The sequence below is a fragment of the Sphingobacterium sp. UME9 genome (genome assembly GCF_014170215.1).
Lineage (GTDB): Bacteria > Bacteroidota > Bacteroidia > Sphingobacteriales > Sphingobacteriaceae > Sphingobacterium > Sphingobacterium paramultivorum.
In genome coordinates this window covers 461,373-519,043 of record NZ_LZZP01000003.1, presented here as the reverse complement: position 1 = coordinate 519,043, position 57,671 = coordinate 461,373, and the positions used below count along the sequence as shown (strand labels likewise).

The window sequence follows — 57,671 nt, the reverse complement described above, 5'->3', positions numbered from 1 at the left end:
CCTTCTTTCCAAATTAACTCGAAATCCATTGTGTATTCTTGTTCGCGATCAGATAAATTACTCGCATAATTGTAAATAACAGAAATTGAATAAGGAATAACCGCCGCCCGTAATTGGCCTATGGCGCTTTTCCCAGAACCATGAAGTTTTTCTAAATCTCGGAATAGTATAACTCTTGATATCAGATTTTCATAAAATACTCTGTTAATCCCCTCTGCTCCTATATTTTTCACACTGTCTATAAAATCAACAAACACCGATTCTCCTCCTTTTTTGATTTTAAACGGTATCTTTCCCCAAGATGCATGGTATTTGGCAAGCTCTGTATTTTGAAACCTTCTACTTTTCGGATAATTTGTATTAAGCTGTGATGGTGTCCAGTTATTTTTTCGTTTCACTGCGCCTAGTTCACCCCTAGATTTTTCATAAAACCATTTTTGACCTGTAGGTGTGGATATCGTGTTTGAAAGCATCTTAATCTTCTGCAGTACCGGCTCATTTGAACGTAAATCGACTTTGTTTACTTTGTTTTGGGCATTGGAATAGTTACTGATATCAGCGACAAAATCGTCAAATTCCTTGTTATGAGACTCAATCATATTTATTTTAGCCATAACTTTAATCTTTGAAACATCATGTTTCTGCATGGCAGTAAAATAGATACTGGCTGTTGTCTGCCCTCCATTAACGATCTGAAAATCATCAAAACCTACAATTTTTGGCTTACCTTCAATTTCCTTAATTTCTACCTTGTTGCAAGTAATAGTAAGTCCATTATTAAATGCTACAAACTTATGAGGTTCGTCAATAATGGTCTTTTTCATTCCTGAGTTGACATTATCTTTGGCATTTTTAAAGTCAAGAAACGCTCTGATATTTCGTTCCAATAGTCTTGAACTATAATCGCTATATATTTTAAGTAAAAATGATCCGGGGAGCGCTGTCAGATAACTTTTGAAATCAGTTTCGTTGGCGACCTCAATAAAATCAATGGCCTCATTATCTGCTAGCTCTATCTTAATTGGTTCGCGGCCGTTAATAGAAGTATGTATACGATACAAGAAATTCAGGTCAACAAGACTGTATTTGATCTGTATACTTTTTTGGATCTTTTCATCGGCAAGATTAATCTGAAATTTAATAGGATCTGGAGGCGAAATCGTCATGTCCTCCCGTAAGTTGACACGGCCCTGAGCATCCTTCCGGACTGTTAGATCCAGTGTAATCAAAAATACCTCAACAGTATCTATATCACGGACATAATCTGCAATGCCCATGTTTGTAATAAATGATTTGGTCAGTTCATTCGAAACACTTTCAATTAATGGATTATCACCATTGAAGAAATGTCGAAGAAAAACTTTCTTAATGAAATTAGTCGACATTTTTAGGAGAGATGCGTAATCCTCTGATTTAGAAACTGTATTGATCTCATCATTTTCAAATGAATGCTGGTCAATCAGGAAAATCTGAAGTCTTTCCTTTGTGGTATTGAACATATATCCATTCATCTTACAGAGACTACGATCTATAATCTGCTCAAATTTCCCGATACTGACATCTTCATGGTCGATCCTTTTTGAATCAACTAAATATTCATTGATAATATGTTCTAGCAATGCTTCCTCTGTAATTCTACTCTGGGACATTACATCCAACATAATAGACCTTTTTAATTCTTGATGTGCTTCAAATTGCATAATTATATCTTAAAATCTTCGATCAGATTAAGATCGATATCATATTTTACCTTCTTTATTGCCAATGGCATATTGGCAGCGACCAGTCTTGGGAAATCACCATGAGATGCATCATATTCCTGATGACCAATAATATTAAACTTCAATTCGCCAATTGATTCAAATTGTGGCTGATCATAATAATTAATATTCAGTTGGAGCAGCTTGTTTAAGAACACCATATGATCTGCCCCCCTGTCTTTGAGTTTAACAACTATAGCTTCAATCATAAGAGCAATATCAAGCGGTACATTTTCATCCTCCTCTTCCGATAGTGAAAATGAAACGACGCCCAACCGTAACGATTTATCATATTCAAGCTGAAAAATACTAGAAATCGTCACTATGTTACTTGTAGCCAGTTTACTTTTTATCTCAAGATCAAAATCGGCAAATATAAAATCATGTGTTCTACCTGAAGGGCCCTCCCAACTTTCAAGGACTGTGACTGGATTTGGCCTACAGTCTAAGTAGCGATCCAGATAATATAGCTCACCGGCTAGTCCCAAGAGCTTTTTCAGATTGAGACTTTTTCTTTTTTCCTTATTAAAAAACTGGCTCCATACAATGTATAGTTCCACAATCTTATTGACGACGTCATTGACCGTCGTCAGTTCTGCAATTTGAGATAAGAGTGTATAGATAAACTCATTGAAAACCTTAAGAAAACTATCATCTCTTAAACTTATAATCAAATATTTCCTGTTTCTTTTTTCAACTATGAAAAGAAGATTCTCAAGACTGTAAGGTGGTTCATTTACCTTTACTCCATCTGGAAGATCGATATATAGTGACCGAAAACCATTTTTATCAAATCCTAGGGATACATTTTGGCTTTGTATAAATCCGAGTAGTTTAAATCCAATTGGTTCTTCAAAACTCTCCCAAAAATTTAGAATATCTTCCTTAATCACGCTCTTTCCTCCTGTTCTTCACCATTTTCATCTGCAATATCAGCATCGATATACTCCCGTTGCATCAAGTGGTATACCTGTGGTTCTACCTCCAAATCTGGGATGCCAACAGCGAAGGCTGCAATCGGTGTCGTTGTATCCAGTCCAAGCTTATTTTTACTCTCGTCTGTGGTAAAGACTCCTGCACTATCTATCAAATAAACAAGCACAACGCCCCTATACTTACCATAGGCTTCTCTAAATTTAAATTCGGGAATGGTCGCCTTTGTTTTATTAGCTTCAAAAATTTCATGTTGTTTCTCCGCTGACAAAGCCAAAGACATATCTTTGGGACTAATAACCATTGCATTTTTAATAGAGTAATACCCCTCATCCAATAATTGCTGATACAATTTTGAGTTCTTTTTTTCACTGCCTTTTTCAGGTCCAGAACGAATAATACTCTTAAATTTATAATTGCCGACCTCCACTACTTTTCCCTTTCCTCGCTGTTCTGAACCATTAACAAACACAATATCCCAAGTTTTTAAGAATCCATTCATTTTCCGCTGTTCATCAATAAAATTGAACAAACGTTCTTTATCAAAAGCCTTATTGATAATAAGTGAAGTGTCAATCAATTCCTTAACAATGTCGAAATTTGTTACAGTTAATTTTTTGCTGTTATTTTCGCCCGAACAATCTTGCAGCTGTGAAGAATACTTATCAAAAAAAGCAATATAGTTATCCCAGCTTATCTGATGATTTTCTTTTTCTAGATCATAACGATAGGTCTGCAACAATTTATCTGAAAAAGAATAATAAGCCAATTCTGAATTCCTCAATATATTAGGCCGTGTAATTTTTATAAATTGACCAGACGTTGCACGTATCCGATTTACGATCTTTTTCGGATAAGATGCCGGATCGGCCATATGCTGTTTAATATCGCGCTCCAGATCATCCAATATCAGTACGCACTCTTCAAATTTTTTGTATGAATGGCGATCAGTAAACAATCGACAACAGTCCAAATAACCCGGCCTATAGCCAAACCATCGCCCCATCTGCAGGATAGCATCCGCATAACCGGTCGAACGCGTAAAGTAACTTATACTCAAACCTTCAAGTGTAAATCCACGGGATAATCTATTCCCTCCAATAGCAATATAATTTTTACCGTCATCATTAGTGTAATTTAAATTATCGTCAGGGCAGTTTGTATTAATACTCAATACATCTATGCCATCTCGGGCTATTGAAGGGAGGATGCTGAAAATATCATTAAGTTCGTGCTTCTGTATATAGGGATCATAGTAATGATTTTCCATAACCCCATTTAGGTTGCCAACAATATCGGAATAGTAGAAATTCCATACCCTTTCAAAATCTAAATATATACCTTCTCCTTTATTATGCATTCCCAGATCCTTAAAAACCTGATCCAAGTAACCTTTTTTGTTATCATTTGAGATCAACGACTTCACTTTAATCTGCCAGTCCGAAAATCGGCTTATATGGATCAGCATGGTATTATGCGGTTGCATCTTATGAAGCTCTGGATAAATACCGGCCCTTATCTTTCGAATCGCAATCGTGAGAATAAAGCAAAGTATAGCATCCTTTAAGGAATGTGGAATTGAATTTATATTCTTATGGTCTGAAACTCTTGGTGATCTTGTATCCTTGCGATACGCACCGAAATCTCCATAAAGTTCTTTTAAATCTGTGGCTCTGTCAAATTCTTCTTTATCAACAAATAGCTTTACAGGTATATTTTGATCAAACCGCTCCGGAAAATGGTCTTCTGTATCGAATATTTCATTTATCAAGAACTCAAAATTATTTTGAATTGTAGGATCAAAGTCGAAAAAATATCGCGGACCGATATAGTTTGCCGGTGGGTCAAGCAGACGCACGAACTTTTCTGGAAAGAGGTTTGTGCTTAAAGGTATTTCATAGATTTCTCCGCGGTTGGCATATTTCCAGGTTCCTTCCAAATTTGCATCCTGGAGAATATTGGCAAATGGCGTTGCAGTATAGGCAACATACGTCTTTCTCTTGAACAATTCCAATATACCGCGAATAAGACCATTTATTGCTGTAGCATCAGAATCTAACCTGCGGTGACCTACACCATTCAATGTAGCATTATCCGCCTCATCATCCACAACAATTAAATTAAATGCTTTTACATCGATAGCTCCCTCGGAAATTTTATCTCTCAAAAACCTGTATATGTTTAGTAGTGTAGAGTTATTTTTCTTTGTAACTATTAAAGATAATTGATTACCAATATTAACCCCCCCATCAATTGTTGCAATATTAAAATCCTCATTTAAGGAAGTCAGTGTTTTAATACTCCTTACTCCAATACTATCATCACCTAATATAATATTAACGCCCTTATTATGTTCGCAAATACCAAGGTCCGTATTTAACCTAGCCTGTGTCTGAGTCCTTAGGTCTTCGGTGATTCCAGTCAGTACAATGACCATATTTATACCAATGTCATATGCAGCATTTATTACTGCATTAAAATTGGTGGTCTTTCCAGACTGAACGCTACCAACGACCATTCCTTTATAAAACTGATCAGATGGACTATTAGGATCGTGACATCTAGCAATTACATCAAGAGAAGAGCGGGCAATATTATCTACCGTCTCTAAGGAGAATTTTTTTTCCGATCTAAGATAATAGAGGAACCTCCCCCATCGCGTCATTGGTGCTGCATTTATAAATGCTCTATCCGTATTAAATTTTTCCGCAATAGAAGCTGACTTTAACCAAGTTCCATCCAAAGGATCAGGAATTTTCACGTCCTCATGGTCCTCATAATCATCCAACATAAAAACATATTTCCCTCTTATTATCCGCTGGAAATCAGCGAAAAATTCTTCATAACTCTGTGTCAGCTGTAAAATAGATTTAATACCTTCATACTGTATTTCGAATTCATTTTTTAACTGTTCTAAATTTCTTAAATACAATCTATTGCCCTGTTCAGTCTTTAACTGAACTATTCTCTTCTCGATAATTTTAGTAAAGTCCATAGCTAGTTTAGTAATTGCATAATGTCGTAATCTGATAGGCCTAACTTTTTGAAGTTTTCAATATCCTCTTTGCTTATTTTTTGTGTATTATTCTCCTGGATTTCCTCTATATGGCCATTGTCAATATTCACGTACTTGTTTAAATTTTTGATAATATTGTTGGTATATGTTTTTAACAGCTTTCGTAAAGTATGAGAGTGGACAGCCTCCGAAAGAATTTTATAGGCGTCGTTTTCTTCATTAAGCGTAAAAATCACACCTTTTTCATTGATGTCTTTATTCATAATATTCCTATACAAATCAAGATGGGCGACTTTTTTAGAAGTAGGTTGTTTCTGAAAGTATACGATTTTTGTTTGTTCAGCCAGATCACTGATAATCTCCCGGATCTGTTGACAATATATCTTTGGAATCTGCATGGTTGATTTGGCGACATTTATCTGAAATAAATCATCGTGGGTATTTTTTATATTAATCATAAGGCGCCCTAGTTTTAGATACTGTTGTCTACGATGCATCTTTGCCCAACCTCCATAATAGATCAGTCTATCACCACGGTATAGATAAATTCCTTCCATATCCGACAAGTTTCTTCCAGGCATCGTCCATTTTGACATGTCAGATTCTGACCGTAATTTTAAAACATTATAGGGTAAAATATATCCCTGTACGGTAAAACTGTCGTTTGGATAAAAACGATTAAACTGGAGCCTTGGCATTTCATCCGGAAACGGGTTAAATCCTTTTAATTCAAAATTACCGAGAAATATTCTGATTGTTCCTTTATCTAAAAAGCGATGAAAGACAAGAGACAAGTGGTCCTTCACGGTAAAAATCAAAGAATGCTGAAATTCCTCTAAGCTGGTTTCTTTGAATAATTCTTCCCAAATAATAAGCGTACTTATTTTACTATCAGTATTTGAACCAATATTTGATCTAGTTTTTTTATGTTCGTAAGTGGTTAGATAGAAATTAATTTCTTCCGTATTTAACCGTTTGATATTCCAATCGTCTTCAAGGTTTTTCAAATCCCAGCAATAACCATAATATTGGCTTTGGTTTTGAGTTTTTGATATAACGGTAATCTTTCTTGCCTGAGAAAATGAAGCGGTTTTTAGCCCTAACCCGAAACGACCAAGATCATTCTGCGATCTTTGGTTTTCCATAGACTGGCTTGGCATACGAAGTGCTTCAAGAAGAATTTCATTAGACATTCCAGATCCATTGTCCGCAATAAACAAACATTGATTATTTTCGATTTCATCTGAAAATATGTTGATCTCGGAAGCATCGGCCGTAATTGAATTGTCAATTAGATCTGCCAATGCAGTCTCCAATTGATATCCTTGTTCGGCTATAGATTTAATAAAATAAATAGGCTTTGGGCGTAAAATTATTAATGACATAGTTTAGTAAGGGCTAGGTTAATTATTTATTTCGGCAAATCGGGTAACGTCCATCTGCTTTAAAAGGGCTATCAATACATCTACCACAATACTGTTTCCAGCTTGACGGTACAACTGGGTATCACTAACAACCTGTTTAAAGTCTTCATTAAAACCCATTAAGCGAAAACATTCGGTTGGTGTAAGCTTTCTAATTCTGCCAAAATGAGTAACATAATTATCTATCCCCGAACGGTGCATCTTGTGCATAGTTTGTAAAAGGGGCCTTGCAACTTTGAGATCTGTAGCGGTTTGTGTTTTGAAGTTTTTTGTACCTGAAGAAAGCACATATCGTTCGACTTTGTCCGACAGGTAGTATTTCTCTTCGACCTCATTGACATTGAATATGAACTCATCAAATTTTTTTCTTGCTATTGACAGCTCCACATCGGCACCTTCGAATACGAAGTCGCCATGCCAGTTGAACTGTTGATTCGCTTTCTGGCAAAGCATCACATCGCCATTAATCTGTGTGTAACGTTTCGACTTATTCTTTGAGCTCGTAACAAATTTTACTCCTTTTTCTTTTAGATAATATTTGGAATCAATAAAATCCTCCAAAAAATCCTGCATTGTTCTTTCAAGTCTTATAGGACGGGGAAAGCTAAAATCAACTGTTTTATCTCGAAATCCAACAACAAAAACACGCTCTCTATTTTGGGGTATTCCAAAATCCCTGCTGTTCAAAATCCCTGAAAACAACTTATATCCCAAGTCCTTAAAAACCTGATTAACAACTTGCCATGTCCGTCCATGATCATGATTCAAAAGTCCTTTTACATTTTCATATATGAATACTTTGGGCTGACACTCTTTAACCACTCGTGCATACTCATAAAATAACGTACCCCTAGTGTCTTCAAGCCCTAATCTTTTTCCAACGGCAGAAAAAGCTTGACACGGGCTACCTCCAACAAGTAGATCAATTTTATTCTGATATTTTGATGCATTGAATTTCGTAATGTCATTATGCCATGCACTATCTGAAATTTCGTAATTAGCATAGTAACTCTTTTTAACATGAGGATCAATATCGCCCGCAAAAACAATATCATGCGTAAGATTTAACCGCTTCAAAGCACATTCAATAGCTCCGATTCCACTAAATAGTGTACCGAGTCTTATGTTGGCTTTCGGACTAGAAAATTCTGCAAGTCTCCAGTCTAAATCATTACTAAATAAATCTCTATTAAATGTTGACAAAAGATTTTCTTTAGACTTCGAATAATTGAACTTATCCGGTTCTCTATCCGTCAATTTTGAGTTATGAATAACTAGCTCCCGTTGACCGTTCTCAAAAAAACTTTTCATTAATTAAATATAGCTAAGGTTATAAAAATGGCCCTTCACACCAAACATAATAACATTATTGTTTAATTCAAAATTTAAAAAATATTCACACAAACTACTGAAGTCTTAAAATTTCATCAAGTTGACTTATGTTAGACTGATATATAGACTTTTAAAACTTGCATTACGAAATAAGAAATTTATCGGCAAAATTCATTACGGGAACCCGTAATATAAGATAATAATATAAAACGTTGGATTAAGCCTTTTAAGTGTTACGTATTAATATTTGTAAGAGGTATACTAACAAACATCATTTTCTAGAATTTGAGTGTAATTAGAATTATACAGATAAGAAATCTTTATTCTATTCCTACATTATCCCTAACTTTGAATGATGGCAAATTACGATGAAGAAAACGAAAGAATTCATGTTCCTCGCTTTGAGGAAGCTTCGGGGTTCTACACCACCCCGAAGCGAAGTTACAATATGTCAAAAATCAGGAATCGTAACTCCAAACCCGAGCTCGTTCTTAGAAAAGCTTTATGGTCAAAAAATATCCGTTTCCGTCTTCATGATAAGTCCCTTCCAGGAACTCCGGATATTGTGATCAAAAAATATAAACTTGCGATATTCGTTGATGGTGAATTTTGGCATGGATTCGACTGGAAAAACAATAAAGAGCGCATAAAATCCAACCGCCTTTTCTGGATTCCCAAGATCGAGCGCAACATGCAGAAAGATATTCGCGTCAATAAAGCCCTGCGGGACATGGATCACGTCGTATTCAGATTCTGGACGCAAGACATCCTAAAAAACCTTCCAACAGTTATAAATCAAATAGAGCTATTCTTAGAAACAAGGAAACTCTGGAAATAATTAAGTGTACTCTAAATACATTCTTACTATACGCTTTTAAAGACCAGTACAGACGAATAGAGTCTTATACTATAATTAACCTTATTATAGTATAAGCAAACGCCAGCATCAATAAAATTGTACTTAAAATAGCTCTTCTCTTCATTCCCATGATAGCTACATCACTATAAAACTAAGAGTGTAGGATTTGAAATTATTAGTTTTTAGATTTCAAAAAACTGAAAAGATCGTCAGGAGTATCAAACTCATAAAAAGACTCTCCAGTAGAATAATCACAAAGATTTCCAGATCCATCCGATTCGAGAACTAAAGTTACTGACATATTCTTTCGAATCTCATATTGTTGCAGTGCTTTAACAAAAAAATTAATTGATAAACTCATGATTTTATAGATTTATATTGATTAATAAAATTTTAATAGTCTTACGAAGCCCTTTTGTACAAAATTGCATTAACATTAATACCTGTTTTAAATACGCATAAACACTTAAATATAGTCATTTTTGACTATATTTCCAAATAATTATACTTTTTTTTACATAATATTTTCAGAAATTAAAGATGTAGACGCGCTATAATTCGTTAGAAAATGAAACGGTAAACAGCCAGCAACCGAAGGGCGGTAGCATCTGCCCAAAGGGAGATAGGCCACAAAAGAGCGGGAGGAAAAAAGAGATAAGGACAGTTTTATATTCGTTGATTTGGAATTGCAAAGAAATTAATCAATGTTAGAAATAGCGTATGGTCTACATGAATAAATCCACTTAATCATTCAACTTTGACCAAAGAGATTTTCATGTTCAATTTTGCTAGAATCTCCTCAATCTCTGAAACCTTTTTTAACAGTGCTTGCTTGTCCCTAGTCGAAGTATCCTGTCGTTTTTCTCTCAACTTGGAAAGTTCAGCTGGGCTTATAGTTTCAAAGAGTTTATATAATTCTGTATTCATATAGCTAATAATGATTTTATAAAAAACTTTTTACCAATGATTTCAAAAGCTTTAATATTTGGATTATAGAGCCTTTCAATAGCCTAAATAATATAAAAATACAATTTAAGAAACCAATTTTCTCTAGAGTAGTTTACCTATTCAGTCGAAGATACGGATAAATCCACTTAAGCTATATTGTTCCTTAGAATTATGTTTTACGTATTGGTAGGATAGGTTAAAAAGCGTTTTTTATCCGGAGAAACCTTAGCTGATTTAATAGGCAATGAAAATATATTCCTAAAATAGAAAGCATAATAAAAAAGCCCCCCTTGTTAACCGTCAAGGGAGGCAATGTTAGCTAGATGTCCGCTTTGGCTAAATGTTAACCGGCTTTGGGCTTCGATCTAAATCAAAGGTCGTAAGATTAGTTGGAATTACAGTTGTTCATTTCTTCTAAAATGTTGCTCAAAAGTTTAATGCTATTCATAATTATCATTCCGGAACAGCATTTGTGGCATTCACACTAAATGACTGTCATGAAAAATTTAAATGAAAAGTTTACACACTTCAGGTATAAGGAACATCCTGGAGATTTATTCCGTGGTACAGTGATTGTACCACTACCCGATCCTTATAAAGACCAGGAGAATTTTTGGATTTGGTTTCAGCCTGTTTGATCGCAAAGGCGATCTGTTGTTCCGTAAACTTTGATTTTTTCATCGCTTTTCCTCCCCTTTAAAATTTAGTAATTCAAATTTGAATGCTCTACTTTTAAATGCTCCAGTTTTTTGGGATAGGTCACATTGCGTCAAGTATTGATTCATTGCTCCACATCATGCACTGACGGTTCGCGTATTTCGCAGCCATCTCAGATCTTCGCCATTCATTTCCTACTATGCAATTATATTTTAATTTTCAATTTTGCAGGGGTCTTTTTCTATTATTTCATCACCCATGCATGAAAAGTCGGAGGAACGAGATTTGATTTCCTGCAGCTTATTGTCATCGCGTCTTATAGCTGCTAAATGGTTCGTCAGTTTATGGTATTTAAGGGCCTTTGTATATTCGGCAATTGAAAATTTCACATAGGCTTCTTTTTCAAAATGAATTTCTCCGTCGTCGCATATTCTGAGGAATTGCCCAAAGTGTGCGACTCCGTTACGTCCCGCACGAGGTACATAATCTTTATAGTTTACAATATCATAAACAATAGAGCCAAAGTTAAACTTCATCTGCTCCCGTAGGGAACAGGAAACAGCGAGTGGTGGAGCAAAGTGATAGGCTCCTTTGAAATTGTATCCCTCAAACCTCAAACACTCCATAAAGAGCTGAGACAGGGCTGCTCCAAGTGAGTGACCGGTAGTATAAATAGGGAATTGCGATCGTTTAAGTTCTGGATGCATCTTCTGGCTCAATAAATCTATTTCACTAAATAAATCCTCTTCCTGAATCAAATTTATTAATGACCTTCTAAACCCGCCATGTCCCGCTGGCATTCCAGAGAGCGCATTACCAAACGAGGGGTTATTTTCATAATTCCAAAATGAAGCGTCTGTAATCCAATCGGCCACTATGTTTGGCTCTGTCCCTCGAAAGGCGATAATCATAAAATTTTTAGTACAAAACAACAACGCTTGGGCATCCGATTTCTTGTTATTCAAAAATTTATAGGATATTTTCCAGTCGGGATATCGTTTTCGTAGGATCTGCATATAATTATCGATCAACAAGGAATCTTCATAAACCAAATCAGAAAGCTGGCCCATAAATAGCGCTGTGTTCGGGTCATAGACCCGAAAATTCATGTTTAATCTATTTGGGTCAAGCTCACTGTCCATATATTTATTTTGGCCGAAGGAGCCGTAATGGACAATGCATAAAAACAGAATTACAAGTGTTCTTTTCATGGCAAAAAAAATGATTACATAGTCATTATTGATTTTATATTTGCTTATTAATTATCACCCTGTCCAGCCTCTTCCTGCTTTTCCTTTTGGAACAATGCAAAACCTATACCTACTGCCAACCAGGGTTTGCTTTGATAAACCCATTTCTTACTTAATGCCCCACCAGTAAAATCCATTCCGGTATAGATTCCAACCTGCATTCTTTCATATCCATAAACCACACCTAAGGAGGGGGTAAATGCAGCAGCAGTTATTGATTCCCTTTGTTTACCTTCAGTAGAAGCGCTATCTACTTGTACGGACGATATACCGACACCAAACAATAAATTAAGGTTTTGAGATTTCCTGCCTTTAAACGCCCATTGTATCCCTGCATTGGTACCTATATTGAAATTGCTGGAGAATTGAAATTCTCTGCCGTCACTATTTCCAAATCTCAATTTTACTGGTAAAGTAGTAATCCCCCATACGAAACTTGTTGACCTACCATTATAGCTTTCTGTCTTTCCATTAAGTACTGTTGTTTGTACTACAAAATGCTTATCGTTTGCTGATTTGTCAATATAGAGTAATTGAGATCCTTTTTTTGCAAAATCCTTTTCAGGTTGAGATTGCGCATTGGTGTCTTTAAAATGCCAAAATTTTATAATAATTTCAGAATTTTTTATTCCAATAATTGTAAATTTTGCACCGGCCTTAGCGATGTACCGAAAGGGTAATGTATCTTCTTTAATATAATCAAATTGTTGGACGACCATATCTACTTTGGTCCGATAAAAATTCCCGATTAAGATTCCAGAAGAGTTTTGTTCTTGTGCTGATGCTATTAAAGTATAGCAGAGAAGTAGCACTGTGATTGCGTATTTCATATGATTTATAATTAGGTTTCTAAACTTGAAATACTAATAACACATACACTTTTACAAGTTATTAAGGGTAAGTTTTACCTCTGGCTTATAAATTCAATATACACTTGTCAGGTTAATTAGCTGATATAAAAATAGAATAAAATTTATAAATTCAAATTATTTATAAATTTTATTCTATTGAGAAAATATTTAGAATTTGAATTTATACTTATTCAAAAAAAATAGCCCACCTCTTTTTAAGAGAGGTAGGCCCTTTTGTGGCATTCGCGCCAAACGACTGTGATGAAAAATTTGAGAGAACAAGACCAAGAGAATTTTTGGATTTGGTTTCATCCCTGTTATCAAACAAGTCAGGATTTAGCTGATTTAAATATTCCTTACAAGCAGGTAAAGAATGGATGGTTTGACTACGATGTAATGGAAATTTTCAATTCAATAAAAAAGCCACCCTTATTAATCTTTAAGGGAGGGGATTGAATTATATCGTTAACTTGATTGTTGGCCACTCGCTCGATCGGATTCTAATTTGGCATTAAGTTGGGTTTTATTTGCATTAACCAACGGAATTAAATCCGAATTAATCCAAGAGACCAAACCAGCCACATCTGTAGCTGTTGTATTTGAGAGATTCGTATTTGAGATATTGGCGACTGCAGATGACTTATTGAAAAAATAGTTATTGACCTCCTCTCTCCACACACCCCTTAGGTATCTGAATTTCAAAAAGATGAACTTAGCATATGGAAGACCAGCTAGTGCTCGCTTCGTATTCTCCGATAAATCATATTCGGCAGAAAAAGCAATATTCATCTGCCCGGTAGGTCTAAAATTTAGCAGGATAAACTCGAGTTCTGCTCCGTTTTTACTATTTGAAGGCGCGGTAATATTTAATACTCCAACAGTATCTACTCTAATAAAAAAGGGATTTCGCTCATTTGAAATATTATTAGGAGTAAATGAGCTGCTATTCACGATCTCATAATCAAAATAGTTGCGATTGCTTAAATTTGGTCTAAAGCTATCTTCAACCAATACATTTCCAGCAACAAATCTACTGGAAAAGGATGTATCAAATAAAGGCACTTTGCTTTTTGGGCTTTTAATTGTACACGCTGGAAGTCCGCCGTAACCGGAGACGGTATTAAAAGCGAAGCCGGTAGTACTTGTGAAATTCGTCTTATCAAAGACAATAGCGTCTCTAGCAACCGTTTGATTGCCAGATAAAGAATTTTGATTGACTTGTTGTGTTTCATCATTGAACGAATAAAGGGAAAATGGCTTACTCGTACCTATCCTGACATTGTAATTGACAATACCTATGTTGTGCTGTGTTCTTGCATTGAAAACATCATCAATCCATACATCAGCTGTACCTGTAAAATCATTAGATTCAAGAATCACATTGACTGGAGGAATGCGCTGTGTTGCCACCAATCCTGGATCACTTCCGATACCGACACCGTTGTTTTGAAAGCGGTTGTGTTGTATTGAAATATTCTCCACCTTATCGAAATCTGTCCGTAGATCATCAGCATCATATCTTACTGCCAGCGCCCGAGTTAGCGGATCTATTGAATTTCCAATTGTATTGTTAAATATCTCAAGATTGCTACTGTTGATGAGGTAAATATCTCGCGTCTGCTGTGATGCCGCTGGAATATCGTTTCCATTTCGTTGGATGAAGCTATTTTTTAACTTCGCATTATTAGCAAGGCCTGAAATTCCAATACTGTTATTATCGGTGATAGTACATAACGACATTTCTACATTATCACAATAATATAGACGTATCCCCACAGAGAACTTCTCTACACTCACATTTGTTATAATCAAATTGGAAGATTCGGAAAATAACAAGCCAGCATAGTTAATGTTGTTGGGCTTCGCAGGATCGAATCCACCATGTAATCGTATACCATCTATTTCAACCTCACTAACTGCTGTACCCACAAAAAGAGCAACCGTCTGACTACCAGTCTTTGTTATCAATGAAGTATCCCCTTGTATTTTTAAAGCTGATTTTAGATTGATTGATCCAAGTACCTTATACGTATTATTATCAATTGAAATGCAATTGATCTGAACGGTGTCAATACACTTTTGGATAAAAGTCGTGTTATCCAAATTCTGCGGTGCCGCTCCAAAATATCTGATATCGGCAGTACCTACGAAACGGTGTATTAGCTTAATTCCTGCAATTTCAATGAGGCTTCCACCATTATCCGAGCCCGGGTCAGGTGTAGTTGGAGCGAGATAATAGATAATCGGAGCCGGTGTGTCACCTTTTTCATAATAGCCTAACAACTCTACCCCGGCATAACAGCCGCTCTGTAATAGCGTAATTTCACAGGCAGATAGACCTCGCATATCTGCCATTGTGTTTTTAATTAAAAATTGATTTGTCATTTTCTTTTGTTTTTATGTGTATGACAAAAGTATGGTTGCTAAGACGGCGATCTGAGGAAAACAAGGTGTATGTAAGCGGTACGCGGTAGATACCGAAAAGTCTGGTGTTGTGTTGAAGTGGAAAACATGTCTTACAAAAAATGGGCTGTATCAAAATAGCTGATACAACCCATTCGTGAATTACTAGTTCATTAGTAATTAATGAGCAATAAATTATCTATTCATCGCTATAATAATTGAAATAACTTATATATTAATGATCCCCCTCCCGCAATTACAAATAAAAACCAATATTTTTTTAATGGGCTATAACCGTCCTGAGAGGAATATTTAAGCATTAAACCTAAGAAAACTAAGCAAATAGCTGCTATATAATTTAACATAATTCAGATTTTGATATTATTTCTAAAAATTTTAAATACCTGCAAAAAATAGTTAAAAATTTCGTCTTTTTCCATATCAATTAATAAGAGAAAATAATTCCAGTGCCTTTAATCGCATTGTCTTTGCCTGTGTACTCTAGATGTCCGCTTTGACTACATATTAACCGGCTTTGGGCTTCGATCTGCTTTAAAACTCGTAAGATTATTTGGAGTTATACTTGTTTATTTTTTTGAAAATGTTGTTCAAATCCCACTTCTATTAACGAAGGAGTAAATCCTTGCATAGGGAATTAAAGTTTGGTATCTATAATATATCAAATTTCCTAGTTCTATCTTTGTGACATACTAAGTCCTGAAACTGGCGTGAAATTCTTTGTAAAACCTCTTATATCAAAAGCTTTCGAAAGCGTGAAATTAAATGATGGAATTGAATGGCGACGATAAAAGGATTCCATTCCAAAACTTATACCTGCAGGCATATAAGTAGCAAAAAGTCTAAGCTGAAGATAAATATCCTTTTCTGATTTAAATTGATAGTTTATCGATCCAGATTTGCTTTGCCTTATTGAAATGAGGTTTGAATAGCTACTTAGACCTGTAGTCAAATGTGCCTTAATGTTAACATCCTTAGCATTTAAAATCCACATAAAGCCTAAATTCACGTTAGAAACAGCTTTTTGATATTCAATAGATGGAGGTAACCTTGTTGATCCATACATGTTGAATTGTTTTATTGTGTCCGGCTGGGAAGTTCGCCAATGTGCCACGGTATCAAGATTGTAAGAGTTTTTAATTTTCACATTTACAATCCAAAATCAATTCCGCCTGTTATAAAGAAATTACTATTATTATTGCTCCCAATTTTATTCATGAAATCCAATTGCAGTGACAAAGGGTCTAAAGTTTCACTTACAGTTTGGTTATAATTTCCTTTTGTAATACTATAGAGCGTGTCTCCTAATTCTGGTCTTGCTACCTGGGAGATGAATTCCTGAGAATGCGGAAAAATATTTCAAAGTCAGAGATCCTTTGGCATTAGACTATTTTCCCAAGCTGTTAGGGACAGGCAAATAATAGTAAAAGCCTAGATTCCGGTCTAGGCTTTTGTTCTTGTTATGGGTTTAATGTTAATGTTTTAGTCTTATATGTTACAGTTCCACATTCACTTGTGCATTTGGCAGTGATTGTAATTTTGATGTTTTTCTGATTTTGAAGTATTTCAGAAGTGTAGAATTCAAATTGGTTATATGAAAAACCTCCAGTAGGATTTATATATGGAGAGTTGAATTCCCATTCTATGGTGCCTCCGCCTTCTGTAAATGCTTCCAGCACATAAAGGTGTCCGCCATTAACATTATCAGGTCCTTGTATTCCAGTGACCATTCCTCCTCCTACATATACAGTTTTATCGAAAATCTTACCATTAGAAATAGATCTAATTTTTACTGTACCTGTAGCAGTTCCATTTCTTACTAATTTCCATTGGTTATTCCCTAAAGATGTCAAAGTTGCAATACCATTTGCATTTTGAAGTGAAATAGTGCCAGCTCTTTCGATTGTATATGTAGCCTCATTACATATTGCATCAGGGCCTATGAAGTTGGCAACGTCTATTACAGTGATATTCCTTGTAAAAATGGCTTGGAGTCGGTTTTGCCACCCCCTGTTTACTGCGTCATATTCTGACATGTAATAAGTTTTTAATTTTCCTGATTTTAGATATTCTTTATATAATGTAAGATCAACTTTTACATAAGGTGAATAAATACTGCCAATTGATGGAATCCATTCATTTCGACTAAGGTCAATACCGTTTGGCAAAGGATTAAAATCGAAGCCATTAGCATGCTCGTACAATATTGAGGCGTAACTTTTTTGAGGAACCATGCTAAAAATGCCACTTCCATAAGCTCCCTTTAATTTAAATCGCACAAAAACAGGTAATACAACATCAACACCTGTATTGTACACCGTATCCATAACATTTCCATTGTATGGTTTAATTTCAAAATCAGCAAAAAAATCAGCTACTTTTACAGGATTAGTTTGTGCAAAAGTCAGAAGGGTAATAAACAGATAAATTGCTGATAAAATTAATTTTCTCATTATTTCTTAAGGGTTAGGTAATCGGATGGTAACACTTTTAAATAATCCTTGTAAATGAAGACTTCCTCATCCTGAAGAAATTTAAGATCTTCTTTCCGTAAGCCTGAGTATTTGGCAAACACTGTAAAAGTTGAATCTTTAGGATAATCGTGGCCTGCAATTTTGATAGTTTCAACAGTTGGCTTTTCAGGCTCAGCAGCCTGCTCTTTCTTACACGCGCAAAAGCCTAGCCCTAGCAGCGCAATAAACATTAAATATCTTTTCACTTGGTAATATAATTAGCTGATAAGATAACTAAAATTAAAGGGGAGAATGTAGTTGATCGGGAAGTTCTACACAAAAGTGTATTGGGTTGATCCAATAGTAAAAGCCTAGATTGTTGGTCTAGGCTTTCTTTACTAGTTCAAAGAGTAACCTAACGATGCCCAAGATGCAGGTATCACAGAATTACCATAATTCACGTAATTATATAATACTTCTAATGCAATGCCTGGATAAAGTGTACCATGCACATTAGTGTAGAAAATATGTGTTAAGTTGTTATCAATTATATAACCAATATATTTTCCTAATGCATCATAAGGATTCATCCCAACAACATTAACAGTTCTGATTATAGTTAATGCAGTGCCATACATATTTTCAAAATCTGCTATTTGATCAGATGGAGAAGATATATAACTTATATTTGATTTTTCTAATATCTCAGCAAATGTATAGTGAGGGAATTCAAAATCTGGTTCCTCACCTGGACCTTCATCGTGGTCTAAATCTGGACCTGCCCCAGCTCCACCTCCGCCTGATCCTGGGACTTTCGAAATACAATTTCTGTAATCTCCTGATGCAGTTGTGGAAGAAGACTGTACATCATTAAAGAACGCTGTAATACATCCTTTGATTGATTGTGCTTTTGCACTGTTGGATTGCGCAAATAGGAATAGCGCAAACAAAATTAAAATTTTTCGCATAATTTGTTATTAGGTAATATATATTTAACTGAATATATAAAAAATTTTTCATTTTATTGTTTAATGTTAAAAAGTAATTCATTTCTCATCCGCGATAAGTGCAGCACCCCGAGTACTTAAAATGAAAAAAGCCTAGATTTTTGATCTAGGCTTTTAAAACTTAGAAATATTTACATATTCCCATTTAGAGTAATGTTTTTAATAGTATAGCTAGAAGTGCCACAAGAATTGGTTTCCCTAGCTCTAATCTTAACAATCATATTTGAACCTGATGTGTTTGGATTAATTACTTTAATTTTGAACTCAGCATCAGATACCGGAATTAATTCGACATCCCCGCCAAGCATGAGGTTATATTCAATCGTTGATCCAGGTGCGTTTCTAGAAACAATATAGTTGTACTCTCCGACAGTATTTATTTGGGAGGTGCCTGATATTGTTGGTGTTGGACTTCCAATTACAATATCTTTTTCAAAAGTCTTACCAGAAGAAGTCGATCTTAATTTAACTGGACCATTTGCAGTACCGATTCTAGTTACCTTCCACTGATTATTTCCTAGTGATGTTAATGTTGCAATTCCAGCCGCGTTTTCTAATGTTACTACATCAGGTCTTTCAATTGTATATGTGGCTTCATCACAAATTTGATTCGGTCCGATAAAGTTAGGAACTTGTATTACTGTGATATTCCTTGTAGAACTGGCTTGTAGTCGGTTTTGCCACCCCCTGTTTACTGCGTCATATTCTGACATGTAATAAGTTTTTAATTTTCCTGATTTTAGATATTCTTTATATAATGTAAGATCAACTTTTACATAAGGTGAATAAATACTGCCAATTGATGGAATCCATTCATTTCGACTAAGGTCAATACCGTTTGGCAAAGGATTAAAATCGAAGCCATTAGCATGCTCGTACAATATTGAGGCGTAACTTTTTTGAGGAACCATGCTAAAAATGCCACTTCCATAAGCTCCCTTTAATTTAAATCGCACAAAAACAGGTAATACAACATCAACACCTGTATTGTACACCGTATCCATAACATTTCCATTGTATGGTTTAATTTCAAAATCAGCAAAAAAATCAGCTACTTTTACAGGATTAGTTTGTGCAAAAGTCAGAAGGGTAATAAACAGATAAATTGCTGATAAAATTAATTTTCTCATTATTTCTTAAGGGTTAGGTAATCGGATGGTAACACTTTTAAATAATCCTTGTAAATGAAGACTTCCTCATCCTGAAGAAATTTAAGATCTTCTTTTGGTAAGCCTGAGTATTTGGCAAACACTGTAAAAGTTGAATCTTTAGGATAATCGTGGCCTGCAATTTTAATAGTCTCAACAGTTGGCTTTTCAGGATCAGAAACCTGCTCTTTCTTGCACGCGCCAAAGCCTAGCCCTAGCAGCGCAATAAATACTAAATATCTTTTCACTTGGCAATATAATTAGCTGATAAGATAACTAAAATTAAAGGTGAGAATGAAGTTGATGGGGAAGTTCTACACAAAAGTGTATTGGGTTGATATGGTGGTGAAGTATTAGGATTGTACCATACAATAAATAGTCATAACTAAGTAGTTATATTTGTAAAATGAAAAAAATAAATAAAGAGCAACTTGAAGTCGCTTGCCAAAACACAACGGATCATTTTAAAGACTTCTTTAAAAATTTAAATGATCTACCGTTTTCGAGAATGGATAAATATGTATCGTCATTAAATGGGTATTTTAATGAAGCTCCAAAGTTCAAAAAACTTCCACAAGAGGTTAGGGATTTTTTTTATGACGAATGCGATAAGTTAGGCTCAAACTAACCAATCTCCTCAAAGTAAAACCTAACAACCACCTCCTTTCCCTGGAGTAATCCATAACGCTTTGCAGACTTGTATTGTGTGCTGTCTCTATCCAGTGAACGGATAAAGCCCCCAATTACCTTTCGGAAACTCTCCTGACTCAATGAGCCTTTTATGGTATTACAGGACATGCATGCTGATGGTTATTTAAATTTAGGAAAGGTGTCTAATTAGAATGCTCACCGGCTTTGGTTAGGTAATTTGATTCCATTGCTGATTACACCGAATATTTGTATCTTAGGTTAAATACAAATACTACAATTATGTCATCGAAGATTTTCCTGCAATCTTTACAAAGTAAATTAAAAGGCGGCAACGCCCGTTCTATTCATTTAAATGCATTGCCAGGAAGGTTGGCCACACGGTTAGACCTGAAGCAGCTCGACCTCATTGAGGATGGTCTCGCCAAATCATTTTTGGATACTTTGTTGACCAAAGCGAACTTCGAATTTAAGATTTCATTTGATAATATAGACCTCAATGAAAAAGATGCGGAAACTCAAAAGAAACTGACCGTAATTTCTAAACGACTGAACTCCATCATCATTGAAAATGAAGATTATTTTAAAGAACATGGGATGAAGACCCTCGGATTCGGCTATCCTATACTTATAAAAAGATCTTCAAAAGACCCTTCGAAAATCATAAAAGCTCCATTATTTATTTGGCAACTAGAGGCCGTTAAATCTAAAAACAAAGTCAATGAATGGTCGTTTTTGCGAAATAAAGTGGTTCAAGCGAATGGAAAAATAGCGGATTCGGATATTCACCCGATTAGTATCAATGAGGTCCTCCTTTCTTTTATCAAAAGTGAAGATGACATCACACTCCCCAGTCTGACCAATGAGGCCTTAGAAGATGCGCTGATTGACAGCAATGAACTAGTGAACGCCTGTGCTGAAGCACTGGAAGCGCTCAATTCGAATAGTAAAGAGCAGATACTCGAAGTGCTAAGCAAAAACTTTGAAACAGCTATAAATGTATTACCCGAAGCATCCCAGATAGATGCTATCGCCAATAATAAAGCTTACATTCATTTTGGCGGTGTTTTTGGTTTATTCAGAGCGCAAAAAGAAAGTATTATCACCGACATATCCCGTTTATTGGATCGCTTCGATGCCTTTGAATTTGATGAGCTTAAAGTGGAAAGCTTATCGACAACACCTTTCAGTGCCGTAGATACAGACCCCAGCCAACAGGCAATAATAAGTGCTCTTGGAAATGAACCGAATCAAATAATACAAGGCCCCCCAGGTACGGGAAAAAGTCAATCATTAACTGCACTGATAACAAATGCACTTGCCAATGGGCTGAAATGTCTTGTCGTTTGCGAAAAGAAAACAGCTCTTGATGTTATTAAAGCAAATATCGAACGTACGAATCCTCAGATCGGCGCTTTAGTAGGTGTAATTGATGATGTAAACGATGCGCGTGAAGCGATCGTAGATTCTGTCAGAGATCGTCAGATCGGAGTTCCTTTTTACATCTCAGTAAGGCAAGCTCAAAACCAATATGATACGATAAAATCAAAACTCAAGGAATCAGCTGAACTTATCAACACACAGCATGCTGCCTTAGCTCAATCGGTCTACGGCGATAAGAGTTGGTCGCAGATCGTAGGACGGTATTTGGCTTTATTAAAAAACTTTAATCAAGTACCGCTCAAGAATATTATACCGAAACAAGATTTTAATTTTGCTCAGGATCACACAGAACTAGAAAGGACACTTGCTGTTTTAAAACATAGCCATAATTTATTTAAGCAATCGCATCAGGTCCATCCCATATTTAAACCATTGATAGACGATCTATTTTTAGATCAACAGGTTGGGCCATCACGTGTAAGAATTGAAGATTTTATTGCTTACGCTCATAAACAGCTACCAACAATTGAACAGCTTATTTCTGAACTTCAAGCAAGTGGAAAGCAATGGGCTGATGATTTTTTGAGTGGCATCCCCGCAATAATGCAGCAGGATTTTAAGCCCTATTTAGCTTTTTGTATTGGAGATTCAGTTAAAGAAGAGGTATTACCATCCACTTTTCCTCAGGAACAGCGAATCAACGAAATTGTCTTAGCATTACAAACAGTTCGGATTAAAGCGCAACAATTTTTCAAGCAATATGAAGATGCTTTGCAACAACATTATAGCAGCTATCATACATCGCTAAGCAATGCAATAATAACTTATCTTGCCTACGCTGAATCAAGCATTGCTCAATATGGCAATAACTTATTAAATAACAGTAGTGGTGCAAAATTTAAAACAAGTTTATTAAGTATATTCTCGGGAAAGCATAAACAGATAAAACAAACGAGAATTGAACTAAAGAATCGCATCGCGCAGGTAAGAGTAGCCCATGTTCAGAAAAATTATATTGACCATCAATATAACGATCATTTGGAAACGACTGATTTATCTATTTATCTAAATAATATCGAGGAACTCAGACAAAAGACAGCCGCTTGGAAAGAGCAATACCCGCATACGATAAGTAGCTATTTGTCTAATATTAATGATCATCATTTTCATGCTGAACTGAGTGAACTAAAAGGGCAAATAGCTCCCCTACTTCAAAAACTGGATAGTATTGAGCAAATGCTAATCGCTGATTACAATATCGTTCCAACGACTCCTGTTACTGATATCAACAGCTTGATTGAAGCAGTACCCTATCTAACTGAAAGAGTAACTTTTCAATTAAGGTATTACAATAATTTTCGTGACTATTACGCGGCACGCTCTGATGCCTATCGAAGTCTACAAAACTCGTTTGACGATATTGAAAGTAACCAATTAACAGGAAATATTACGGATGGTGTATTTTTACCCTATATAAATCTTCAAACCGCACAGGAACAATGTGATAAGATTAAGCATACCATCACAACGTTCAATGAACATATGAGTGATTTCCGTATCTATCATGAGTGGAAATCATTTTTCCTTTCAGTGGACAAAGCGCAACAAAAGCTTATTACCACAATCAGTCTACACCTTAAAGATCATTGGGCTGATGCATTCGAATGCTGGTATTTGTATTGGATACTCACGACAAATGAGCCACAAGAACTGCCAAAAAGCGATTACCAACTACAACAATATCAACAGCAAAAACAAGAGTTTAACCATGCGCAGCTGAATAGCATTATTGCCTTATGGACAGAAAAACAGGCTGATGCTGTAGGAAAGTTCAAAGCCAGAGGACAAAATATAAATAGTCTCTTTAATAAGAAAGGAGCTAAGGGAATGCGTCGCAATTCACTCCGCACCATTGTAAACAGAGAATTTGAACTATTTACAGATTTTTTTCCAGTATTATTGGTCAATCCTTCGGTCTGCAGTTCTATCTTGCCGCTACAGGAAGGAATTTTTGATGTGGTTATATTCGATGAGGCCAGTCAGCTGCGTCTCGAAGATACTTACGCGGCCCTGATCCGGGGAAAAGCTAAAATTGTTTCCGGTGATAAGCACCAGATGGCCCCCTCTTCTTACTTCGAGGGAAGTGGAGCGCTACTTGATCCGATTGATGATGAGATAGAAGATTCCGAAGATGAATTTTCAGATCGGACTGCGCTGCAAGCTGCTCAGCTTAATCTTGCGGATAGCGAATCGTTACTAGCTTATGCTGTAGACAAAGGGTTCGTCGAATCTTATTTAAAAGTCCATTACCGCTCGAAACACCCTTATCTTATCGACTTCTCCAATCATGCGTTTTACGGAAATAGGTTAATGCCTGTTCCGGCGAAGGAGCACTACACTCCTATCGAATACGTACAGATTGACGGATTGTATGAAGGACAAGTAAATAAGCAAGAGGCATTGAAAGTGGTCGAATTGTTACAACAGATCATGAAGGATGCTAAAGATAGTATTCCAAGCGTGGGTGTTGCTACTTTCAATATTTATCAACGCAACTTGATCCTTGAGGAACTGAGTGCAGTTCGCCAGAACGATTCTGTATTTGACAGCTTAATGGCGCAGGCGGGAGATTCATTCTTTGTTAAAAATCTCGAAAACATTCAGGGCGACGAACGGGATATTATCATTCTCTCAACGACATTTGGGCGAAAAGCCGACGGTTCGTTTAGTCAAAACTTTGGTCCGATTATACAGGGTAAAGGACATCGTATGTTGAATGTAATCATCACTCGAGCACGGTCAAAAGTATATGTTTGTACTTCTTTCCCGCAGGAGTATGTTGGTCAGTACCCAAATCTTATCCAACAGAAGGGCAATAAAGGCCGTGGTATTATGTACGCTTACTTTACCTATGCGAAAGCGGTAAGTGAGGGTAATGACGAATTGCGAAAGGGCATTTTACAGTTGTTGAGTCAGTATTGTACAGACAAACTGTATGAACCCGCGGAATTTAGCTTAGGGTCTGAGTCTCCATTTGAAGATGAAGTATTTGAACAACTTGCACAGCATATCGGTGCAGATCGCTTAGAACAGCAGCATTCCGTAGGCGGTTTCCGAATTGATATCGTTGTAAAATCAAAAATAAACCACAAACCACTAATCGCAATAGAGTGTGATGGCGCGAAATATCATAACAGTCCTGAAGCTTACGCCTGGGACAGCTTCCGCCAGGAGCAACTTGAAAGATATGGATTTATATTCCATAGGATATGGTCAATTAAATGGTGGGATGATGCCAATGGAGAATTGAGGCGACTACTTGATTTTATCCGTCAACAGGATGAGGAAGAGACAAATTTAGGGAACCATGTACATGTGGCAACGAGAATCAATATAAATGATAATTAGCAATGAATGGATGATCTAACTATACAAAAAAACAACGCATATTTGTGGACTCAGAATTTCAGCACATCATAAATGTAGTATAGTTACAGAAAACAATAGCTGATTTAATTAACAAGCTATTAAAAAAGCCTCCCTTATTTAACATTTAAGGGAGGCTTTTTAGCTACACGTCCGCTTGAGCCAAATGTTAGCCCGCTTTGGGCTTCGATCTAAATCAAAGGTCTTAAGATAAATTGGAATAACTTTGTTCATTTGTTCAAAAATGTTGTTCAAAAATTGACGGCTATCCATAATTTTCATTTTGGATCAGCGTTCGTCGCATTCGATTCAATGACAGTTGTAAATAATTTAGGAGAATAAATTCAAGAAAATTTTTAGATTTGGTTTCATCCTTGTTTTCAAACAAGTCAGGATATAACTAATTTAAATAGAGATAAGAAAGGAAAACTTTTATTTTCGTCAAAACCAGGCTAATTGTAAGATTAGCCTGATTCGCTAAAATTATAAGTGTTTATTTTTACTTACTCTAATTTTAAAATCATTATTTAGGGTGAGCAGATAGATGATACACCCGAAAAATGGAAGGAAAACGACTAAAAGCAATTTCCAGCTTTCCAGTTTTCGCTTTGAGGTTGCAATTCTATATATGGTCAGCAAATAGACGAATAGAATAAATACAAGTGAAGCAATTATTAGTATTTTCATATATTTTTAATTTAAAGCGCAAGCTGCTGCAGCGGCTACCGCCATACAGGCATGGCAACCAGGTGTAAAGTCGCACATCATATCACATGTCGGGTCAGCTTCACAAGCTGCTTTTGCAGCACCATACACTCGGACTACACATTCTTCATATGTCTCTTTAAGTAGCTTTGGAGCTGGGTTATTATAAATAAGTGCTGATGATTGAGGTTTATACAACTCATCGTTTGTGCTAAGGAAAAATTTGTTTTCATCATTCCATAGTGAAAACCCAATTACTTTACCCAATTTATCAAATTTAAACTCCTGAAAAATAGACCGTTTTGTTGACCCATAGAAATTCCAGAGGTAGCCTATAATTTTGTTATCAACTGTCACGGGGTAGGTCGCATATCCCACGCTGGTAACTTTTGTAGCGGTCATAACAGGTTCACTTTCGCATGACGCCTCAAGTAATGCCACAACGGAATTGTCGGGATCTGCAAAATGAAGAACATTATTTATATCCCTGATTCTCTCAATACTGTAATTCGCTCTATCTTCTATGATTTTTGAGGACAACGTATTGTGCAAACCAATTCTTTCAGTGTTAACACTAAGTTTGTTCTGTTGAAGAATATCCTTATGGGACTCGTTATGTGTTTCACATCCAGAAAAGATAATCAGGCATGAGACGAAAAAGGTAATAACTCGTGATGTTTTCATTTAATTTATTTTAGTGAATGATAAATATGGATACAATTATTTAATACGTTAACTAATTAAACAAAGGTTATTAAAATTAACATTATATGCTATTTGTCTGTCTGATCAAATCTAGACAAATAAAATATTTAAACTATGAATTACGTAGTTTTTATTCCTTTTTTATTTTTACTATAATCAAAAAATTAAAAAAAACTTTTTATTAACTCTAAGCATCAAACATCACGACAATCGGCAGAATGATAATACTGGAATGATATGGCTTAAAATATTGGAATATGTACTAAATTCTGCTTATGTTTAGAATATACACCATTAAAAAAAATGGGAATATTTCCAAAAGTAGCGTTTCCTTCGATCTGAGGAAAACAATGAGTATGTAAACCGTACGCGGGAGATACCGAGCATAAAAATCGAACATTTTAAAGGAGGAGCTATTATTCTCTATTTTGAAATAAAGAGAGAAGTTTAGAAAAAGATGTAACCAATTCCTAAATTTCTTAATTTAGGAAAATAATTAAACAATGAAGATCTCCATTTAAATAAATACCAAAAACGATGAAATACCTTATTTTACTTCCATTTCTATTAATTTTTAGCAATACTTTTTCACAGGAAAAAAATATCAAAAAAGAAAAGTGGCATTGGAATAACAACAAAATGAAACAGGATACAACAGCGGGATATTGTCAAGTTTTAAAAGTTGATAACATTCTTTATATATCGGGCGCGGTAACTACGGATCTTTCCCCTAAAGGAATTCAAGCTGTTTACAATGATTTAAAAGCATCTTTGGCCAGTTTTGGAGCAACATTTCAACATGTGGTAAAAGAGAATTTGTACACGACAGACATTGAAGCAATGAAGAAATATAATGATGTAAGGAAACAGTTTTACAATAATGACTTTCCTGCCGCTACCTGGATACAAGTACAAAGGTTATATATGTCAGACGCTAAATTAGAAGTTGAATTAATTGCACACTTACCTAACTGAATGTAACTCCCTTTCTGATAGTTTTGGACTTTTAAATAGTAAATAATCTCAATGCAGTTGAGTCAAGTGTTAATTCGACTCATAGAGATGGCAAAGCAGGTACTAAATGCAAATAATTTTTAATTGAAAGAAACTAATTAACAAACGAAATGAACATTGCTATGCTTAAAACTAAGTGCCTTATAATTTGGTTGATCCTTATCTCCCTATTGTCCTTCAATAAAGGATTTAGTCAGACCAAATATTTCCTTTTTGACGAAGATAGCAAAGAGTTTACAGCCTCATCCTTTAGGTTAAACACATATCCGCTATATAAGATTAAGCGTGAAGTACATCTTTTTAATGTAACGAGTAAGGTACAGACATTTATCGGTAATAAGGGTATATATAATGGACAACATGATTATAATATCATGCTATTTTCCATTCTACCTGATTTAGATGGTTCAGAAGATTGGTATGAAATCAACTCTGATACTGTACGTTCTTCGATGATTAACCTTAACGATCTGGAAGAGCTTCATAAAAAAAATACGTTATCGTACTTCAACACCACTGTAAAGCAAACAACAAAGTATTTCAATGATTATAAGCTAATTATAAAAAAAGGAGATACTTATTATGCACCAAAATACTGTTTGTTACAGTTTTATGCAGTCCGCAATCGTCCGCAAGCTTTTACGAATGTCTTAGGGACTATCAATACACAAGATTCGACCTATAGTGTACTTCAATTCGAAAAAATATTTAAAGGCGCTTATCCTAGTTTACAATTCCCTTTATATCGGATAGGTGAAGACCCGCTCTCCTTTTTAGATTGGTCCCGGGACAGAAGAGAATACCTATCCAAAAAAATCACCTTAGCACAGCATGGAACGGGATATCAGTTTTGGACCTATGTCGATTGGACACAACATGAGTATAATTATGATTTTGAGCGAGGAATTGATCGATTTGTATATGCTCCGGATAAGGGAATCATCGGGGGCTCATTTGACTTCTATTTTTATTACCACAGAAAAAAGCTACCCATAAAATACACGGATTTTCTAAATAATATCAAGGAGGAACAGGTGATGATCGCTGAATAATCTTAGGCCTAAAATAGTTCTTAAACTTGATCAACACTTAGTGAATAAGATCAGTATTATCAACGCCTGTAATAGCGCCGAAATATTTCACATCATAGGATAGTTCCTGACATGGCTTCCTTTTCATGATAAGCCAATAATTGAACATCGGCAGATTCCACTTTGCAATTCAATGAGATAAAATCACTCGAACATCTTTTCACCTTGAAAATAAAACCAAAATAGATACCTATTAATTATTACTTTTGACGACATTACTCCTACTGCACCATGATGAGCTATCTGCAAAAAGTTAAACCGGTCGATCAAAGATTCCACGAATGGGTGGATAACATCAACAAAACTGAAAGGATTGATAAATTTATAATTGCGTTCAATTTCGGGCTTTTCGAATCAGAAGAAGGTTTCACCATGTATCTCACTGGCTCCAAAGTTTTCGATAAAGATGATGACGATTGGGCTACCAATAGGAACTTTGAACCTAAACAGAAATATTTTTCATTCGGTAATGAGTTTTTAAAAGGTAAAGACTGGCAGGATATTTTAAAATATGCTGAATGTATAGTTCAAGCATATGTAAAATCCGAAGATTTCAAAACTTCAATTTTTGCCCAAACGATAGCAATAACGGTGGGATTTGATGATGGCGAGTTAACGATAATAAAATCTCAATAACTATGGATCTTATCAAAGTTGTTTGCGGGATTATATTCAAAGATGATCTTGTTCTGATTTGTCGACGGAAACCTGAAAAGTCTTTAGGTGGCTATTGGGAGTTCCCTGGCGGTAAGGTTGAGGATGGTGAATCTAATGAAGAATCGCTGCTTCGAGAATTGATCGAAGAGCTCAACTTGAAAGTCAAAATCAAACAGCACTTTTTCGATACGGTACATCAGTACGATAATGGCGCTATAGAATTGATCTCGTTCATTTGTGAGACCGAGAATATAGCTTCAGAATCTACCGATCATGATCAACTCGAGTGGGTAAAGGTTAGTGATCTATTAGACTGGAAACTCGCTCCGGCTGATATTCCTATTGCAGAAGAATTGATTGAAGAATTAAAGGCTAGAGATTGAAAAGGATGTTAGAAATAATCCAAGACACTAAATATAAAAACGCCCAAAATGATATTTAAAGATTTTTCAGAAAATGAGCTCTACTTGTTCATGAATGGCAAACTTATCTACAAAAGATGGTTTGATACGGGCGTATCAAAAGTGTTCGACGTAATGGCATATGACAAATACACACTCGCCAGCATAAAAGAGCTTACCAACGAATATGGATTATTGATAGTCAAGGCAAGAGTAAAGCTAATACCTACTGAAGATGGTGGCCGAAAAACAGGTATTATCTCAGGTTATCGACCCAATCACGTGTTTGAATATACGTCAGAAGGTAAACTACAGCGGACTTATATAGGTGATATAAATTTTGAGGGCGAGGATCTAATGCCTGGAGAAGAAAGAATTGCGACTATTCGTTTTCTCCTTGTAAAAGAGCTGGAGCAATATTTGACAAAAGGTCGTAAATGGTGGCTACATGAAGGACCTAAACTTATTGGTGAAGCAGAGATTTTATAGGAGAATTTTTGATTTTGGTTTTACCCCTGTTTTCAAATAAATTAGGGGTATAACCAACCTCTATATTTTTAAAGAATATCCTTCAATTCGACTAAATTAAAATTCGGATCATTCTTAAAAAATTCTCTGAACATGGCAGCATGACCTACACCCACCAAGATCACTGCTGTTTTAGTAGATTTTTTCAGTTGGCTTTGAATGTTTGCGAACATCAATAAATTACGTTTATACCAGTCTGAAACCAATATACTTCCGAAATAACCATTTGATACACCTACTTTATTTGCTAAAGAGATATAAAAACTTTTATTTTGAAAGTAAATATCCTCTTCATTGAGCCTTAAAAGTACATCGCGCATACTTTCTTTACCGATCCCTTCATTAAATCCCTTACTCAGTTCCCCTAACTTATTATCATACGCTGCTTTGAGCACTGGATTGGCATTTAGTTCTTTGCTCAAAAGATCGAATCTCATTTGTATCATCGTGTCTATGGGGAATACTTCCTTATTATTGGATTTTTTGCCAAGACGAAAGGCTAGTTGAAAAGTTTCGCCTTCAATATAAAGTTTTTGAAGTCTCTTATTTCCGATTGTATCTGTAAACTTATTAAAATCATTTGATAAGTATAGCTGGTAGATCTCATTTAACTTTTTTGCCTCTGCATGTGGACTTTCCACAAAAATTTGATCGGGTCTGCTCTTCTTGTTAATCGCATTGGTTAACTCCTCCAGCCCCATCTGATCTTTTTCACTTAGGATATTTCTAGCGGTAGTTTTTGCAGCGTCATTGCCCGGATTGTTAAAATGATAAGTACCAATCAGTATTATATCAACCTTGTCCTGGGAATACGAAAAAGAGATACTTGAAAGTATTATTAACAAAACAGCAGGTAACCTTTTTAAAATATTTATCATTGAAATACTCCTATTTAAATCCATTTAATAATCCGGCGAATATAGCTAAAAATGGATTTATCCAAAAATAAATTATATTGACTTTTTTCTTAAATTTATGCCATTAGTTGGCCTTTGCTTAACCTGTCACTAAATTGAAACTTTTCGCTTCAATTTCCGCCAATGACGCCAAGCCCCGTAACTTAAGCCATAGCTACGCGGACAGCTTTAAAAGCAATATTAAACGGACACTCTTCAGTAGATAAACAAAATAAATGAGAAAAACGCTTTTTATCCTTTTTGCAGGTTTGACAATTCAAGCAAACGCACAAAACTTATTCCCTGTAAAACTCGAAAATTGACCATTATGGTTTTTGCGGTCTTTGGTTACAGGAATATAACTGGCAAAATGAGCGAACAGTTTCGGAATAATTCAATCTGTGAAAATAGTCGATCTGTAATGGAAGGTAAAGATCGTCCCGAGTACACAGCCCAAGCATTGGCTGAAATAATTCCGTTCTTAAAAAAAATTTAACAAAGTAACTTTCTGAACCACGCTAAAGATTATCCTTCCGACATTTTTATTTGAGATCTTGAACGGAAATTTAAATTAAAGACTTCACTTACAATTAAAGAAAGTGAAACGATGTATCTGAATCCCACAACTAAATCTTACCTATTACTTCCTCAAAATCAGCTTTTATAAATTCCCAATATTTACCTTTTAAACACACAGGATCGAAGTCATTATCAGCGTTTTCAAAATTGATTAAGTTAATCAAGATCGTTTTCTCATCGTGAGAAAAAGGATATCGCTCTTCATGTAATGCAACCATTTGTGAAATCGAATACTTATCTAATAACTCGTGTAAATCCCAAAAATCTTTTTTACGTCCTCCTCGCTGAATCACATCGATCTTCATGGCAATAATTTCTTCGATTGAGGCTAAACGAATATTATCTTCTTCGATAAGTTCTTGAATGAACGGGTCTGCATAGAAAACGTCCAATTTAACGCTGTTGTTTTTATCATTTCCAATCGTATAAGACTTTCCCATAGCGGGAGCAATATTGGACAAGTGATCGACGTACGAAAAAGTATCTTTCAAGTAATTGTCAATTGACGCAAAGTCTAAACTACCATATGGAACATCCGAGAAAAGATCAATATCGACAGATTCTCTATGGCCTAAATGCAAGCTTAAAGCAGTTCCCCCAACCAATCGAAAAGTTGAAAAAACATCCGCTTTCATTAGGGTTAATAGTGTATCTCTTAATAGGTCATTAACAGTATTATAATATAGCATAATTATTTGCACTAATGTTTATGCAACAACATTGGAGCTGTTGTTGGTTCCGATAAAGCCTGCTGAACTTGCTCCTTGCCATAAAACCTTAGTATTTCATTTTTCTCTTCTTGATTTCCCCTTTCGAAAATACGATGAATTACGGCTTTAGCTTGTTTTCCCCAATCTATTTTATTGACATCAGTGTCCCAAAAAAGAACTTTTCGCAAAGTAGTCAAATCTGGTTTGTTTATATTTCCAATGTTTGTTTTAGCATTTTTTATCTCATAAAAAGTTTGTAACAACGCAAAAGTCCCTTCTTCAAATCCTAGTGCCTGGTCAACTTTCAATGATAAAGGTACTGGAATGCCGCGTTGACCTTTTATGATTGCATTGAATATTTGTCTTTGTGTATCTATAGAGCGGGCAAATGGACTTGGCTTAATCGCACGCCTCTTAAGCTCTCTTTCTAAGATAAGCCCTGGATGAATTCCTTTAAAACGTTCCATACTTTTTTCCATAACACAAATGTAATCAAAATTGATTACATACTTACAGCTACACATAAAAATTCTTTAATGATATGACTCAGAAGTTCATTTGTATATTAAGAAAAGTCCTGTTAAATCCATTGACGAAGTAATTAAAGTGATTGAAATGCTATATCTTTAAATACCCACATTAACTTTTGCGAGCTTAGCTATAGATCTAAAAGAAAACATTGGGACAACATATACGCAATTTGTGTTGTAAACAAGGATTACCCTAAGATAATAAAATCGTGCTTTGCAGTACGGAAAGGAGCTTATTACCGAAGGATCTCAATGGCAAATACTTTCTTTTTGGTCTGCCCATCGGTAATGGTAGCCACTACCCGACCATATTCTAGGGAGAATAAAATATCAATGGGGTTTTTGCGCTGAAACCTGGTTTTGGTACGCAGGTAATTGACAATATTTTTCTCGTAGAGCTTAAGCATACGCTTGTCCCAGTTCTCCTCCTTGATACGATTGAGAAAAATACGATAGCCTGATCCTGTTTCCAACAAGCTTTCGATCTTATCGGCATCCTGCGGCAACTGCAAGGCTCTTCCCTCCTTTGCCCCCAGTTGATGGGCATGCTGATCGACGGCTTCTTTATCATCATAAGGTGTGAGCAGAAAGCCTGTCTTTTCCTTAACATCGGGCCACTTAAAGCGCTGCAGCACAAAGTCGGCATAGCCCGACTCGAGGAGCTCGCGAAACGAACTTTTGGTGACTTGTTCAAAGGGATTGTACAGCATAGGACTAAGATAGGAGTTAATCCGTAAACTCTTTCTTGTTCTTTCGGATGTAGTCAACCTGAATTTTTTGCAAGTTTTCAACGTCATTAAGTTTGTAAAACTCCTCGTCAAACTTGTTTAACGGATTGTTCTCATAAGATTTACTAAAACCTTCTACCGTACCATCCTGATCTTCGGTTATTTTCGATTTCTCCTTTTCAAATGTGCTGTTTGCTCGCTCGGTCAGATCTGCAAATTTAGTAGCGCCAACTAATTTCAACGCTTCTGGCAGCGCAGCAGCAAATTGACCGCTTGAATTAAAATAAAACTGGTTATAACCACCATTATTTACTTCTGCTTCTAATCGGCTGATCATATAAATTGCTTGTCTAGATTTGTTCCAAGACAAGACGATTTCATATTCTTTATCATATGCCGCCGATAACTTACGAAAGAGATTATCATAGACGACTTCCAATAACATGTCATCCGAAGTCGTATCAATAATTTGCTCGGTTAATGGAGTCTGAATTGATGGCTTATTATTATTTTGCTTCGTACGTTCAGAACAGCCAAACAAATTTAAAATCATTATTATAATTCCAATGGTAATAATCGGTGTTCGCATTGATTTTATCATCTTTAAATCTTTTTATTACTCAAATATATACATTGATTTGCCATACTTTTGTGTTTTATGTATCTCGTCAAAGTATGGCTGCTACTGAGGCTATCTGAGACAAAGATTAATCATCACCGACCCATTAAGACTCCTTTCTTTGCCACATTAGGTGCGCTCTTCATAATAGATTGATAAGAAGATGTAAATGCAGATAAACTCTTATACCCGACCAGATAGGCTACTTCGGAAAGTGTATATTTTTTCTGATCGATCAACTCAATACTTTTTAAAATTCTTATAAGCTGATGATATTTTTGAACTGTGATACCTGTCTCCGATTTAAATATACGTTGAAGTGTCCTGGCCGACATAGCAACTTTATTTGCTAATAACTCGATATCTATACCGTATTTAAAATTACAATTAATCTCCTCACATATTGGGATCAATTTTTCATTGGATGAAATAGGTATTTGAAGATTCGTGTTTTCAGAACAAAAATTTGGCAAACTGTTTAATATGGCCTGCAAAAAATGGTATTGCTCTATATTATCTTGAAGATTTTTACTCCACTTGGCAGCATACAAAAGCATTTCCTTCAATACCACGGGTGCCGCAAAAACACGTACTGATTTAAAAAATTCGAATTCCCCATTCTACTTTCCGTCAGGCCACACTTGATGTTGTCGCTTTGCATATACTTATTGGCATATTCCATAAAAAAACAATAGATAATTTTGTATGCTCATTTAAAATTACAGTAAATATGAATAGAATATTTCTTGCATTCACATTTTTGTTAATACTTGTATTAACGGACAGATCTTTGGCAATGCAAAAACAAGCAAACATCCTTATACTAATTCATTCAGATGAAGGTGGTACCTACGAAATTGCAAAAGAGGTTGCGAAAGGAATTGAAAACAATGGTAACACAAAAGCAATTATCAAAAGAGTCAAATTTATTGATAATCCAAAACTCAACCATATCCCGGTCGCAAACGTTTCGGAACTTTCGTCATATGATGGAATTGCATTTGGTTCTCCTGTATATTTTGGGAACATAAGTACGGCAATGAGTGAGTTTTTTGCTCAGACAACAACACTATGGTCCAAGCATGAATTAGAAGGGATGCCAGCCATGGTCTTTATGTCTGCAGGAAGTGGTGCAGGACGAGAGTTAGCTATGCAATCCTTTATGAATATGCTTGCGGTCCATGGAATGGTCCTGGTTCCAAATGGTATAAGGGGAAATGAAAAGCTTGACAAAAGTATTCCGCAAGGTAATACTGTTCTGGGTACGACGAGCCTTGCTTCATTAAAAAATGTAGCTCGTCCTTCGGATGGCGAGCGACTCTTAGCTTCCGAACAAGGAAAATATTTTAGCAAAGTAGCCATTGCTTTGAAAGGTACATTTGGAAAAAAATCTGTCAAGACTCCTGAAGTGGCGACAAAGGACATTAACCAGATTTTAAAAGAAAAACATATAACTTTACCCAAAGTACCGGCTCCTGCTGGAAATTACCTGCCTTACGTAAGAAGCGGCAACCTGGTTTTTATTAATCAATATGCATTAAAAGACGGGAAATTGATTAATCCTGGAAAAATTGGCGTAGAAGTGACAGAGGAACAGGTAAAGGAAGCAACAAGAATAACAATGCTCAATATAATAGCGGTATTGAGTGACGCAGTAGATGGTGATTTAAATAAAGTCAAAAAATGCGTGCAATTAGTGGGAATTTTCAATGCCTCAGAACAGTTTTCAGACCACGCAAAGTTAATGAATGCAGCTTCTGATTTAACAGTTGAAATATTTGGAGATCAGGGAAAACATGCAAGAGCCACACTTGGAGCGTCATCTATTCCTGGAAATTCTTCTGTAGAAATACAAGCAATATTTGAAATAGAATAAACATTAGGAATCCAATTAAAACAACTAAGTCTGCGCTGTATCACTCCCCAATCGTGACAATCCGTCCCGGTCAAATTGCTCGTAACGATGCTTTCCATTGGGGCCGGAATGGCAGACGAACTCAGAAGGCCTATAAAAATAAAAAAAACCTTGAGGAGGGGGATCTCAAGGTTTTTTACTACCTGTTATTAACTAATTTATGAAAGTATAGGTATAACAATGGTTGATTTGCTTTCGTTTGATCTTTTATAAAAAGGTTGAATTCGTATTCCCTGCCTTACAATTATTTTATTTAAATGAGAGCTTATTCAAAATGGTATCGTCTAAGACCAGCTTAACCTATAAAAAAGGAAAAGGCCACTTAGACAGTATCCAAGTGGCCTTAAAATCTTATATTGTAATCTGTTTTATTTTCGTTTAGCCTTCTCTGCCTCGATCTGCTTTACAAACTCTACAGTGACGTCCGCTAATTCGGCTATCTCCGATATCGAAAATTTATTCGAAGACAAAAGATTTTTTATTACTTCCGCCTTTCCTTCGGCTTTTCCGATAACTTCTCCCTCTGCTTTTCCCTCTGCTTTTCCCTCAGCCATTGCTTTTTCGCGCGCTCGTTTCAATTGCTCCTCCTGACTACTTCGGATACTCTCGGCATCCCATTTATTCCTTAAACTTACGTTGTACATCTCTCGTTCCTCCGGTTTTAGTTTGCTATACTCTGCTAACTGAAATAACTTCTCAAAAATAGGCTTACGCAAATAAGTGGAAAGTCCATTTAGCGAAGACATATTTTTGAGTACATAAAGCCAACGATCTAAATCATTAACTAACTCTGCCTCAGCTTTAACAAAGTTAACCAATTCCACATATATAAAGCCTAGATCGTCATAAAATATTTTACCATGATCTCGATAACATAAACAAATATCGTGCAGAAAATACTGCTCATCCCCCGCCTCAGGCATTGCAAATCCATCCATCAGTACAATGATATAAACTTCACTAATTGCATAATTCCAAGCCCTTCGGTTGCCTTTGGGTGCCTGATCCGCTATCAATTTACTGCTGTAATAAAGCATGCGCTTTTTCAAATTATCCTGCGCCGTGCGCTGCACTTCAATAATAAAACGTTCGCCATTGTCTGCCGTGCAGGTCAGATCAAAAATAACGGTACCGATATCCTCTGTATCCCCAACATGCTCATTTTTGTTATAATACAGGTCGGCAATAATCTTGCGGCCTCTAAACAGTTCGTTTAAGAAAGCGATCAGAAGATCTTTATTGGTATCTGATCCGAAAACTTTTTTAAATCCATAATCTGTTGTAATATCGATATATTTCGATTGTTTCAACTCACTCATAATACATTGTTTTTAAATTGGTTAACAATACAAATATAAGTAAATAAACATTTCAATACTAATATTTTTAGCATTAAAATATTAGTATGTATATGAATTAAAACAACTTCCCCAATGAAGATCATTTCCGTCCTACTCACTCCTCGGATCCGGTTTTAGCGGCATCTTGGCACAGCGGATCACCTCAATGGAAGGGCAACCTTATTCCAGGATAACTTTGCCTTCAACCAAATAGACTCCTGCCCCACGGAGTGGATATTTGACTAGGCTCTGGGGGAAATGGACGTGAAAAAATTTTATTTCAAAGGTAACGGTAATCCCAAAAGGGAGAAAAGCCATCAATTCGTAAACGCGTACTTTAATGGGCTGATCAAATCCATTCTTGAAAAATCCGCCAATATTGATAATTGGTAGATGAATTTACCAAAATAAGTTGTTCGTATATACGCTTATCCTGGTATTTTTGCTTAACTGTTATTTTCAAATCGAATAGACCAATTAACTATATTTAAGTTTCCCTACTCATTCCTTGGGTACCACATTAAAGGTGTCTTGGCACGACGGATCACCCGAGACATAGGATAAAAAAGATCTAATATTTCCCTAAGAAGCTATAACGTTATTGACAAGAGTACTTAAGCACCCTTGTCAATCGTTAAGGGAGCCTTTTTGGTTAGACGTCCCCTCTAGTTAAATCACATTAAATTCCAGCTTCTTTATCGGTAAAAATCTGGGCTCCTGCTTTCTTTTCAATTAACTGTAGTGGATATAGTTCAGGATTATATACACCATTAAGAACTTCATTCAAAGCGTTTCTTTTGGATTTACCAAAGGTAACAATCAGAATATTTTCAGCTTTATTGATAATAGGTTCAGTCAAAGTAATTCTGAACATTGCCTGTGGCTTTAAATAGTAGGCATCAACCCATTTTTCTTTTTCTTGTAAGATCTTTTCTCCTGGAAATAGAGAAGCTGTGTGGCCATCATCACCCATTCCTAAAAGGATGAAATCAAAAATACCGTCAGCTCCCAAAACATTTCTGATTTGGGCTTCGTATTCTTTAGCATAATTTTCAGGCTCAATTCCCTCTTTATACATGGGGAAAATCTGATTTTTATTGACCGGAACCTTATTCAAAAGTACTTCCAAAGTCATCTTAAAATTACTTTTCTCATCTTCAAGAGAAACCCATCTTTCATCTACCCAAAAAAAATGGATTTTCTCCCAAATTATTTTATCTGCATATTCGGGAGTAGCTAATAAACTAAAAATAGCTTTCGGTGAAGAGCCACCACTCAACGCGACCACAAATTTATCATGCTTCTGGATCGCTTTTTTCGAAAGCTCAACAAATGTATCTGCCGCTTCTTTATATAAAGCATCCAGATTGTTAAATATCGTAATATTCATTCTCTTTTCATTAGATTTTAAACCCACTGATGCCCCTGCCGCTCGACCAGTGCATCACTGTCATCAGGTCCCCAGTTTCCTGAAGCATAATTTGGAAAAGATGGGTCTTTGGTTTTTTCCCAGGTTTCCTGAATCGTTTTTATCACATCCCAAGCTTCTTCTACCTGATCAGAGCGCATAAACAGTGTAAGGTCTCCCACAAGTGCTTCCAATAAAAGAGTTTCATAAGCTTCGGGCGTATCGGTCTGACAGGCAAAATTATCGAAAATCATCTCCACAGGTTTAAGCTCTAAAGACAAACCTGGTTTTTTAGACATAAACTGCAATCTGATGTCCATTTGTGGCTGGATATTAATAACCAATCGGTTTGCCGACAGAAGCGAGGTGCTTTCTGAAAACGTAGAATTTGGAAGTGGCTTAAACTGAATCGTTATATAAGAATGCTTTTCTTTCATCTTCTTACCGGTACGAACATAAAAAGGAACATCCTCCCATCTTTCATTATCCAGATAAAACTTGATAGCGACAAATGTTTCCGTATTGGAATCATGAGCAATTCCCTCTTCCTGGCGATAGCCATTTACTTTTAGCCCGTTTACTTTGCCTCGTCCGTACTGTCCTCTTACGGCATAATGATCTACTTTTTCGGGAGAAATCCTACGGATGGATTTTAAAACATCAACTTTACGATCCCTGATCTCACCCGATTCAAGTGAAGCCGGAGGTTCCATAGCAACCATGCAAAGAATTTGCAAAAGATGGTTCTGAATCATATCGCGCAAAGCTCCTGTCTGCTCATAAAAACTGGCTCTTGTTTCCACACCTACTTCTTCGGCAACCGTAATCTGTACCGATTCTATATGTCTGTGATTCCAAAGAGGTTCAAAAATTGAATTTCCGAACCTGAACGCCAAAATATTCTGAACGGTTTCTTTACCTAAATAATGATCAATGCGATAAATCTGTTCTTCCTGGAAAGTTTGTGAAAGAAGATTATTTAGCTCAATGGCAGATTCTTTATTGTGACCAAAAGGTTTTTCGATAATAATTCGATCTGTTGCAGGATCAGAGGCTATTGACGTATTTTTAAGATGATTTGAAATTACCGATACAAAGTTTGGTGCAATCGACAAATAGAAAAGTCTGTTGCCTCTCATTCCGTACACCTTGTCAAAATTTTCCAGTTTCTGATATAAATTCCGATAAGAGATTTCTTCATCAAGCTGATGCTGAAAATAGCTGATGTGCGCCTGAAAACCAGCCCAATCTTCCTTGATTACAGTTTTCCGGGAAAAACTCTCCAGATTTTCTTTAATATAAGCCCTGAATTTTTCATCCGTATTTTCGGCTCTTCCTAAAGCTAAAATATTAAACCCTTTTGGCATTCTGCCATCGATATATAAATTGTAGAAGGCAGGAAAAAGCTTTCTTTTCGCCAAATCCCCTGTTGCACCAAAAATAACGATCGTTGTTGGATGCAGGATTGTATTGTCACTCATTGTTAGATTCAGTTATTTGGGTTTTGCCATGACGTATGAAAGACTCCTTCTCTGTCAGTTCTTTGGTAAGTGTGTGCACCAAAATAATCACGCTGAGCCTGAAGCAGGTTTACAGGTAAAGATGCTGTGGTATAAGCTTCGAAATACCCTAGAGCCGACTGAATTCCTAAGCTTGGAATTCCGTTTGATACAGCAAAAGCAGCTGTTTTTCTTAATGAAGAAATTTTATCTTTTACAATTTCTGAAATTTCCTGATCCAATAAAATATTAGATAAGTTCTCGTATTTTGAATAAGCCAGATAAAATTTTTCCAATAAAACCGAACGGATGATACATCCACCCCTCCAGATTTTAACAACATCTTTTAACGGAATTTCAAACTGATATTCTTCAGAGGCTTTTACCAATAATGCCAAACCTTGCGCATAACTGATTAAAGTAGATAAATACAAAGCATCCCCCACCTCTTTGATGAACAATTCTGTATTTTCAGGAGTTTGTACTTCTTCTTTAGCATATAATTGCGAAGCTTTCACGCGCTCATCTTTGTAAGCGGATAAAATTCTTGATGTTACTGCAATATCGATGGTTGGAATAGACACCCCAACTTCCATAGCCTCCTGGGAGGTCCATTTTCCGGTTCCTTTTGCTCCTGCTTTATCTAAAATCTTGTCGACAAGAAAACCGTCTGTTACATCATCTTTTTGCTGGAAAATATCTCGTGTTATTTCAATAAGGAAAGAATTCATCTCGCCTTCATTCCATCTTTTGAAAACTTCATACAATTGGTTATTGGTAAGATTAGCTCCTTTTCTCAGTAAATCGTATGCTTCACTGATTAATTGCATGATGGCATATTCAATACCATTGTGAACCATTTTAACGTAATTCCCTGCAGCTCCTTTTCCCATATAAGCGGTGCAGGGCTCCCCCTTTACTTTTGCCGAAATAACTTCCAGCATAGGCTTCACCAAATTGAAAACTTCCAAATCTCCACCCGGCATAATACTCGGTCCTCTTCTCGCCCCCTGCTCTCCTCCAGAAACTCCCATTCCCATAAAATGAAGGTTTTTAGAAGCTAAATCGGCTATACGTCTCTCGGTATCTTTGAAATAAGAATTTCCCGCATCAACGACAACATCTTTTGGACTCAGAAGCGGTGTTATGCTTTCAAGAACAGCATCAACCGGTTTGCCTGCAGGAACCATCAAAATAACTTTTCGCGGACTGTCTAAACTCAACACAAATTCCTCTAGAGAAACAGTTCCAACAACCTTTGTACCTGAAGCAACTCCTTTACGAAGTTCGATTACCTTTTCTTCATCTAAATCGAATCCTACGACAGAAAAACCATTATCGGCAATATTGTAAAGCAGATTTCTTCCCATTACACCCAGACCAATGACCCCGTAATTATACTTTTCCATTCTTACTTAAAGTTTAGTTTATGCATCAAATTTACTGAAATGCATGCCAGCAAAAAAATTATCTAAAATTTTCTTTCAATTGTGACATTAGTTATCGTCGACTGGAAAATGTCATTAGTTAATAATACCTTGATAATGGTATCGTTCAAAACATAAACTAATTCAGGTCCAAACTCTCTAATTTTTAATAGTTACAATTGACTATATGTAAACACATGCTAAAGGTTTGCATGCATTCTTTAACATGCAGTTTTGCCCTTGTAATACAACATTTTGAATAGATGTTACTTTAAAAATCAAAAATGATTTATTCTGCTTATAGTTGTCCCAAAAAATCCACGATATAAAGTTTTTGGACAAAATAAATATATTTGTTATAAATCAGTATACCACTCAAAGCGCTGCAGCACAAAGTCGGCATAGCCTGACTCGACGAGCTCGCGAAACGAACTTTTGGTGACTTGTTCAAAGGGATTGTACAGCATAGGACTAGAATAGGATTTAATCAGTAAACTCTTTCTTGTTCTTTCGGATGTAGTCAACCTGAATTTTTTGCAAGTTTTCAACGTCATTAAGTTTGTAAAATTCCTCGTCAAATTTGTTTAACGGATTGTTCTCATAAGATTTACTAAAACCTTCTACCGTACCATCCTGATCTTCGGTTATTTTCGATTTCTCCTTTTCAAATGTGCTGTTTGCCCGCTCGGTCAGATCAGCAAATTTAGTAGCGCCAACTAATTTCAACGCTTCTGGCAGCGCAGCAGCAAATTGACCGCTTGAATTAAAATAAAACTGGTTATAACCACCATTATTTACTTCTGCTTCTAATCGGCTGATCATATAAATTGCTTGTCTAGATTTGTTCCAAGACAAGACGATTTCATATTCTTTATCATATGCCGCCGATAACTTACGAAAGAGGTTATCATAGACGACTTCCAATAACATGTCATCCGAAGTCGTATCAATAATTTGCTCGGTTAATGGAGTCTGGTTTGATGGCTTACTATTATTTTGCTTCGTAGGTTCAGAACAGCCAAACAAATTTAAAATCATTATTATAATTCCAATGGTAATAATCGGTGTTCGCATTGATTTTATCATCTTTAAATCTTTTTATTACTCAAATATATACATTGATTTGCCATACTTTTGTGTTTTATGTATTTCACAAAAGTATGGCTGCTACTGAGGCTCGGTCTTTTTTTGTTTTTATCAAACCAAGCTCTTAAAAGAATTGTCCATCTATTGTCGATCGTTACGTATCAGTTCAGATTGATTGATTTAATTGTATGGTCAGGTTTTTAGGCCTGGCCATTTTAAACGTATTTTCCGGTCCTATATGGATCTGTCTATAATTTAGTTAAGGGGCTAATCGAACGATTAGTCCTTTTTTTGAAAAATAATGAACCATTCTATCAGAATTATGTTCTTCACCAGGTTAAGTTAGTTTGTTTTAGTAGTTATAAAGGTCGGGGATTCATGTCACCGGCCTTTTTTATTTTTTGTAAACTATTATTCAATTTTAGTTGTACTTACTTTGGATATTTAATGAATAGATTGCAGGCTTGATAGTATCGCATTTATCAGGCCTGCATTTTTGAAAATTCTTTCCTAACAAGGGATCAAAATATATCGGCTGGATCGTTCCAGCCTTTTTTATAAGGTAGGTATTTCCCCGGACTTGATCATCTCCTCAAAAACATCAGCTTGATCTCTGGTGAGCCAAGAGTTGTATTGAAATGTACTCGCCAGCCTTCTGTAAAAGACGATTGCGTTAAAGTAGGTTTGAAAGCCTAAGATAAATTTGCGAGGAATAATTACTAAAATAGCTTTGCAAGTATACTTTCAAAGGTCACCAAAATATTTTCGCCATATTTTTGCTGTGCTTTTGCACCTAAGAAGTTTTTTTTCAATGCTGTTTTTTCGGAAACGATTATCTGCATTTTATAGGATATTGCAAAATATGCATACAACTTAAAATTTGACTCTTCCACTGGGGTTGCATAACCGGTAACACCTATACCAAAATCAGCATTGAACAAGTGTGATGCCTGCAGTGCCATATCTTCTGCGATCTGAGACGACACACAATCACATTCTCTGGCCTCATCCTCATCTATTCCTAATAAATTTACCTTCTCTTCAAGCGTGTAAGCTGTAATCCCACCTTTAAAATTAGCTGCAGCATTTTCGATCTGGGACAGCATAAACTGAAGCTGTCCAGCTGTTACACTTTCGGCCGTTGCGACAGTCTTACGATCAAGTAGCTTGCCAATACGTTGAATTACGTCCTTATCGAGTTCCATCTTATACTTATTAATTTAAAACTATAGCCTTAGCAGACCTTTTATCTACACGGAATCTTAAATCCGTTATTGACCCATTTATTGTAGCAGTTTATTTTCAAAGGCAAACCGCACTAGATCAGCTGTATTTTTTGTTTTTGTTTTATCAATCAGCTGCTGCCGGTGCCCCTCAACTGTTCGTTTACTCAGGAATATCTGATCTGCTATTTCAGCATTTGTAAAACCACGTGAGATCAGTTCCAAAACCATTAATTCCCTTTCAGAAATATCGTAGCGATGAAAAATAGCTTCTTTATCGATATAAATGGGTCTATTTAGTTGAAAATGATCGAGAAATGATAGACCTATTTCCATTGAAATATATCTTTTACCCTGTAATATGTTGAATATACCTTGAACAAGTTCGTCATAATCCGAATTTTTTGATAAAAAGCCAACTGCCCCCGCCCTAAATGCTTCAGCAACGGTATTATTATCCTCGATCATTGATAAAACAGCAACGTCAATTTCTGGATATTTGGCCTTCACTTTATGGATTAATGTAATGCCGCCCATCTCTTCCATTTTGAGATCTGTAATTATAAGATCAGGTGTCTCGCCTTTACTTAAGAATTCTAGCGCCTCAACTCCATCTCCCGCCTCCCCAACAATGGAGAGTTGCTCATGTGACTCCAATATTAGCCTAAAGCCGTTCCTTACCAATGTGTGATCGTCAACAAGTAATATTTTATACATCGTAGTAGAGAAAATCGTGTGTTATATGTATTTCAGAACAATTAGCCTGCCATTTTTACATAACCAGAAAGTTTTAAATCTATATTTTAAAATTTGTAATAATTACTTATGAACCCAGGTATAATTACCTTCCATGAAATATATAGTGCAATTTTATCGTATAAACATTTCCTTATATTTTTTATAAAAAGTTTCCATCGCACTTAAAATTTGATTATGAACTTTCGATGTATTTAGAACCTTATTGCTGAAACTTAATATTCCCAGTTAAAGTACTTCATCAGACTATTACAGTGATTTCAGGTAGTAAATGACTTATATTGCGTAGTTTATCAGTTAACGAAACCGATCCCAAGAAGGTTCACTTTATATATTTATTAAAAGATGAAAAAAAACCAAATTACGCAGGATCGGTATCAGGGTATACTTATCGTTGCATTCGCAATTGTTGCACAACAGGGGCCCGAGGATCTTCCGAACGATGTGCCAGACAATCCTGAAGAGGAATTATCAGAAAATGAACCCGATGAAACTCCAGAAATGCCCGATCAGGATGATTTAGGCATCGACGAAGAACTAGGAAACGAAGAAGAAAATGAATTTCCTGAAATTGACGAACAGGAAGCCAACGACGGAGAGTTAGATAACAATGGAAGTATTTAAAACCAAACTGTCTTTTCGCTGAGTTTCACTTTAAGGGATATAAGATTAATTCGTTTCCTGATAAAATGGATAAGACTTTACCGGAAAGTGGATACCAGCCCGGCGAGATGCCCTAGTTTTATGGCGAAAAACTCAAACAGCTTGGGATCGAAATTTTGAATAAAAAAATTGCCGGCGATTGTTACGTTGACAGAAAATTAATTACTGCAGATAGTCCGTTAGCGGCCGATAAATTCGGAAAAATCTGCGCAAATGAACTTCTTGCCTATGAAAAATCAGAACTGGAACATGAATAGGTAGCGTAAGCCATGTGGATCATTGCAAAATCTTGCGAACGTTTTCAAAATTTGAACGATTATTTTTAAGAACTAATGAATATTTCAATCTATGTCCAAAACTAAAATATATAAAGATATACCGGTTATTTTAACAACGGAAACAGAACAGTTATTTGATTTTGAATTAGGTAAAAGTGGTCAGGTAGGCCAATATGCCAAAATATCGTCTGAAGGATACGAGCTAATTATAGGAGAGGATCTCAGTTACCTGGACGGAGATATGCCCGAGAAATGGAGGCAACCTGCTGTTCAGAAACTACTTGCTTTAGTAAGGGATGATAACAAAACAATCGGTGATTTAAATTAATTCTTTTTTAAATACAAGCCCCCCTTATTAACCGATAAGGGAGGTTTTTTGACTAGATGATCATTACGGTCCAAAACTATTGTAAAAAAATGACACTGGCATTTCTCGTAAACTACAATGGTACAAAAATGGAGCTATTAGCGTTAGTAATTGCCCGATTGACTTACACCTGCCGCAAGCGAAAGAAAAGGCAAGTGTAGATCATTGTTGAATACCCCACCACCCGATAGATTAAACTGCGCGCTGCTAAAGCCATTGGATCCCGAAATACTAATTGATCCATTTGGCATCTCGTTGCCGGATATCAGAATTGACTCTTCCTGTCCGGTAACACCGCTCTGCCGCCAATAGCCGATTCCACCATACATACCTCCGGTCAATGAATCCAGGTAAATCTTGTTGTTCTTGACCTGTACATTTTTAAGATACTGGTACGAGGAAGGTTCAATATAGATATACAGTAAAATGCCCGAAGTATGGAATTCATTGTTGAGGATAGCCAAGTTCTGCCCGTTCCGAGCTTTAATAGCACCACCGCTTCCATTCGCCGGCCAGCCTTTGATCACATTGTTCTGTATTGTCAAGCCGTTAAAACTATGTGCATAAATACCATGATCGGTATTAGCATCTTCATTATTGAAAGATACATTGCGTAAAATAGTATTTCCACTGATCAGGCTATTGCTTTGAGAATTATCATTTATCGCCGTGATAAAGTAACCCGTTGTGCCAGCATTGCCAAAGGTATTGTTGATGACCTTTGAATTTGTACTGCCCGACCCGTTCCACACCCCTCTTCCACTGTTTCCCTGCCTCCTGGAGAATACACAGTTTGAAACGGTGGCTTTATCCGTGCCGATCAGGCGAATGTAAGCATCATGCAGATCATTCGATTTGTTGCTGCCTGCTTTCTTAATACCATAGTCAAAAATACACCATTTAAAAGTGACGTCAGACGCATTATTGATGTAAAAAGTAAGATTCCAAAATGTAATGCCCGAGAATGTACAGCCAGCAACATTGGCCGCACTGTAGGTCTGCCGAAGCAGCTGACTGTCCGATGACCGGGCATCGAATATGGGGTTTGTATTTCCGCTTTTCATAAGCGCAATACCGGGCTTCATCAACAGGGCACCATCAATAAGATAAGTGCCGGCTTCTACCCACACGGTATCGCCGGCACTTGCCTGCGCGATTACAGCATTGATTTCTGCCAGTGTCATTCCGGCAGAAACCAGGCCAGAGCCGGACAGACTGCTTTTTGCTACCGAACTACCGTATAAGGAGAGATGGGTTGCTGTTGTGGAATCGAGTCCTTCCAATGGGCTGGAACAAGAATTTAGCAGCAGACCGAGTACCGCAAAATTGAAAATGATCTTTTTCATCTGGTTATAATTTGGTTGTGAATATCCTTTCTTTCCTTTTATTGACGTGTTGTATACCTTATGACTGGCCAACAAGTGTTACCTTGAAAACATAAACAGGTATCTCTCCGCCTGTCGCTGAAGGGACAGGAAGATGTAATGCTTTAGCGTCCTGTTTCCATTTGATTTTCTGCTTGCTTCCCAATAGCGTAATTTTAGCTATTTGCGCCTGACCTGCTGCCAGACTTTTTACCGCGGCAAAGTCGGTCTTTGCACTTCGTACAAACACATAGACAAAGCCATCCTTTGTCGTAAAACGTATGTCGGACACAATATCTTTTGAGGTTGCATCATTTTCTGCGTCTTTGATCGTTTGTTGCCCCGCGATCTCGGCTTCCTCCTCATGTAATTGGTTTCCTTCGCTTTGTATTTTCCATTCGCCTGACCCGTATATTGCCTCTGCATTGCGGCTCATCCAATCTCCAATACTCCGTAATCGGTCCATACTTTCCACAGGAAAGGTACCATCCCCTTTCGGGCCGATATTCAGCAGTAGATTTCCACCTCTACTAACCACTTCTACAAGATTTCTAACCAATATTTCGGGACTTTTCCAGACTGTATCATGCTTATTAAAACCCCAATTGCGACTCATTGTGATGCAGGCCTCCCATTTGCCCTTTGCTTTATTCATTAGGGATTGCTCAACGACTTCGTAGTCGCCCAGGTGATTGCCGATACGACTATTGATGATGCAATTGGGCTGTAAATCGGTAATGAACTGTTGGATTTCTGTACTTTGTTCTTTAGTAAAGAGTTCGGGCGTATCAAACCATATTATACCAATGGGACCATACTGTGTCAATAATTCGTGTAATTGTGGTTTTACTTTTCGCTCGATATATTTTGATAAATCTTTGGCGTCTTCATTTGGATAATCCCAGAAGTTGCTTCGTCCGGCCTTGCTAGGCCAATTGGTAGGGACATCCGGATCTGCCCAGTCCCGCCCTAAAGAATAGTAAAAGCAAAGTTTTAAATCATAACGTTTGCAGGCATCAGCCAGGTCCCGCATTGGGTCCCGCTGCCAGGGAGTCTGTTGGACAACATTATAATCGCTGCTGGGGGAGTTAAACATGGCAAATCCATCGTGATGTTTTGCTGTAATGACAATGTATTTCATGCCGGCCCCCTTGGCGGCCTGTGCCCAGCTGTCGGCATCAAATGCAGTAGGGTTAAAATCTTTGGCGATCTGCGCATACTGTTGCAGTGGTATCCTTTCATATAACATAAAATGTTCACCGCCCCGTGTTGGCCTGCCATTCCAGTCACCGGCAGTCTGAGAATATAGGCCCCAGTGGATAAATAGTCCAAATCTGGATGCTGACCACCAGGCCATCTTATCTGAGGTGCCCATAGGCTGTTGCTGGGCGGACGACCATAGTGAACAGCCCAACAAGAAGCACGACAATAGTATTGTTTTAATCTTCATACTAGGCCCCATTTAGTTTCCTGTAGCGTAGCAACGCTTCTAAAAAGTAGTAATCTGCATAGATGAGCGGAACATCAATTTCACTTTTATGTGGCATGCTTCCTGTCGAGTGCTTAAGGATGAAGCCGCCATTGGTCCCTTTTTCAGCCAGGTATTCGCTGGAGGAGAGCGATTTCAACGTGTTTTCGGCAAAGTCATAATAGCGTTTGGCATCTGTTCCGGTCGTATAGGTGGACAATTCCAGCAAGGCTGCGCTGACCAGTGCCGCTGCCGACGCATCCCGTGGTATATAGTTCAGCTTTCGGTTTGCATAATCCACATCCGGTCGGTATCCTTCCTGGTCAGCATTAAAATCCCAATAGGGAACATTATCCTTTGGCAGATTGGGATGATTCATATAAAAATCTGCCGCTTTCCTGGCTGCACCCAGATATTTACTGTCCTTGGTCTCGCGGTAGAGCAGCGTATAGCCATAGATTGCCCAGCCCTGCCCTCTAGACCAGGTTGAATTGTCGGCATAGCCCTGATTGGTCTGCTGATGCAGGACTGCTCCCGTATTGGGATCATAGTCTACCACATGGTAGGTGCTGTAATCGGGCCTGAAATGATTCTTCAGGGTATGGTCGGCATGACTGATGGCGGCATTTTTGTATTTGGGGTCTCCAGTTAATGTTGATGCAAAAAATAACAGCTCCAGGTTCATCATATTATCGATGATCACCGGATATTTCCATACCGTTTTTCCGTCCCAGGAAGCTTTTTCATTCCAGGATTTGATCAGTCCAACTTTCGGATCAAAGCGCTTCAGGGCAGACTCTGCTGAATGTACGACGAGCTGTTGGTATTTTTTGATCTTTGTAGAATCGTCCTCCAGCCGTAAAGCATTGCCATACGAACAGTACATCACAAAACCAATGTCATGATGTTGAGTAAGATCCTTCGCCTTTTCCAGTTTTTCGGTCCATGCTGTGGCCTGAGCTTTGACCTGGGGATCTTTTGTATACTCGTAAATATACCAAAGCGCGCCCGGGAAAAAGCCGCCTGTCCAATCCCATTCATCAGTTCCCACCACATGGCCTGTTGTATCCAGCGTCCGAGGAAAGTTGCTGTTATCAAGGAGCAGATCATATTGCGCTCTGGCTCGCGTAAAGTCGGCAGCCACAAAATCGGAACTGTTCTGCTTGGTGCGCTGCTGCGCACAGGAAAAGAAGGTTGTCAAAAGAAATAAGAATATCATTTTAAGTCCAAAAGGATAATGTGTCTGATTCATAAGATTTTATTTACTGCTCTGTTGATTCTTGTATATTATATTTTCGGGCAATGTCGGATTATTTTTTCCGCATGCACCGGTTTCATTCCGTCACTTCCAGTTCGACTATTTTGACTACTGGATATTCTCCGTACACATTGCTATTATTGCCAACGAAAGTAATTTCATAAGTCCCGGGAGCTGTGAAAGTGTAAGCATAGGTATCCATACGAGTGCTCATATTTTTGAGCGCTACCCCTTTGTCCGGTGTCACACTGGTCAGGTCCAGCGGTTTTGAGATAGCCCACACCTGATTGGAGCCTATTGTTGCTCCGCCACCTTGAAAGCGTAGTCCCGCACTGCTTAATAACCAGGAGACAGGAGAGTTTTCCAGACCGATTGAGGTCCAGGCTGCACCTTGCAGATTTGCTATCGGCAAGGTAATACCCTCTGTTGTTTCCGTATTTAGGCTGAACTGATTGATCCACCAACGGGGCTGTGTCGATCCGGTATTCCCCGTGTATTTAAAAGCAAAATAAACCATGGCATTCGCATTCAGATTAAAACCCGATGCACTTAATTTCGACAGATCAACTTGTCCCGAGGATACGTAGGTAGCGTCATTGGCCTGGATGCCAGATAACGTAAATGCGGCGGTAATATCCACCCAGTCGCTCTCCTTGATCGCATCAGGCTGATAAACTCCTGCAAATTGCTGCGATACCAGTAGGCGGAGAGAATTCGGCTGTTGCACATCCGAACCATAACGGCGGTTGCTCGAAAACTCCAGTGTCACAGCCTGTGGAATGGCTTTGGTACGCTCCCGGTAAACGTACTTATGGCCTTCTTCACCAGAGAAGAACGTCAGCTGGTCGGGATTGCCACTGATATGGAACAACACTTGCTCACCAACTTTATAGCTATTTTTATCGGTATGGACTTCTAAGTTCAAAGGGATGGCCTCTTTTTTCTCGCATGATTGTAGGATCGGCAGTACGAGAAGCGATGCTATATAAATATATCTTTTCATAATTTTCACATTATTAGCTGGTGTTACCATGCGGGATTTTGCGTCATCAAGTTATTCAGGGATAGTTCGTTGATCGGAATAGGGAAATACGTATCGCGATCACTGACATTATTGAACGCCAATGCCATGTACCGATAATCGGCCGGCGCCAACTGGTTATACTGTTGGGCAACGAGTTTCATTTCGGCAATGAAAGTACCATAACGTACGAGATCAAATTTCCGCAACCCTTCGTAGCATAATTCCCGAAAGCGTTCCTCCCGTATAGCTATTCGCATTTCGCTTTCATTGGTTAGCTCATTATTCCGGTTTGAAGCATTTGCACGGCCACGTACTTCCTGAAGTGCATTTTTGGCACGAACTGTGGGGCCATTCACTTCATTTTCGGCTTCAGCAAACATCAACAGAACATCAGCATAACGTAATAGCGGAAAATTAATTGGCGTATAATTCCTGTTTTTAGGCTTTAAGGTCTCGTAATCTCTTCTAAATTTGGCGACATGCCTACGCTCAATTTCCGCTGCCGTATAGAATACGGAGTCTGTGATCAAGTTGTTGGCATGGTTGTACCGATAACTGGCGATATTCCAGTCCCGGCGTTTGTCTGTGGGTTCGTAAGATTCAAAGAGCTTGCGCGTGGCAGCCAACAGACCATAGCTAAAGCCTTTGGCCTCATCGCTGGTCTGTATGCCACTTTGATTGCCAATGCGCCCAGCCTCAAAATCACCACTACGATTGCCGTAGAATTCTACCTCCCAGATGGATTCGCTGATATTATACCGGTCTGCCGCCATATCTGTAAAGATCTTTTTGTAATCTGCGACAAGGCTATGTTTATAATCTCCCCCTTGTGGAAAGACCAGTTTGCTTGACCATTCCAATGCTTTTTGATACTTGGATGCGTCATTGAGCGGAGCTCCGGCCATTTTTAGGTATACCCGGGCCAAGATGCCCCGGACGGCAGATTTTGTAACGCGGCCAGCATGACCATACGCCTGAATATCCTTGACCATGGAATCCGCTGCTTCCATCTCCTGCACAATAAAATTATAAACTTCCGTCTGTGGCGTACGTGCGATATTGACATCACTTACCGAACTTGTAGGCACTGTTTTCAAAGGAACGTCCCCCCAGTTGCTGACCAGAATAAAATAGTAATAGGCCCGCAAAAACCTGACTTCACCTATCACAGCCTGTTTATCAGAAGCAGCCATCTGTACGGCCTCAATTTTACTCAGAAAAAAATTGGCCCGTTCAATACCCTCATATAGAAATCGCCAGATATCATTGATTTTTGGATTAGAAGCATCGTAACTATAGATTTCTGGTCCAGCGAGATAAGATGAGCGAAAATAGGCCCCCTCATCACCCAGGGTCAGGTAGCTCGAATAGGTGGATCCGTAAAAGTCTTCCCTGCCGAGAATATCGTATACGCCAACAAGTCCGGTCATCACCTCCTTTTCATTCTGATAATAATTTTCCTTGACCACATCAAAGGGCTGCTTGTCCAAAAATTTAGAACATCCTGAAAAAATTGAAGTCGACACTACTAAACACAAGAAGATTAAATGTTTATATTTTTTTGTTAATGCTATTTTCATAAGATTACAGATTAAGGTTGATACCAAATACAAAGGTTTTGGGTCTTGGGTAAGACGAATAGTCAAAGCCGGGCGTCAGCGCCGAGTAGTACACAGCAACCTCGGGATCATATCCTGAGTAATTGGTAAGTGTCCATATATTCTGTACGGAGGCATAGATACGCAGGCTTTTGATTTTCCACTTGTCTAACAGCCCCTTATCAAAAGTATAACCTATAGATCCTGTTTTTAGGCGCAGGTATGAGCCATCTTCGATAATCCGGGTCGAATAGACATTAGGCCCCTGACCTCCCACACGAGGCATGGTAGAAGAAGTGTTTTCCGGTGTCCATCGGTCCGCATAGCTCGCAAATTGATTGAGATGTGCTTTACTGCCATTTTCAAACAACAGCCTATTGGCATTGACAATATCGTTTCCGTAGGACCACTGGAAAAATAAGTGGAGATCAAAATTCTTGTATTTAAAGGTATTCGCAAATCCCCCCTGGTGAATGGGATATCCACGTCCGATCACTGTTCTGTCAAGATTATCCACCACCAGATCCCCATTGAGATCCTTATACTTCACGTCGCCGGGGCGAATCGAGCTACGTGTATTTCCATTGGTCGCCACCGTCTGTTTTAAGAGGTAACTGCCATTGGGCTGTTGGTCAAAGTCTTCATATTGATAGACACCATCCCAGAGGTATCCATACATCTGTCCGAGCGGCTGATTGATTTTGGCAATATATAAGGGAGTAGTTCTGTAATCCTGATCCCAGGCCAGTGCCGTGGTTAGGCTTTCCTGGTTTTCGGTAAGTTCAACCACTTTATTTCGGTTAAAGGAAATGTTGAAGGAACTATTCCAGCTAAAATTGGCTTTTTGGATGATATCTCCCGATAAGGTCAATTCAATCCCCTTGTTGCTAGTTTCACCTATATTTTTAAAGGCATTGCTATAGCCCGTGGTGGAGGGTAATGCTGCATAGAGCAGGAGATCGTAGGTGCGCTTGTGGTAATAATCCGCCGTCAGCATCAACCTGTTTTTAAAAAGCCCCAGATCGATGCCGGCATTGCGCTGCGCCGTGCTTTCCCAGCGCAGATCCGGTGTTCCGATACCAAGGTACATCCCTTGTAAAAGCTCATTTCCCCAGGAGTAGTAACCGTTGGTGCTGACACTGGTATTTTCAAAGTACACAGGCGAAAAGGAAGCATATTCACTCACCCTGTTATTTCCTGTAATTCCATAACCCAGTCTCAGTTTCGCATCCGAGAAAAGTTGCTGATTTTTCATAAAGGGTTCATTGATCAGTCGCCAGGCAAATGCAGCAGAGGGAAAGTACCCATATCTGTTATTGCCAACGAACTTGGATGAGCCATCTGCCCGAAACGATGCGGTTAGGAGGTAGCGGCTTTTGTAATTATAGTTTACACGGCCCAGATACGAGAGCATGGACCATTCCGATTGCAGAGAGGTGACAGGTTGGGGCACCCCTTCACTCAGGCCTGCCAGCCCCTTGATCTCGTTGGGCAGATGAATGGCTGAAAAGCCATACCTATGGTACTTGTTGCCCTGAAAAGTGATCCCAACAACCGCATTCAGGGAATGGTCTTTAAATTTTTTGTTGTAGGTCAACAGGTTTTCGTTGAGCCAAGTGTTGCTCTGCGTGTAGAGAATCGAACCGTTTACGCCATTTGTGCTTCCGGCAAAACCATATCGGGTGCGTGAATTGTTGTATGTGTCCAGCCGTGTATCCGAATTGTTAATACCGCCATTAATCCGCAGTTTTAGTGCCGGCGAGAACGCATATTCTGCATAACCGTTCACAATAAGCCGATTATTGTAGTTTTTGCGGAGCTCATTCTGAGCAGAAAGTATGGGGTTGAACCGATAGTCGTTGGTGGGATTAGCGAGATCGTCTGTTGGATCATTCAAAAGGTCTTCATCGGCAAAAGCAATGGGCCGGTAGCCCCATACGCTGTACATCAGGTAGTTCATGGCGGAGAATGCCGATTCAGGAGCCGCGGGATTGCTGCCATCAGTAAGTGTGCCGGTATACATGGCATTGATACCGACTTTTAGTTTCTGAAAACTCTGATCGAGCGTGATCTTCCCTTGTTTGCGGTCAAATCCCGAATTAATGATAATACCCTGCTGACCAAAGATATTACCTGAAACGGAATATTTTGTGTTGCTGTTGCCGCCCATGACCGAGAGGCTGTGGTTGTGCATCACTCCGTCCCTAAAAATATGCTGCTGCCAGTCGTTGCTCGGTACAGACCTATAGTCTTCTAATGTCTTTCCTTCGTTAAAATAAGTGAGCTGCGAGCCGACAGGATCGCGTTCCGCCTGCAAACGGACAAATTCATAGCCATTCATCAGATCCATGCTATTGATAATCTGCTGCGATCCTATATAGCCACTATAACTGATCTGTGGAGCTCCTGCTTCGCCCTTTTTTGTCGTGATCAAAATAACACCGTTTGCACCACGTGCACCGTATATCGCAGTGGCAGATGCATCTTTCAGCACTTCGATCGAAGCGATTTCATCCGGATTAAGGACATTACTGTTCGCATTTTCTATTGGAAAACCATCGATGACATACAGGGGTGAATTATCCTGTGTCAGGGAATTGGCCCCGCGGATCACAATGTTCATCTCACTGCCCGGTTTCCCGCTTTCTGATGTGACCTGTACACCGGCTACACGACCGGCCAATGCTTCCAGTGCAGAACCAACGGGAGCCTTCTTGATATCCTGCATATTGACTGATCCCACCGAACCTGTAAGGTCTTTTCGTTGCACTTCACCGTACCCGATTACAACAACTTCATCTAAGGATTTATTGGTCTGGACGAGTTTTATCTTCAGCACTTTAGCATCTTTTACAGCAACTTCTTGTTCATCATAACCGATAAATCTAAAGATAAGTACAGCTGAAGTGTCCGAGACCTGAAAGGAGAAGCGGCCATTAAGGTCCGTGGTTCCTTTTGTACTGGAGCTCTTTTGCAAAATACTTACACCGGGCAATGGCTTTCCGGTAACTATATCGGTTACTATTCCGCTGATCTGCTGCTTTTGTGCATAGAGCTGCGGAACTTGGAACAGGCAGGTCGCTCCCAATACGATTGTTTTTATATGCGGTATCATATTTTACATTTAATAAATTGATTACACTTTATGATTGGTTTTCGGGCAATCCGACATGAGGTAGTATTTGCCCGTAGCTTTTTTCTGTAGTAGAAATAAGCTTGACAAATATTTGAATCTTTATGGAAAATGCGGGGGTAAAAAATCGGAAATATAGGGGTAAAATCTCTTAGCGTAAGCTATTTTCCCTATATTGAGTAGGATTTACACCAAATTTCTTTTTAAACTCTTTACTGAAATACTTTCGATCGTTGAATCCTACGGCATAGGCAACAGATGCGACCTGATCAGACTGTATCAGGAGATTGGCAGCGACACTCAGACGGATATCTTTAATCAATTCGGCAACACTGAGGCCTGTCAAGCTTTTCACTTTCTTCAACAGCGCACTTTGGCTCTGTCCCATATTTTCTGCTAAAGTCGCAACTGAAAACTCAGCTTCGGCGATATGTGCTTCGACCACCGTTCTTAACTTATCCAAATAAGCCGCAGCAGCATTGCTTATGTTTTCATCACGTTTCGATAACAGCAAATAGCGTCGGTTACGTTCCTTAACCAATTCTAATGCTGATATGGTGTTGAAAATCTGAAGATCTAAAACCTGTAAGTTGAATGGTTTAGTTACATAATTGATGATGCCACTTTGATAACCAATGATACTATCCTGCTCCTCTCCTTTGGCTGTCAGCATAATTACGGGGATGTGAGCTGTATCCGGATCGGCTTTGATGGATTTCACCAGCGTGTAGCCATCCATCTGGGGCATCGCGATATCTGTTATAATCATATCAGGCATACTATCGGCAATTGCCGCAAGCGCCTCCTTTCCATTGGCAGCAGCACTTACGTTGTAGCATGTCTGCAGATGGTTGAGCAGAAAAGAACGGAGTTCGTCATTATCTTCCACGATCAGCAGCTGATAATCACGGGCCGAGTCCGGAATGCAGGCCGCGGTACTTTCAGCCGTACTTGTCTCCGAAATAATTTCCGTCGGTATCCCCTGCTGTTGCCGGATACATGCCGGCAACAATATAGTGAATACGGTGCCATCCTGTTGGCCTAGCTGCAGCGGATTGTCAAGATAGAGATTTCCTTGATGCAGTTCTACGAGCTCTTTGGCGAAAGACAAGCCGATTCCCCAGCCTTCCTTCCCTTTTCCTGCATCAGCTTGGTAAAAGGTATCGAATATGCGCTCCCTGTCTT

The 57,671-nt window shown here is 37.7% G+C and carries 49 protein-coding genes (2 of these 49 cut by a window edge); 11 read left to right on the top strand and 38 right to left on the bottom strand.

Annotation, left to right across the window (positions count from 1 at the left end; genetic code table 11):
- The 5 genes in view from A9970_RS03620 to A9970_RS03600 are tightly spaced (at most 18 nt apart) and all read right to left on the bottom strand, a layout consistent with a single transcriptional unit that may run on beyond the window.
- Nucleotides 1-1,700, bottom strand: partial view of an AIPR family protein gene (locus A9970_RS03620; RefSeq protein WP_182981335.1) — the 5' portion only. The gene continues 817 nt to the left of window position 1, outside the view; 1,700 of the gene's 2,517 nt are visible here — the first part of the coding sequence; it begins with the start codon at nucleotides 1,698-1,700; its stop codon lies beyond the left edge, outside the window.
- Between the two features lie 2 nt (nucleotides 1,701-1,702).
- Nucleotides 1,703-2,653, bottom strand: a complete 951-nt coding sequence (locus tag A9970_RS03615; RefSeq protein ID WP_182981334.1) for a PD-(D/E)XK motif protein — start codon at nucleotides 2,651-2,653, stop codon at nucleotides 1,703-1,705.
- Nucleotides 2,650-5,688 (bottom strand): Z1 domain-containing protein, encoded by a 3,039-nt coding sequence (locus A9970_RS03610; RefSeq protein ID WP_182981333.1) that lies wholly within the window; start codon nucleotides 5,686-5,688, stop codon nucleotides 2,650-2,652. The genes A9970_RS03615 and A9970_RS03610 overlap by 4 nt, the downstream gene beginning before the upstream one ends.
- Nucleotides 5,689-5,690: 2 nt before the next feature.
- Complete coding sequence (locus A9970_RS03605) at nucleotides 5,691-7,094, bottom strand: ATP-binding protein (RefSeq protein WP_182981332.1); 1,404 nt, start codon at nucleotides 7,092-7,094, stop codon at nucleotides 5,691-5,693.
- Between the two features lie 18 nt (nucleotides 7,095-7,112).
- Nucleotides 7,113-8,444, bottom strand: coding sequence for a DNA cytosine methyltransferase (locus A9970_RS03600; RefSeq protein WP_182981331.1), 1,332 nt, complete (start codon nucleotides 8,442-8,444; stop codon nucleotides 7,113-7,115).
- A 373-nt stretch (nucleotides 8,445-8,817) separates the two neighbouring features.
- Here A9970_RS03600 and A9970_RS03595 point away from each other — a divergent pair, with 373 nt between their 5' ends.
- Nucleotides 8,818-9,303: a very short patch repair endonuclease gene (locus A9970_RS03595; RefSeq protein ID WP_259655323.1), complete on the top strand. Its 486-nt coding sequence runs from the start codon at nucleotides 8,818-8,820 to the stop codon at nucleotides 9,301-9,303.
- Between the two features lie 768 nt (nucleotides 9,304-10,071).
- On the opposite strand, the gene A9970_RS03590 is transcribed toward A9970_RS03595, so the two are convergent.
- The 11 genes from A9970_RS03590 to A9970_RS03540 all read right to left on the bottom strand — a co-directional run bounded on the left by A9970_RS03590 (nucleotide 10,072) and on the right by A9970_RS03540 (nucleotide 20,307).
- On the bottom strand, nucleotides 10,072-10,251 hold the full coding sequence (locus A9970_RS03590) for a hypothetical protein (RefSeq protein ID WP_120336161.1): 180 nt from the start codon (nucleotides 10,249-10,251) through the stop codon (nucleotides 10,072-10,074).
- A gap of 549 nt (nucleotides 10,252-10,800) precedes the next feature.
- Nucleotides 10,801-10,953 (bottom strand): hypothetical protein, encoded by a 153-nt coding sequence (locus A9970_RS03585; protein ID WP_182982024.1) that lies wholly within the window; start codon nucleotides 10,951-10,953, stop codon nucleotides 10,801-10,803.
- Nucleotides 10,954-11,141: 188 nt separating this feature from the next.
- Nucleotides 11,142-12,140: a lipase family protein gene (locus tag A9970_RS03580; RefSeq protein ID WP_182981330.1), complete on the bottom strand. Its 999-nt coding sequence runs from the start codon at nucleotides 12,138-12,140 to the stop codon at nucleotides 11,142-11,144.
- Nucleotides 12,141-12,187: 47 nt separating this feature from the next.
- On the bottom strand, nucleotides 12,188-13,009 hold the full coding sequence (locus A9970_RS03575; protein WP_182981329.1) for a hypothetical protein: 822 nt from the start codon (nucleotides 13,007-13,009) through the stop codon (nucleotides 12,188-12,190).
- Nucleotides 13,010-13,495: 486 nt separating this feature from the next.
- A complete protein-coding gene (locus A9970_RS03570; RefSeq protein ID WP_182981328.1) occupies nucleotides 13,496-15,415 on the bottom strand; it encodes a right-handed parallel beta-helix repeat-containing protein in 1,920 nt (639 codons plus the stop codon).
- 712 nt (nucleotides 15,416-16,127) lie between these two features.
- Nucleotides 16,128-16,517: a hypothetical protein gene (locus A9970_RS03565; RefSeq protein ID WP_182981327.1), complete on the bottom strand. Its 390-nt coding sequence runs from the start codon at nucleotides 16,515-16,517 to the stop codon at nucleotides 16,128-16,130.
- Between the two features lie 394 nt (nucleotides 16,518-16,911).
- A complete protein-coding gene (locus A9970_RS03560; protein WP_182981326.1) occupies nucleotides 16,912-17,904 on the bottom strand; it encodes a hypothetical protein in 993 nt (330 codons plus the stop codon).
- Nucleotides 17,904-18,170, bottom strand: coding sequence for a hypothetical protein (locus tag A9970_RS03555; protein ID WP_182981325.1), 267 nt, complete (start codon nucleotides 18,168-18,170; stop codon nucleotides 17,904-17,906). The genes A9970_RS03560 and A9970_RS03555 overlap by 1 nt, the downstream gene beginning before the upstream one ends.
- Nucleotides 18,171-18,302: 132 nt before the next feature.
- On the bottom strand, nucleotides 18,303-18,872 hold the full coding sequence (locus tag A9970_RS03550) for a hypothetical protein (protein ID WP_182981324.1): 570 nt from the start codon (nucleotides 18,870-18,872) through the stop codon (nucleotides 18,303-18,305).
- A gap of 170 nt (nucleotides 18,873-19,042) precedes the next feature.
- A complete protein-coding gene (locus A9970_RS03545; RefSeq protein WP_182981323.1) occupies nucleotides 19,043-20,041 on the bottom strand; it encodes a hypothetical protein in 999 nt (332 codons plus the stop codon).
- Complete coding sequence (locus A9970_RS03540; RefSeq protein ID WP_182981322.1) at nucleotides 20,041-20,307, bottom strand: hypothetical protein; 267 nt, start codon at nucleotides 20,305-20,307, stop codon at nucleotides 20,041-20,043. Before A9970_RS03540 ends, A9970_RS03545 begins: the two co-directional genes overlap by 1 nt.
- A gap of 158 nt (nucleotides 20,308-20,465) precedes the next feature.
- Here A9970_RS03540 and A9970_RS03535 point away from each other — a divergent pair, with 158 nt between their 5' ends.
- Complete coding sequence (locus tag A9970_RS03535) at nucleotides 20,466-20,687, top strand: hypothetical protein (RefSeq protein WP_153845622.1); 222 nt, start codon at nucleotides 20,466-20,468, stop codon at nucleotides 20,685-20,687.
- Here the strand turns inward: A9970_RS03535 and A9970_RS03530 are convergent.
- Nucleotides 20,684-20,857, bottom strand: coding sequence for a hypothetical protein (locus A9970_RS03530; protein ID WP_153845621.1), 174 nt, complete (start codon nucleotides 20,855-20,857; stop codon nucleotides 20,684-20,686). The two genes, A9970_RS03535 and A9970_RS03530, sit on opposite strands and share 4 nt — an antisense overlap.
- Before the next feature lie 132 nt (nucleotides 20,858-20,989).
- Here A9970_RS03530 and A9970_RS03525 point away from each other — a divergent pair, with 132 nt between their 5' ends.
- Nucleotides 20,990-25,498 carry an ATP-binding protein gene (locus A9970_RS03525; RefSeq protein WP_182981321.1) on the top strand — a complete coding sequence of 1,503 codons (4,509 nt, stop codon included), beginning with the start codon at nucleotides 20,990-20,992 and terminating at the stop codon, nucleotides 25,496-25,498.
- Nucleotides 25,499-26,209: 711 nt separating this feature from the next.
- Here the strand turns inward: A9970_RS03525 and A9970_RS03520 are convergent.
- A complete protein-coding gene (locus A9970_RS03520) occupies nucleotides 26,210-26,905 on the bottom strand; it encodes a hypothetical protein (protein ID WP_182981320.1) in 696 nt (231 codons plus the stop codon).
- 558 nt (nucleotides 26,906-27,463) lie between these two features.
- Here A9970_RS03520 and A9970_RS03515 point away from each other — a divergent pair.
- From A9970_RS03515 to A9970_RS03495, 5 genes are all read left to right on the top strand, one after another.
- A complete protein-coding gene (locus tag A9970_RS03515; protein WP_182981319.1) occupies nucleotides 27,464-27,901 on the top strand; it encodes a RidA family protein in 438 nt (145 codons plus the stop codon).
- A gap of 161 nt (nucleotides 27,902-28,062) precedes the next feature.
- On the top strand, nucleotides 28,063-28,992 hold the full coding sequence (locus A9970_RS03510; RefSeq protein WP_182981318.1) for a hypothetical protein: 930 nt from the start codon (nucleotides 28,063-28,065) through the stop codon (nucleotides 28,990-28,992).
- A 270-nt stretch (nucleotides 28,993-29,262) separates the two neighbouring features.
- A complete protein-coding gene (locus tag A9970_RS03505) occupies nucleotides 29,263-29,667 on the top strand; it encodes a hypothetical protein (RefSeq protein ID WP_220801506.1) in 405 nt (134 codons plus the stop codon).
- Between the two features lie 2 nt (nucleotides 29,668-29,669).
- Nucleotides 29,670-30,071, top strand: coding sequence for a (deoxy)nucleoside triphosphate pyrophosphohydrolase (locus A9970_RS03500; RefSeq protein WP_182981316.1), 402 nt, complete (start codon nucleotides 29,670-29,672; stop codon nucleotides 30,069-30,071).
- A gap of 48 nt (nucleotides 30,072-30,119) precedes the next feature.
- Entirely contained in the window at nucleotides 30,120-30,578 is a 459-nt protein-coding gene (locus A9970_RS03495; RefSeq protein WP_182981315.1) for a hypothetical protein, read from the top strand.
- 68 nt (nucleotides 30,579-30,646) lie between these two features.
- Here A9970_RS03495 and A9970_RS03490 read toward each other — a convergent pair whose 3' ends face one another.
- The 6 genes from A9970_RS03490 to A9970_RS28610 form a co-directional block, all read right to left on the bottom strand.
- Nucleotides 30,647-31,495, bottom strand: coding sequence for a DUF5694 domain-containing protein (locus tag A9970_RS03490; protein ID WP_182981314.1), 849 nt, complete (start codon nucleotides 31,493-31,495; stop codon nucleotides 30,647-30,649).
- A gap of 644 nt (nucleotides 31,496-32,139) precedes the next feature.
- Nucleotides 32,140-32,781, bottom strand: coding sequence for a nucleotidyl transferase AbiEii/AbiGii toxin family protein (locus A9970_RS03485; RefSeq protein ID WP_182981313.1), 642 nt, complete (start codon nucleotides 32,779-32,781; stop codon nucleotides 32,140-32,142).
- Nucleotides 32,782-32,792: 11 nt separating this feature from the next.
- Nucleotides 32,793-33,281 carry a DUF6922 domain-containing protein gene (locus A9970_RS03480; protein WP_182981312.1) on the bottom strand — a complete coding sequence of 163 codons (489 nt, stop codon included), beginning with the start codon at nucleotides 33,279-33,281 and terminating at the stop codon, nucleotides 32,793-32,795.
- Nucleotides 33,282-33,568: 287 nt separating this feature from the next.
- Complete coding sequence (locus A9970_RS03475) at nucleotides 33,569-34,042, bottom strand: hypothetical protein (RefSeq protein ID WP_182981311.1); 474 nt, start codon at nucleotides 34,040-34,042, stop codon at nucleotides 33,569-33,571.
- Between the two features lie 16 nt (nucleotides 34,043-34,058).
- On the bottom strand, nucleotides 34,059-34,661 hold the full coding sequence (locus A9970_RS03470) for a DUF4375 domain-containing protein (protein WP_182981310.1): 603 nt from the start codon (nucleotides 34,659-34,661) through the stop codon (nucleotides 34,059-34,061).
- Nucleotides 34,662-34,774: 113 nt separating this feature from the next.
- Nucleotides 34,775-35,236, bottom strand: a complete 462-nt coding sequence (locus A9970_RS28610) for an AraC family transcriptional regulator (protein WP_182981989.1) — start codon at nucleotides 35,234-35,236, stop codon at nucleotides 34,775-34,777.
- 173 nt (nucleotides 35,237-35,409) lie between these two features.
- On the opposite strand from A9970_RS28610, the gene A9970_RS03460 reads away from it, so the two are divergent.
- A complete protein-coding gene (locus tag A9970_RS03460; protein WP_182981309.1) occupies nucleotides 35,410-36,555 on the top strand; it encodes an Atu1372/SO_1960 family protein in 1,146 nt (381 codons plus the stop codon).
- A 407-nt stretch (nucleotides 36,556-36,962) separates the two neighbouring features.
- Here A9970_RS03460 and A9970_RS03455 read toward each other — a convergent pair whose 3' ends face one another.
- The 7 genes from A9970_RS03455 to A9970_RS03425 form a co-directional block, all read right to left on the bottom strand.
- On the bottom strand, nucleotides 36,963-37,913 hold the full coding sequence (locus tag A9970_RS03455; protein ID WP_182981308.1) for an Rpn family recombination-promoting nuclease/putative transposase: 951 nt from the start codon (nucleotides 37,911-37,913) through the stop codon (nucleotides 36,963-36,965).
- A 700-nt stretch (nucleotides 37,914-38,613) separates the two neighbouring features.
- On the bottom strand, nucleotides 38,614-39,324 hold the full coding sequence (gene pgl / locus A9970_RS03450) for a 6-phosphogluconolactonase (RefSeq protein WP_182981307.1): 711 nt from the start codon (nucleotides 39,322-39,324) through the stop codon (nucleotides 38,614-38,616).
- Nucleotides 39,325-39,341: 17 nt separating this feature from the next.
- Nucleotides 39,342-40,823 carry a glucose-6-phosphate dehydrogenase gene (gene zwf / locus A9970_RS03445; protein ID WP_182981306.1) on the bottom strand — a complete coding sequence of 494 codons (1,482 nt, stop codon included), beginning with the start codon at nucleotides 40,821-40,823 and terminating at the stop codon, nucleotides 39,342-39,344.
- A gap of 8 nt (nucleotides 40,824-40,831) precedes the next feature.
- Nucleotides 40,832-42,250, bottom strand: coding sequence for an NADP-dependent phosphogluconate dehydrogenase (gene gndA / locus A9970_RS03440; protein ID WP_182981305.1), 1,419 nt, complete (start codon nucleotides 42,248-42,250; stop codon nucleotides 40,832-40,834).
- A 501-nt stretch (nucleotides 42,251-42,751) separates the two neighbouring features.
- The gene (locus tag A9970_RS03435; RefSeq protein WP_182981304.1) at nucleotides 42,752-43,354 is read right to left on the bottom strand and encodes a DUF4375 domain-containing protein; all 603 of its coding nucleotides are present in this window, start codon (nucleotides 43,352-43,354) and stop codon (nucleotides 42,752-42,754) included.
- Between the two features lie 719 nt (nucleotides 43,355-44,073).
- A complete protein-coding gene (locus tag A9970_RS03430) occupies nucleotides 44,074-44,559 on the bottom strand; it encodes a CinA family protein (protein WP_182981303.1) in 486 nt (161 codons plus the stop codon).
- 78 nt (nucleotides 44,560-44,637) lie between these two features.
- Nucleotides 44,638-45,294 (bottom strand): response regulator transcription factor, encoded by a 657-nt coding sequence (locus A9970_RS03425; protein ID WP_182981302.1) that lies wholly within the window; start codon nucleotides 45,292-45,294, stop codon nucleotides 44,638-44,640.
- Between the two features lie 384 nt (nucleotides 45,295-45,678).
- Here A9970_RS03425 and A9970_RS03420 point away from each other — a divergent pair, with 384 nt between their 5' ends.
- Nucleotides 45,679-45,957: a hypothetical protein gene (locus A9970_RS03420; protein ID WP_182981301.1), complete on the top strand. Its 279-nt coding sequence runs from the start codon at nucleotides 45,679-45,681 to the stop codon at nucleotides 45,955-45,957.
- A gap of 387 nt (nucleotides 45,958-46,344) precedes the next feature.
- Nucleotides 46,345-46,602 carry a hypothetical protein gene (locus A9970_RS03415; RefSeq protein WP_182981300.1) on the top strand — a complete coding sequence of 86 codons (258 nt, stop codon included), beginning with the start codon at nucleotides 46,345-46,347 and terminating at the stop codon, nucleotides 46,600-46,602.
- 143 nt (nucleotides 46,603-46,745) lie between these two features.
- Here A9970_RS03415 and A9970_RS03410 read toward each other — a convergent pair whose 3' ends face one another.
- The 7 genes from A9970_RS03410 to A9970_RS03380 form a co-directional block, all read right to left on the bottom strand.
- On the bottom strand, nucleotides 46,746-47,987 hold the full coding sequence (locus A9970_RS03410) for a right-handed parallel beta-helix repeat-containing protein (protein ID WP_182981299.1): 1,242 nt from the start codon (nucleotides 47,985-47,987) through the stop codon (nucleotides 46,746-46,748).
- A 58-nt stretch (nucleotides 47,988-48,045) separates the two neighbouring features.
- Entirely contained in the window at nucleotides 48,046-49,455 is a 1,410-nt protein-coding gene (locus A9970_RS03405; protein WP_182981298.1) for an alpha-L-fucosidase, read from the bottom strand.
- Nucleotide 49,456: 1 nt separating this feature from the next.
- Nucleotides 49,457-50,725 (bottom strand): glycoside hydrolase family 88 protein, encoded by a 1,269-nt coding sequence (locus A9970_RS03400; protein WP_259655322.1) that lies wholly within the window; start codon nucleotides 50,723-50,725, stop codon nucleotides 49,457-49,459.
- A gap of 82 nt (nucleotides 50,726-50,807) precedes the next feature.
- Nucleotides 50,808-51,734: a DUF5017 domain-containing protein gene (locus tag A9970_RS03395; protein WP_182981297.1), complete on the bottom strand. Its 927-nt coding sequence runs from the start codon at nucleotides 51,732-51,734 to the stop codon at nucleotides 50,808-50,810.
- Nucleotides 51,735-51,757: 23 nt separating this feature from the next.
- Nucleotides 51,758-53,335: a RagB/SusD family nutrient uptake outer membrane protein gene (locus tag A9970_RS03390; protein WP_182981296.1), complete on the bottom strand. Its 1,578-nt coding sequence runs from the start codon at nucleotides 53,333-53,335 to the stop codon at nucleotides 51,758-51,760.
- A gap of 4 nt (nucleotides 53,336-53,339) precedes the next feature.
- Complete coding sequence (locus A9970_RS03385; RefSeq protein ID WP_182981295.1) at nucleotides 53,340-56,468, bottom strand: TonB-dependent receptor; 3,129 nt, start codon at nucleotides 56,466-56,468, stop codon at nucleotides 53,340-53,342.
- Nucleotides 56,469-56,637: 169 nt separating this feature from the next.
- Nucleotides 56,638-57,671: the 3' end of a two-component regulator propeller domain-containing protein gene (locus A9970_RS03380; protein ID WP_182981294.1), read on the bottom strand. 2,953 nt of this gene lie beyond the right edge of the window; 1,034 of the gene's 3,987 nt are visible here — the last part of the coding sequence; its start codon lies beyond the right edge, outside the window; its stop codon occupies nucleotides 56,638-56,640.

Bases quoted from the DNA above. Each gene is read 5' to 3' on its own strand.
- A9970_RS03430 (WP_182981303.1), bottom strand. From the start codon at position 44,559: ATGGAACTCGATAAGGACGTAATTCAACGTATTGGCAAGCTACTTGAT.
- A9970_RS03590 (WP_120336161.1), bottom strand. From the start codon at position 10,251: ATGAATACAGAATTATATAAACTCTTTGAAACTATAAGCCCAGCTGAA.
- A9970_RS03525 (WP_182981321.1), top strand. From the start codon at position 20,990: ATGTCATCGAAGATTTTCCTGCAATCTTTACAAAGTAAATTAAAAGGC.
- A9970_RS03510 (WP_182981318.1), top strand. From the start codon at position 28,063: ATGCTTAAAACTAAGTGCCTTATAATTTGGTTGATCCTTATCTCCCTA.
- A9970_RS03455 (WP_182981308.1), bottom strand. From the start codon at position 37,913: ATGAGTGAGTTGAAACAATCGAAATATATCGATATTACAACAGATTAT.
- A9970_RS03410 (WP_182981299.1), bottom strand. From the start codon at position 47,987: ATGAAAAAGATCATTTTCAATTTTGCGGTACTCGGTCTGCTGCTAAAT.
- A9970_RS03600 (WP_182981331.1), bottom strand. From the start codon at position 8,444: ATGAAAAGTTTTTTTGAGAACGGTCAACGGGAGCTAGTTATTCATAAC.
- A9970_RS03490 (WP_182981314.1), bottom strand. From the start codon at position 31,495: ATGATAAATATTTTAAAAAGGTTACCTGCTGTTTTGTTAATAATACTT.
- A9970_RS03560 (WP_182981326.1), bottom strand. From the start codon at position 17,904: ATGAGAAAATTAATTTTATCAGCAATTTATCTGTTTATTACCCTTCTG.
- A9970_RS03530 (WP_153845621.1), bottom strand. From the start codon at position 20,857: ATGTCCTGTAATACCATAAAAGGCTCATTGAGTCAGGAGAGTTTCCGA.
- A9970_RS03505 (WP_220801506.1), top strand. From the start codon at position 29,263: ATGATGAGCTATCTGCAAAAAGTTAAACCGGTCGATCAAAGATTCCAC.
- A9970_RS03395 (WP_182981297.1), bottom strand. From the start codon at position 51,734: ATGAAAAGATATATTTATATAGCATCGCTTCTCGTACTGCCGATCCTA.
- A9970_RS03415 (WP_182981300.1), top strand. From the start codon at position 46,345: ATGTCCAAAACTAAAATATATAAAGATATACCGGTTATTTTAACAACG.
- A9970_RS03500 (WP_182981316.1), top strand. From the start codon at position 29,670: ATGGATCTTATCAAAGTTGTTTGCGGGATTATATTCAAAGATGATCTT.
- A9970_RS03565 (WP_182981327.1), bottom strand. From the start codon at position 16,517: ATGTATGGATCAACAAGGTTACCTCCATCTATTGAATATCAAAAAGCT.
- A9970_RS03585 (WP_182982024.1), bottom strand. From the start codon at position 10,953: ATGAAAAAATCAAAGTTTACGGAACAACAGATCGCCTTTGCGATCAAA.
- A9970_RS03420 (WP_182981301.1), top strand. From the start codon at position 45,679: ATGAAAAAAAACCAAATTACGCAGGATCGGTATCAGGGTATACTTATC.
- gndA (WP_182981305.1), bottom strand. From the start codon at position 42,250: ATGGAAAAGTATAATTACGGGGTCATTGGTCTGGGTGTAATGGGAAGA.
- A9970_RS03605 (WP_182981332.1), bottom strand. From the start codon at position 7,094: ATGTCATTAATAATTTTACGCCCAAAGCCTATTTATTTTATTAAATCT.
- A9970_RS03425 (WP_182981302.1), bottom strand. From the start codon at position 45,294: ATGTATAAAATATTACTTGTTGACGATCACACATTGGTAAGGAACGGC.
- A9970_RS03580 (WP_182981330.1), bottom strand. From the start codon at position 12,140: ATGAAAAGAACACTTGTAATTCTGTTTTTATGCATTGTCCATTACGGC.
- A9970_RS03495 (WP_182981315.1), top strand. From the start codon at position 30,120: ATGATATTTAAAGATTTTTCAGAAAATGAGCTCTACTTGTTCATGAAT.
- A9970_RS03460 (WP_182981309.1), top strand. From the start codon at position 35,410: ATGAATAGAATATTTCTTGCATTCACATTTTTGTTAATACTTGTATTA.
- A9970_RS03520 (WP_182981320.1), bottom strand. From the start codon at position 26,905: ATGAAAACATCACGAGTTATTACCTTTTTCGTCTCATGCCTGATTATC.
- A9970_RS03545 (WP_182981323.1), bottom strand. From the start codon at position 20,041: ATGAGAAAATTAATTTTATCAGCAATTTATCTGTTTATTACCCTTCTG.
- A9970_RS03535 (WP_153845622.1), top strand. From the start codon at position 20,466: ATGAAAAAAATAAATAAAGAGCAACTTGAAGTCGCTTGCCAAAACACA.
- A9970_RS03610 (WP_182981333.1), bottom strand. From the start codon at position 5,688: ATGGACTTTACTAAAATTATCGAGAAGAGAATAGTTCAGTTAAAGACT.
- A9970_RS03550 (WP_182981324.1), bottom strand. From the start codon at position 18,872: ATGCGAAAAATTTTAATTTTGTTTGCGCTATTCCTATTTGCGCAATCC.
- pgl (WP_182981307.1), bottom strand. From the start codon at position 39,324: ATGAATATTACGATATTTAACAATCTGGATGCTTTATATAAAGAAGCG.
- A9970_RS03400 (WP_259655322.1), bottom strand. From the start codon at position 50,725: ATGAATCAGACACATTATCCTTTTGGACTTAAAATGATATTCTTATTT.
- A9970_RS03485 (WP_182981313.1), bottom strand. From the start codon at position 32,781: ATGCTATATTATAATACTGTTAATGACCTATTAAGAGATACACTATTA.
- A9970_RS03475 (WP_182981311.1), bottom strand. From the start codon at position 34,042: ATGCTGTACAATCCCTTTGAACAAGTCACCAAAAGTTCGTTTCGCGAG.
- A9970_RS03470 (WP_182981310.1), bottom strand. From the start codon at position 34,661: ATGATAAAATCAATGCGAACACCGATTATTACCATTGGAATTATAATA.
- A9970_RS03575 (WP_182981329.1), bottom strand. From the start codon at position 13,009: ATGAAATACGCAATCACAGTGCTACTTCTCTGCTATACTTTAATAGCA.
- A9970_RS03595 (WP_259655323.1), top strand. From the start codon at position 8,818: ATGATGGCAAATTACGATGAAGAAAACGAAAGAATTCATGTTCCTCGC.
- A9970_RS03480 (WP_182981312.1), bottom strand. From the start codon at position 33,281: ATGGAAAAAAGTATGGAACGTTTTAAAGGAATTCATCCAGGGCTTATC.
- A9970_RS03405 (WP_182981298.1), bottom strand. From the start codon at position 49,455: ATGAAGATTAAAACAATACTATTGTCGTGCTTCTTGTTGGGCTGTTCA.
- A9970_RS03390 (WP_182981296.1), bottom strand. From the start codon at position 53,335: ATGAAAATAGCATTAACAAAAAAATATAAACATTTAATCTTCTTGTGT.
- A9970_RS03515 (WP_182981319.1), top strand. From the start codon at position 27,464: ATGAAATACCTTATTTTACTTCCATTTCTATTAATTTTTAGCAATACT.
- A9970_RS28610 (WP_182981989.1), bottom strand. From the start codon at position 35,236: ATGCTTTTGTATGCTGCCAAGTGGAGTAAAAATCTTCAAGATAATATA.
- zwf (WP_182981306.1), bottom strand. From the start codon at position 40,823: ATGAGTGACAATACAATCCTGCATCCAACAACGATCGTTATTTTTGGT.
- A9970_RS03570 (WP_182981328.1), bottom strand. From the start codon at position 15,415: ATGACAAATCAATTTTTAATTAAAAACACAATGGCAGATATGCGAGGT.
- A9970_RS03435 (WP_182981304.1), bottom strand. From the start codon at position 43,354: ATGATAAAATCAATGCGAACACCGATTATTACCATTGGAATTATAATA.
- A9970_RS03385 (WP_182981295.1), bottom strand. From the start codon at position 56,468: ATGATACCGCATATAAAAACAATCGTATTGGGAGCGACCTGCCTGTTC.